This is a genomic window from Streptomyces subrutilus, from assembly GCF_008704535.1.
GTDB lineage: Bacteria > Actinomycetota > Actinomycetes > Streptomycetales > Streptomycetaceae > Streptomyces > Streptomyces subrutilus.
Window position 1 is genome coordinate 399,277 of the sequence record NZ_CP023701.1, and the last position, 57,671, is coordinate 456,947.

Sequence of the window (57,671 nt, forward strand, 5' to 3'; positions counted from 1 at the left end):
TGTCCTCGTCGAGCCCGCTGAACTCCAGGGCGGTGATGCTTCCGTCGGCGTCCTTCTGTACGAAGCGCAGGTCGAGGATGCGGATGGTGCCCTGCTCGGCGAGGTCGACCAGCAGCGGCAGCGCCTCCCCCGTCATCCGGTTGCCCGGGAACTCGACGACGAGGTAGTCGACGGGACCCATCTCTTCGATGTCGTCACTCATCAGCACTCCTTGCGCGGGGGCTCGGTGGCGCGGTGGCCTGACGGTGGGCCCGGGGGCGGATGCCGCCCCCGGACGGGAAGCACGTCGGTACCCGCACACGGCTCTGTCCTCATTGCACCATCCGCCGGGCGGCGCCGCACGTCCGGACCGTGCCCGCGGACCGGCCGCGGCCGGCCGCCCGGCCGTGCGCCGCCGGGCCTCCTCACCGGTCTTCGGGCGGGTTGCGGTCCTCCGCCGCACCCGCCGGGTGCGGGCCCGGCGGTCCGGCGGGGCGCGGGTCGAGGAACTCGATGACCGAGACGGCGAACAGGACCGCCAGGACCAGGCCCACCACGACCCAGCCCGTGGGATAGGACCACAGGGCCAGCGCCAGCCCGCCGGCAGCCAGGACCGCCCATACGAGCCAGCGCTTCCGACGGTGCACGAAGGTGCCGACCGGGCCCGGCCGCAGCCCGATGTCCTGCGCCGCGCCCCGGGTGGCGTCGATCCCGGCCGACCACAGACGGCGCACCTGGGCGGCGCGGCGGCCGGGCCCGCTCAGCCAGGCGCCCAGCCCGACGGCGATGCCCAGCACGGCGACGGAGCGCACCGCCGTCCGCAGGAACCGGGTCAGCTGGTCGAAGACGGCGGCCGCCGCGTCGGGGGACACGCCGGCCGGGAGCTTGTCGAGGTAGAAGGCCCGCGCGAGGACCAGCAGCAGACCGAGCACGAGCGCTCCGGCGGCGACGGCGAAGGCCGCCGCCGTCAGGGCGCGCCGGCGGCGGCGGGCGAGCCACACGGCGAGCGCGGCCAGCAGCACCACGATCACGGCGAGCCAGTTGCCGAGGATCTGCAGCAGTCTGAACCCGGTCTCGACCCGCTTGACGTCGTGCGATTCCAGCAGGGTGAAGTCGGTGTGGATCTCGGGGATCTTGGCCGCGATCGTGACCCCGCGGTCGACCAGACGCTGCTTCACCTGGTCGATCACCGGGGCGAGGTCGAGGGTCACCGCGTCGTCGGTCAGCTTGACCGCGCCGCCCCCCTCCCCCGTGAGCGCCTTGACCATGGTGGTGTGCGCCCGGCGGTTGGCGTCCGTCCAGAAGGTGTGGAACCAGGAGCTGGCGACGACGGCCGTGGCCTCCCGCTGGACCAGGCTCGCCAGGGCGCCCTCGATGGGCGTGCCCAGCCTGCCCAGGGCGCGCGCGAGCAGTGGACGGTCTTCGGGCGCCGCCTGCTGGAGGAGCGCGTTCAGGTCGAGGTGCTCGGTCAGCGCGTGTCCGGCGCGGGTTCCGACGGCCGCCTGGACCGCCTTGTCCTCGACGAGCGGGCTCATCGTGGCGACGTAGCGGTCGGTGTCTCCGAGGAGGGAAGCGGTCCAGGCGGCGACCACGGCGAGCGGAGTGAGCACCAGTACCAGCGCCAGCAGTACCGCGGCGCAGGCCGATCTCACGGTGCGGCGTGGTCGGGAGAGCTCTGCCACCTGCGCTCTGAGCCGTGCGAGCTCCGCGTCCTGGTCGTGCGTCAAGGAGTGCTCCGTTCGATGGTGAGGAACCGGTTCAGCGGTGGCTCCTGGGCCACGACGGCGCGCCGATGGTCACGGCGAACGTGACGCCGGCGCAGACGACGATCAGCGATTCGAGGAGCTTCCGCAGTTCGCCCTTGGCCTGCCCGGTCAGGCCGAACACGGTGCCGAGGGAGTCGCGCATCTGGTCGCGCACTCCCTGCGGGGCGAAGGCGGCGACGGCGAACAGCAACGGCACCGAGGCCAGGAACGCCTGGGAGGCCGGCCGGGTCGCGCCGTCCGGGAGGTTCGTGGACAGCAGTCGGCCCGTGAGCTTTGAGACGACGGGGAACCGCTGCTCGGTGCCGGCCCTCAGGTCCTGCAGCCTCGCCCTCCACGGCATTCCAGCTCCGTTCGTGGTGCCGGCCCTCGACAGCAAGTCAAGAGGCACCGGCGCCGGAACGCGCGCGCTGTTGAGCCGTGCGGGGGGCGCCCGGCACGGGAAGGGGTGAGGCGGCGGGCGGGAAGGGGTGAGGCGGCGGGCGGGAAGGCGGCGGCGGTCAGGTCCCGAGGATCCTGGACTTCTGCTCCGCGAATTCGGCCTCGGTCAGGATCCCCTGCTCCTTCAGCGCTCCGAGCTCCTTGAGCTGGTCGATCCTGCTGCTCATCTCGTCCGCGATCGGCACGGCGGCGGACGCGGGAGCGACCGGCTGCGGGGGCGGGGGCGGGGCGGACTGCTGCTCGGCCGGCGGGCCCTCCTGCTGGGCCCAGCGGCCGGCCTGGCGCCGCGAGACCCGGTTGGAGACGGCCGTCGCCGTACCGGCGACGGCCGCCGTGCGCACCACTCCTCGAAGGAGACCAGCCATGACGTCCTCCCTTGCCGGGGAGACCGGCCGGACCGTGCGTCCGCCGGTCCTCCGCTCCTTCCAGCATCGCACCGGCGGCCGGGGCGCGCCGGGCGGTCATTCGGCGACGTCGTCGTCGGTCAGGGGTTGCAGCGCGCCGTGGGTGTCGAGGCGGTACAGGACGACCAGCGCGGGGCCGATCAGCACGAGGGCGACGACCGCGACGACGAGCATCCAGCGCAGGGGGCCGCTCGCTCCCGCACCCTGCTGGACGGTCAGCGAGGTGGGGACCAGGTACGGCCGCTGGGCGCACCCCCAGGCCGCGACGAGCAGGGCGACCGTGGCCACCGAGCTGTAGCGCGCCCATCCCGCGGCGGCCCCGGCCACCAGCAGCGCCGTGACCACGAGCGCCGCCGCGGCGGCGCACAGGAGGGCGAGTCCGGCGCCGTGGGTGAGCCCGTGGTGGACGTAGGCGGCGCGGGGTTCGGTCACGGTCAGGCCGATCACCGCGATGGCCAGCAGTGCTCCGGCGCCGATCCGGGCCCGGAGCCGGAAGTAGGCCGTCAGGTCGGGGGCGCCGAAACGGCGCGCGTCCGCGGTGAGGAACACCGCGCCGAGGAAGGCGGTGGCGGCCACCGTGACCAGTCCGGCCACGATCGGGGTGGTGTGGGCCCAGACGTGGGCCGTGGCGGGGGTACCGGGTGCCACCCGCCCGGAGGCCACCGCGCCGATGGCGGTGCCCAGGAAGAACGGGGTGAGCAGGGAGGAGACGGCGAAGGCGGCTCCGTAGATCCGGCGGCCGGCGATCCCCCGCGTGGGCTTGCGCAGCGCGAACCCGGCGCCCCGCAGGACCATCCCGACGGCGGCCAGCGCCAGCGGCAGCCAGAGCGCGGTGAACACGGTCTGGAAGAAGACGGGGAAGCCGGTCCACATCAGGATGAACGCGAAGATCAGCCAGACGTTGTTGACCTCCCACACCGGCGCCATGGCGTGGTCGATCAGCCACCGCACCCGTTTGCCGCGCTCGGCTCCGCCGGCCAGCAGGTCCCAGAAGCCCGCGCCGTAGTCCACTCCCCCGCCGCAGGCGTAGGCCGCGATCACGGCCAGCAGGATCGCGGCGACGATGCTCGCGGTCACCGCGTGCTCCCCGGCCCCGGACGGGCGCCGGGCGCGCCGGCGGGCGCGGGCCGGCGCGGGCCGTACGGTGTGTCCGCTTCGGGTGCGCCGTCGCGCGCTCGCGCCGAGTCCTCGTCCGCCAGCCTCCACCGGGTGCGCATCGTGAGCAGCACGCCGAGGAAGGCGCCGAAGATGAGCACGTAGACCACGACCACGAGGCCGAACATGATCCACAGCGAGGAGGCGGGGGTGGGGGTGACCGCCTCGGCGACCCGCATGTTCTGGTAGACGATCCAGGGCTGGCGCCCCACCTCGGTGGTGATCCAGCCGCATTCGACGGTCACCAGGCTCGCGGCGCCGGCCACGGCCGCGCACCGGAAGAACCAGCGGGACTGCGGCAGGTCGCGGCGCTTCCACCAGCACCAGGCGTACCAGAGCGCGAGCAGGATCAGGACGCTGCCGATGGTCGCCATGATGTCGAAGGCCCAGTGGGCGATGGTCGCCTGGGTCGCGGTGGGACGCTCGTCGGCCGGGACCGAGGCCAGTCCCGTCACCCGGGTGTCCGGGCTGAAGCCCGCCAGGATGGAGTCGAGTTGGGGGATCTTCAGTCCTCCCTTGACGCTGCCGTCCTCCTGGAGCCGGCCGAACATGTACTCGGGGACGTGGGTGCCGGTCTCCCAGACCAGTTCGGCCGCGGCGAACTTGACGGGCTGTTCGTGGAAGATCTTCCGGGTGATGTTGTCGCCCAGCAGGAACTGCACGGGGGTCAGCACGGTGGCGAGGGTGAACGGCACGGTGAAGCCGAGCCGGTGGTAGCGGTCGCGGCGTCCGCGCAGCCAGCCGACGGCGTACACGCCGGCCACCACGTATCCGGCGGTCAGGAACATCGCGACCACGAAGTGCCAGTACTGCGGGCCGAACATCGGGGTGAAGACGGCCTGCTGCACGCTGATGTCCACCGGCCGTCCGCTCGCGTCGAGGGTGAAGCCCCGGGGGGTGTTCATCCACGAGTTGGCGGCGATGATGCCGAACGCGCCCATGAGCGCCGCCAGCGGCATCGGTACGCCGAGCCAGAAGTGCGTCCACGGCTTCAGGCGGCGCCAGCCGTAGAGGTAGATCGCGATCAGGATCGCCTCCAGGAAGAAGGCCCAGGCCTCGATGCCGAACCCGAGGCCGAAGACGTCTCCCCAGCGGCCCATCATGCCCGGCCAGAGCAGCCCGAACTCGAAGGACAGCACCGTGCCGGTGACGATGCCGATGGCGAACTGCACGGCCATCACCGCCGACCACCGGCGGGCCAGCAGCAGCGCCACCGGGTCGCCGGAGCGCAGGCCCCGGTGGTGCATGACCAGGGTGATGAAGGGCAGGGCCACGCCCAGCGGTACCAGGATGATGTGGGTGGCCAGGGTGAACGCCATCAGCTCGCGCGCGGGGAGGAGCTGCGCGGGGGCGTCGGCCAGCAGGTGCGCCGTGGTGGTCATGCGGGCCTCGGTGGCTCGTGCGGGGTGACCGCGGGGTCCGCCGGCGGGCTCGGCGGGGTGAACGGTACGGCCGTCGTGTGCGGGGCCCCTGTGGTGAAGGCACGCTCGCGACGCGATCCGGAGGCGAAGACCACGGCCCAGCTGAGCAGCGCTCCGGCCCGGCTGCGGAATCCGGTGAGGAAGACGATGTGGACGAAGAGCCAGATCAGCCAGCCGATCAGTCCGGAGGCGTGGAAGCGGCCCCTCTTCACGACGGCCCTGCCGCGCGAGATGTACGCCGCGCTGCCGAGGTCCAGGTAGCGGAAGGGCCGTGGTGTGCGGGTGCGGCCTTCGACGGCGTGCCGGATCCGCCGCCCCGCGTAGGCACCGCTCTGCATCGCGACCTCGGCGAGACCGGGCAGCCGGTCCAGGACCATCAGGTCGCCCACCACGCGGATCTCCGGGTGGCCGGCGATGGTCAGGTCGGGCTCGACGTGGATGCGGCCCGCGCGGTCCTGCTCGGCGCCCGTGGCCCGGGCCAGTGCCGTGGCCAGCGGGGGTGCCTCGACTCCCGCGGTCCACAGCACCGTGCGCGCTTCGACCCGCTCGGTGCCGCCGTCCTCGCGTCGGACCGTCAGGCCCCGGTCGTCGACGCGGGTGACGACCGAACGCAGGTGGACCTCGATGCCGAGGTCGTCCAGGGTCCGTGCGGCACGGTCGGACAACGCGGGTCCGAAGGAGGCGAGCACGGCGTCCGAGCCGTCGAAGAGCAGCACCCGTGCCAGGCCCGGGTCGACGGCGGCGAACTCGCGCCGCAGCGTGCGGCCGGCGATCTCGCGGATCTGGCCGGCGAGCTCGACCCCGGTGGGGCCGGCGCCCACGAGGGCGAACGTCAGCCACTGCGCGCGCTCGGCCGGGTCCGTGCTCGCCTCTGCCATCTCGAACGCCCGGTAGATCTTGGCCCGTACCGCCAGCGCGTCGTCGAGGGTCTTCATGCCGGGGGCGAAGGGCGCGAACTCGTCGTGGCCGAAATAGGACTGCCGCACGCCGACCCCCACGATGAGGTCGTCGTAGGGCAGCGCGAGGGAGCCGCCGTCCGGGCGGGTCGCGTGGACCACGCGGGCGGTGACGTCCACGTCCTCGGCGGTCGCCATCAGGCAGCGCACCCGGGGGTGGCGGCGCAGGACGGCCCGCAGCGGCTGGGCGATCTGGCCCTCGGAGAGGATGCCCGAGGCGCACTGGTACAGGAGGGGCTGGAAGAGGTGGTGGGCGCAGCGGTCGACGACGGTGACCTCCACCGGGGCGCTGCGCAGGGCCCGTACGGCGAAGAGCCCGGCGAAGCCGCCGCCGAGGATGACCACCCGGCGGTGTCTGACGTGGTCGTCCACGGCGGCCTCAGCCGCCGGTGGCGAAGCCGGGGAAGAGGGTCATCCCGCCGTCGACGTAGAGGGTGGTGCCGACGACGTAGTCCATCAGGTCGGAGACCAGGACGGTGACGGCGTCGGCGATGTCCTCGGGGTCGCCCACGCGGCGGTAGGGGATCAGGCGCAGGAGGTCGGCCTCGGCCTGGGGGGTGTCCCAGGCGCCGCGGTTGATGGGCGTGCGGATCGCGCCGGGTGCGACCGCGTTGACCCGGATCCCCTGCGGGGCGAGTTCCTGGGCCAGCGTCTGCATCAGCATCAGGACGCCCCCCTTGGAGGAGGCGTAGTTCACGTGGCCGGACCAGGGGATGATCTGGTGGACCGAGCTCATGCAGACGATCTTCCCGGCCGAGCGCGAGACCTCGGGCACGACGCCCCTGCGGAGGAACTCCTTGGCCGCCTCCCGGGCGCACAGGAACTGGCCCGTGAGGTTGACGTCCAGCACCTTCTGCCACTGGTCGAGGGTCATCTCGGTGGCGGCGGCGTCGCGCTGCATGCCCGCGTTGGCCACCATGATGTCGATGGTGCCGAACTCCTCGACCATGCGGGCGACCATCGCGACGACGTGGTCCTCCCGGGAGACGTCCGCCTCGTGGGCGTAGGCCCGTACGCCGAAGGACTCGATCTCCTCGACCACCGCCGCGGCCTCCTCCTGCCCGGAGACGTAGTTGACGACGACGTCGGCGCCCGCGCGGCCCAGCCGGATCGCGGTCGCCTTGCCGATGCCGGAGTTGGCCCCGGTCACCAGGGCCTTCTGCCCACTGACGATCTGGGGCCCTCTGTCCCGGTTCCTGTCCTCAGCTGAGGTCACTGCTCTCTCCCGTCGTCGACCGCACACGGCACCGGATGCCACCGTCCGTGACGGCGCCCCCGCGACGGCGTCGGCTCGCCACCGCTCGCCCGTTCGAGGCGGCCCTCCCGCCCGATCGGCGGAAGCGGCACGGGGGCGGACGGCCGGCGGGTGGTGGTCGGGTCGGCGGCGCGGGCCGCGGCAGGGACGTTTCCCGGATGAACGGATTGGGCCGTTGGTGTGAGCCGGTCGGCGAAGTAACCGTTCCCCAGGAAATGGTCAGGAAATGATCTGCATTGGGTAAAGAGCTGCGCGTCGCAGCCGCTGCCCCGACGTCCGACGCCCCGCCTTCACGAGGAGCCTGACCATGAGTTACGGGAACACACTGCGCGAGCAGATCGCCGAGCCGGGTACCACCCCCCTGATCGGCGTGTACGACATGTACTCGGCGTCCGTGGCGGCCGCCCACTACGACGGGATGTTCGTGTCCGGGTTCGGCTTCGCGGCCTCCTACTACGGGCTGCCCGACATCGGGTTCATCGCGTGGCCGGACATGATGGCGTTCGTCCAGCGGCTGCGCGGCGCCTTCCCCCACCACCACCTCCTGGTCGACATCGACGACGGCTACGTCGACCCCGAGGTGGCCTGCCACGTCGTGGAGGGCCTGGAGCGGATCGGCGCCTCCGGCGTCATCCTGGAGGACCAGAAGCGGCCCCGCCGGTGCGGGCACGCGGACGGGAAGCAGGTCCTTCCGCTGGCGGAGTACCTGGAGAAGCTCGACATGGTGCTCGCGACCCGCAAGGACCTGCTCGTCGTCGCGCGCACCGATGCCACCGAGGAGGCCGACATCCTGCGCCGCGCGGAGGCGCTGGCCGCCACCGACGCCGACGTGGTCCTGGTCGACGGGGTCCGCAGCGTGGAGTGGATCCGGCGGATCCGCGAGGTCGTCGGGTCCAAGCCGCTGCTGTTCAACCAGATCGCGGGCGGCAAGTCACCGCGGCTCTCGCTGACCGAACTGGGCGATCTGGGCATCGACGTGGCCATCTACAGCACCCCGTGCCTGTTCGCGGCACACCGGGCGATGGACACCGCGCTGGCGGAGCTCCGCCTGGCCGACGGGCGGCTGCCCGCCGCGGAGGGAGCGGGCGAGATCGGCTTGGGCGAGTCCACCGGGCTCCTGGCCAAGAACATCGCCCGGCACCAGCCCGTCCCCGCCGCGCGCGAGAGCGCCGGGGTGTGACCGGTGTGCGGGTGCGGGCCGCCGCCTGCCTGGCCGCGGCTCTGCTCGGCGGCGCCGCCGCACCGGCCGCCGCCGGTGGCAGCCTGATCACCGTCATCGACAACTCCCACGCCGACTCCGTCCTGGAGGTCGACCGTTCGGCCAACGTGCAGAGCGGCAGCGGTACCGCCGGCAGCGACCACGACGGCAGTGCGGTCGACATGCTCGCCACCCTCGTCCACGCCGGTCACCCCGGCGAGGACGACAGGGAGGGAGGGGACGGCGGAGAAGGCGGCTGAGGCACCCCCGGCGGGGCCCGGCAACGGCGGCGGCCCGTCTACGAGGGGCAGCACGGCCCGGGGGCGTCGGTCGAGGCGCCGCAGACAGCGCACCGGCACCGAGCCGTGCCGGTCCCGGTGCGGAGCCCGGTGCGGAGTCCGGCCGGGGGCGCCGGCTCGCCGAGGGCGCGGGCCGCGGTCCGCCACGCGGCGGTGACGGCCCGGTGGGCGCGGTCGGTGGCGTCCGGCACGTGGGCCGGCAGCCGGAGCGGGGCGCCGATGTGGACGTGCAGTCCGGGCCGGCGCAGCGGGGCCGTCACGGTGCCGGCGAACTGCTTGGCCCCGCTGCCCGAGCACAGCCGGCGGACCCCCGCCTGACCCACCGGTACGACGGGGGCTCCCGTCGCGGCGGCCAACCGGGCGAGGCCGCTGCGGAAGGGCCCGGGAGCGCACTCGGCCGCGTCCCACCGGGCCGGCAGCCGTCCCTCCCCGTACAGCAGGACGGTACGGCCGCGGCCGAGGGCGGCGGCCGCGGCCTCCAGGGATTCGGCGGCGCGGGCGGTGCCCCGGTGGACGGCGATGTGGCCCTCGCGCCGGAGCGCCGCACCGAGCAGCGGCACCCGCCACAGACCGGCGGTGGCCAGCACCACGGGCTCGATCCCGTACCGGCGCAGGGCCGCGACCACCACGGCCGGGTCGGCGAGCGAGGTGTGGTTGGCGACGACGATGGCCCCGGCGGGCAGGCGGGCGGGGTCGGCGGTGACGGTCAGCCTGCCGAAGGCGGGGACGACGGCGGCGGCGATGCGGCTGAGCATGGGAGGCCCCGTTCGGAGGGTGCGCGGTGGTGTCGCGGCGGTGGTGTGGCGCGCCGCGGTGGTCGTTCCATGATCGGGCGGGAGGGACGGCCCGGGCATGAGTAGGCGTACTCAACCGGCACGGGGCGGGACCCCAGCGCCGCGCACCGAGGCGGTCCGGAAGGGAGCGTGGAGCACGTGGCGGCGCGGGCGTGCCCCCGCGCGCCCCGGCCGGGCGCGTTCTCGGGCACCGGGCCGCGGGGAGGAATGCACCGTTCGCACGCCCGGCGGGCCGGGCCCTGGGCGGTACGGGGGGAGCTGGGTTGACGACGTCGTCGGAGAGCGCCGGTGTGATCGTGGTCGGCGGCGGGGCCGTGGGGCTCGCGTCGGCCTGGGAGGTGGCGCGGCGCGGTCGGCCGGTGCTGTTGCTGGAACGATTCGCCCTGGGCCACGAGCGGGGCGGTTCGGCCGGGCTCGAACGCCAGTGGCGCGTGCAGTACAGCGAGGAGCGCTGGTCGCGCCTGGCCCTCGCGACGCTGCCGCTGTGGCGATCCCTGGAGTCGGTGTCGGGGCGGCGGCTGGTCCACGCGACGGGCAGCCTGTGGTTCGGGCGCACCGGCGTGGCCACCAGTGAGGGGGAGCTGCGGGCGGCGGCCTCCGTCATGGAGCGGCTGGGCGTGCCGCACGACTGGCTGACCGCGTCCGAGATCGAGGCGCGCTTCGGGTTCGCCGGGCTGCCGCGCGACTACGAGGGCTTCCACCAGGCCGACGGCGGGGTGATCGACGTGCGGGGGACCCTGGCCGCGCTGGCGGGCCTCGGCGCGGCGGCCGGCGTCCGCGTCCGGGAGCACGAGCACGTGCGCGCCATCGCACCGGACGGCACGGGCGTGAGCGTCCGCACCGATCGGGGCGTCCACCGCGCCGAGAGCGTCATCGTCAATGCCGGTGCGTTCGGCGGCGCGCTCCTGCAGGGTCTGGGCTGCCCGGTCGACCTGCACGTCTTCCGCATGAGCTCGGGGTACTTCGCGTGCCGCGGTCCCGCCGTCGACCTGCCCACCTGGTACGCGTTCGTCGAGCCCGACGCCTCGGGCGCCAACCGGTCGTTCTACGGCTTCGGCCGCAACCCGTGGACCGGTGGCGACCTGGTGCGCGCGGCGCCGGACACCGAGGTGCCGGTGGCCGCGGCGGACGCGGCGGACCCGCAGCAGCCGGACGCGGGCGATCTGGCCCGTACCGCCGACTGGGTCCGGGCCCATCTGCCGGGTCTGGTGCCCGAGGTCCGCGGAGCGGGCACCTGCCTCGCCTCGCTGCCCGCCGATCCGGCGCGGCAGTTCCTGCTCGGGACGCTTTCGGGGCGGATACCCGACGGCGAGCGGGTGGTGGTGCAGGCGGGCGGCTGGGCCTTCAAGTTCGTGCCCGCCTTCGGCCGGATCTGCGCGGACCTGGCGCTCGACGGGAGCAGTTCCCGCCACGAGGGCACGGTGGTGCTGCGGTGAACGCACTGACACGGGACCCCTGGCTGGACGGGTCGGGCGTCCGCGTACGACGGCACCGGGGTCCGTCCGGGCGCACCCTCTACGTCGCGCTCGCACCGGGCGGGCGCGGCCGGGCGCTGCCGGGCAACGGCGGGCTGCGCGTGGTGACCGGGGCCCCGCCGAGCGGGGGTGCGCGGCGGCTCGGCCGTCGGCTCGCGGTGGAGATGCTGCTCAAGCACCGGCTGCACCACACCGGTTTCTCGGGTGCGAAGCTGCTGGTCACCGGCGCGGCGGGGGTGGACGAGGAGCTGTTGGCGTGGATCGCGGCCGTACTGGGCCAGCACGCGGGGCGGTTGTACACGGGCGCGGACATGGGGGTGACGGCCGTCGACATGGAGCGGCTCGCCCGGCTGTCCCCGTACGTGCTCAACGCCGTCGGGAGCCGGGCGGAGCCCCACGCCTCGACCGCGGCGGGGGTGCGGGGTGCGGTGGAGGCGTGGGCGCGCGGGCCGGTGGCCGGGATGCGCGTGCTGGTGCACGGGGCCGGCAAGGTCGGCGCGGTGCTGGCCGCGGAACTGGCCGCGGCGGGGGCGGGGGTGCTGGTCCACGACCGTGATCCGGCGGTCGCGGAGGTGCCCGGGTGCACGGCCGTGCGGGACTGGACCGGCGCGGAGGTGGACGTCTTCGTGCCCTGCTCGGTGAGCGACCTGGTCGACCCGGCGCTCGCGAGGACGCTGCGCTGCGGGGCGGTGATCGGCTCGGCCAACGCGGTGCTGGCCGACGAGGAGGCGACGCTGCGGGTGCTGGCGGAGCGCGGGATCGTCTACCTGCCGACGCCGCTGGTCGGCGCGGGCGCCGTCATCGTCGACTCGATCGAGTACTACGCTCCCGAGGCGTTCCGGCTGGCGGAGCCGCACGAGGTGTACGCCTTCGTCCGGGCGACGGTCGGGGACTCGGTGCGGTGGCTGCTGGACGCGGCGTCGGACCTCTCCCCCGCCGCGTTGCTGCGCGAGCGGCAGTCGCTGTCCGCTCCGGTCCCGGTTCCCGGGGTCCCGGCGGCGCGGTCGGCCGCCGGGCCGGAAGAGCGGTTCTGCGGCCTGCGCTTCGCCCCGGCCGGCCTCGCGGACCGCGGCCGGCCCACCGGAGGGCGGGTGCCGGACGGCGCGGCCGGCGGCGGATGAGCGCAGGGGCGGGGACCGTCAGTGGGGCAGGCGGCGGCCGCAGCCGGCGCAGTGGCGGGCGTCGCGTTCGGTGGCGGGGCGGCCGCACGCGGCGCAGACCGGGTCCGGGAGGGCGGCCGCCCCGTCCGCCCCGGCGCGCGGGGCGGGGCCGATGCCGAGGGGCGGGCGGCGCCGGTGCGCGGTGGCGTACGTCATCCCGTCGGCGCCGGCGCACAGCGCGCGGGTGGCGCCGACGGGCATCCACACCACGGAGCCCGCTTCGAGGACCCAGGTCGTGTCGGGGGTGCGGAGCTCTCCCGTACCGGCGACGACGACGAGGAGCACGCCGAGGACCGGCTCGGTGTGCTCGCCGATCCGCGCGCCCGGGCCGAGTCGGATCAGGTTGGCGTCCAGGTCCCTCACCGGGTCGCCCAGGGCCCAGCCGACTCCGAGCTGTCCCGGGCCGACGGCGGCGTTCTGGGCCGGCGGGACCACCTGCACGGCGGGGCGGGTCGAGGTCATGGGGGGCTCCAGCTGCCGGACGCACGGTTCGTCAGGGGGCAGCCTCCCACAGCCGGACGGCCCGCACCCGGGCGTCGGCGGGGCCGGTGGTTCCCGGGCCGTGCCGGGGTGCGCCGCCGGCCCGCCGCCCGGGTGGTGGGCGACGGGCCGGCGGTCCGCCCGCCGGTGGGGGACGCGCGGGTCAGCGGGTGGTCATCAGGACCTGGCTCGATCCGTCGGGCAGGCCGGCCAGCGCGACCCGGTCCCCGGCGAAGGCGCCGGCTCCGGCGCGGCCGGGCAGCGGGCGGAACGGTGTCCATGCCCCGCCCCGGTCGCGGGTGGTGTGGTGGACGTTCCCGTCGAGGCCGACCGCCAGGACCCGGCTGTCGCCGTTCGGCAGGCCCGTGATGGCCAGTGCCCGGGCGCCCATCATCGGGGTGTCGACTCCGGCGGGGCCGTTCCAGCCCTGCAGGCTGCCGTCGGCGCGCAGGACGGTGTGCCAGATGTTGCCGTCGGTGCCGATCGCGACGAGCTGGCCTTCGCCGCCGGGCAGCGCGGCGATGGCGAGCGCGCGGCCCCGGAAGTCCGGCGCGTTGACCCCGGCGACGATCGGCCAGGCGCTCCATGACCCGTCGGACTGCCGGGTGCCCAGCCGCATCCGGCCGTCCTCGCCGAAGACCAGGACCCGGGTGGAGCCGTCCGGCATGCCCGCGGCCGCGACCTGGGTGGTGCGCAGCAGGGCGCCGGTTCCGGGCCCGGCGGACATGGCGGCCCAGCCCTGCCAGCTGCCGTCGGGGTGGCGGACGGTGTGGTAGGTGACGCCGTCCGTGCCCACGGCCACCAATTGGCTCGATCCGTCGGGCAGGCCGGTGATGGTCGAGGCGGACGCCTTGAACGCGCCGGCCTTGCCGGCGCCGGGCAGCAGTGCCCAGCCCTGCCAGGCGCCGTCCGCGTGACGGATGTTGTGGTAGAGGTTGCCGTCGATGCCGGTACCGGTCACCTGGGTGCTGCCGTCGGGCAGCGCGGCCGCGGACACCTGCGATCCGACGAAGCGCAGGGAGGTTCCGGCGCCGCTCAGCGGGCGCGGACCGGTCCACGTTCCGTCGGGGGCGCCCGTCGCGGAGTGGAAGGTGTGCGGGGTGGTGGGCGGGGTGTTGCGCGCGATGATCTCCCGTTGGAGTTCGCCGGCGCGCACGCCGGCCCGGTCCTGGTTGACGTCGTCGGTCATGACGATGTTCATGTTCTCGGAGATGTTGGAGCCGCTCCAGTCCCCCCTCAGCTTCGCCAGGATCTGGGGGTTGAGCTGGTTCTCCAGGTGGAGCAGGTACTGCGAGGTGACCGACGAGGGCATCGCTCCGATCTTCTCCAGGCCCTGGGCCACGACCAGGTCCGGGATGGAGAGGGAGGGGTCGATGATGCTCTGTAGGACGAAGAACTTCCCGGTGGTGTCGCCCGGGTCCTTGTCGAGGACCTGGTCGCCCCGGCCCAGCACCGCGTCGAAGTTCTTCTGCAGGGTGTCCCGGTCGAAGAGCGCCTTGACGAAGTCGGTCCAGTGGGTGTCCGCCTGCACGTAGCTGCCGCGGTACGTCTGCGCGCCGGGTCCCCAGGCCCAGGGCTGGCCGGTGGTGGCCTTGTCGTCGATGAGGACGACGTGGCGGCCCGCCGCGAGGTACTGGTCGTAGGTGGAGTCGGGGGTCAACGAGCCGTCGGCGAGGGCGGGGTGGCCCGGGCCGCCGCCGATCGCGTCGGCGAGCAGGGTGGCGGCCTCGGTGTTGGCGGCGCGGGCGGTGTCGGGCGCCGCGGCCGTCGACAGCCGGATGATGACGATCTCCTGGGGGTGCCGGGCGATCCAGTCCGCGACCTGGTCGACCTCGCCGCTGACGGCGGGCGCTCCCCCGCTCGCGGGAGAGTCGAAGAACTGGTTGCCCGTCGGGCCGCCGTGGTAGGTGAACCACTTGCCGCCCTGCTTGCACAGGCGCAGGTCGAAATACCGCGCCCCACCGTCGAGTTGCTGGACGAGGGTGCCGCTCTGGCTGCGCGACATGCTCGCCGCGATGGAGGGGAAGGTACGGGAGATCGAGGCCTGGTCGCCGGCGTCGCACACGCCGCTGTTCCGGGTGATGCTCCAGGAGCCGGCGTCGTGGCTGCCGGGCATGACGATGCGGTTGAGCGGCCGGCCGCCGAGGACCGACCGGTTCTCGGCCATCCAGGTGCGCAGGTCGGCCGAGGCCCGGCCGGAGGTGGAGGCCGCGGCCGGCGCGTCGGCGGGGGCCGGGGCCGTGGCCGCCGCGGCGGCGCCGGGAGAGAGGGCCGAGGCTGCGATCAGCAGCCCCGCGACCCAGTGGACACCAGTCTTCATGTCATCCCTTCGGTGCTGCGGACGTGGGCCGGCCGGACCGGACCAGGGCGAGGTAGTCCGAGGCGAGCCGGTGGCAGTCGCCGGGCCAGCGGGCGGAGAGGTAGTTGCGGTCCCGGACGGTGAAGCCCCGGCCGGGTCGCGCGGCGGTGTCCCGGACGGGGAGCACCGGACCGGGCGCGAAGTGCCGGGGATCGGCCAGTGCGGCCGTGACCTCGGCCTGCACGGTGGTCGGATAGGTGCGGTAGTAGCGGCCCAGCCAGAGCCGGGTGAGGTTCCACGCCGTCAGCTCCAGCAGCGCGGTCAGGGCGGTGGTCCGGCGTCCGTACAGCACGGAGCGGCCGGTCGCCGGGTCCGTCGCCCGCGCGGCCAGCAGCACGCCGTGGCACACCATCCCGAGGGGCAGGTCCCGGGCGAAGGCGGCCGCGACCAGCGCCTGGGCGGTGGTGTCCTCCAGCAGCGTGCGCATGCCCGGGGCATGGCCCCCGGGGACGAAGAGGCCGGTCAGGGCGGCCGGGTCGACCTCGGCGTAGGCCAGCGGCGCCTGGAAGCGGGGGTCGGCGGCGAGCCGCCGGTAGGTGGCGCGTTCGGCGCGGCGGGTCATCAGCCAGGGCGAGAGCAGCGAGAACCCGGTGTCGGTGAGCCGGCGGTCGGCGGCCGCCGGGAGGCCGTCGGGCGTGGCGAACCGTACGTCGAACCCGGCGTCCCGCAGCGCCGCCCAGGGCACGGCGGCCTCGGTGGGGTCGTAGCCGGAGGCGGGCAGCAGGAAGACGATCACGCGGTGCTCCTCGAAGGGTGGGACGGCGCCGGGTGCGGGCGAGTTCGACGGCGGTCCGCGGCCCCTTGTCGCGCAGGGTCCGCAGGGTCCGCAGGGCGAGCCGGCCGGCGGTGACGACGCTCGTGCGCCGGCCCCGGCGCCGTGATGGGCAGCCGGGCGACGGCGGTGCGCGCGCTCAGCACGTCGTGGTCGTCCATGGGCGGCGGCTCCTCCAGCCAGGCCGTGCCGAGGTCGGCGCGGGCGTCGGCGAAGTACCGGGCGCGGGCCGGGTCCCGGAGGGGTGCGTCGGCCACCGCGGTCACCCGCCGGCCCTGGTTGGCGTCGACGCCGGTTCGATCCGGGCGTTGCGCGGGCCCAGGTAGGCCCTTTCGCGCAGCCGCTGCTGCACGGTCGGGATGTCGGCGGGGTCCAGCCCCAGCAGGTACCGGCCGAGCAGATCGCCGAGCCCCGCGCGCTCGCTGGCCATCGCCGGGCCGGCGGACCAGCCTTCGACCCCGTCGTCGGTGAAGAGGCTGATCGGGTCGAGGCGGTCGTGGGTCCGGGGGCGGCCGGGGATCCAGGCCGGGCGGAAGGGCGTGGGCGGCGGGACGGCGACGTGGTGGAGCTCGATGCGGTAACGGGCGGCCATGGGCACCTCTCGGCTGGGACAAGGCCCGACCCTAGGAGCGGCGCCGGAGACGGTCATCCACCCCGGCGGCCACGCTCTTCGCATCCGGTACCCGCGGACCGGTTGACTCCGGCGGCGCCCCCGCATTGACTGGCCGCCATGCCGAGCCTGGAGCCCTCCACCGTCGCCGCGAGCTACGCCCACGCCGTGTGGACCGCCGTGCTGGCGGACGGGGAGGCCGGCGGTCCGCGGGGGCCGGGCCGGTGGGCCTCGCCGACCGAGCGGGTGCCGTTCGCCGAGGTGCGCGAGGTGTGGCGGCGGGCGCTGGGGGCGGGCGAGGCCGATCCGCACGTGGGCCTGCGGGTCGGCGCGCTGCTGCGGCCGGCGGGGCTGCACGTGCTCGGGCACGTGGTGCTGACGTCGGCGAGCCTGGCCGACGCGGCGCGGGCGGCGGTGCGCTACCACCCGTTGGTGAGCCAGGCCGGCACGGTCGGGCTGATCCGCGGGGCGGAACGCAGCCGGCTGCGGTACCGGCCCACGGTCGGCCCGGACGCGATGCACCCCCAGCAGGTGGAGGCGATCGTCACGGCCATGGTGACGGCGGCCCGCTGGGTCGCCGGGGACGGCTGGGCGCCGGTGTCGGTGGCGTTCGCCCACCCGCGGGCGGGCTCGCCGGAGCCGTACGCGCGCGTGCTGCGCTGCCCGGTGGTGTTCGGTGCGGCCGAGCACGAGATCGTCCTGGCCAACGCGGACCTCGACCGCCCCCGGGTGCCCTGCGATCCGGAGCTGAACGCGCTGCACCGGGCCTACGCGGACCGGTTGTTGCGGGAGTTGACCACGTCCGTACCGTTGCGGGAGCGGGTCCGGCAGTGGCTGGAGCACGCGCCGCTCGACGGCTCGGGACCGGCCGAGCCGTCGAAGGAGCTGCACCTGAGCCCGCGCACCCTGCGCAGGGTGCTGCGCGAGGAGGGCACCTCCTGGCGGGAGCTGCTCGACGGCGCCCGGCACGCGCGGGTCCGGCGGCTGCTGGAGACCACCGGTCTGCCGCTGGACCGGGTGGCCGGCGCGGTGGGGCTGAGCGGGGCGACGGCGCTGGTGCGGGCCTTCACCCGCTGGGAGGGGGTCACCCCGGGCGCCTACCGGCGCCTGCGGGGCGGGAGCGGGACGGCCGGCGGCCCGTCCGGGACCGCCGCGGGCCGGTAGCCCGGGGGCGGCCGGCCGGGCGGGGGGTCCGAGGCGGTCGGCTGCGGGACGGGACCGCCGGGCGCCTCACTGCTGTTCGGGCGGCTTGCCCTCGGCCGCGGAGACCTCGACGAACTCGGCCTGGCCGGCCGCGGTCAGCCGCAGGATGGGGACCGCTTTGTTGCGGGGGTTGCCGTTGTTCTGGAACGAGATGAACCCGCTCGCGCCCGCCACCTGCTGGCTCCCGTCCATCTGGTGGAACATGCGGCCCACCGCCGCGCCGTCCACCTTGCCCTGCCAGCGCGCGGCCATCTGGATGCCCTGGGCGGCGGCGAGGACCGCGTCGTGGCCCATCAGCGCGCCGCCGTCGTAGCGGGGATCGCGCGGGAACCACTGGTCGAGCAGTCCTCCCGGCTGGAAGTTCTTGGCCGACGGGGCCGACACCGCCTGCGGTGAGGTGCGGTACATGTCGGGGTGGGACAGGCCGGTGTAGAGGACCTCGACGCCGGTCTCGGCGGCGTGGGCGATCTGCTCGGCGGTCAGGTTGGTCGTGTCGTCGCCGGTGAAGACGGTGAACTTCTGCTCGGTGCAGCTGCGGTTGGACAGCGCGTCGAGGAAGTGGGTCAGCTGCCGGCCGCGGCCGGCGAAGTAGACGACCTGGGGACGCTGGAGGCACAACTGGCCGGGCATGTAGCGGAGTTCGTTCTGCCAGGCGCTGCCGACGGAGGAGTCGTAGGTCATCCGCTCGGCCACCAGCTTGTGCTGGGCGCCGTCCTGGAAGGCCTCGGTGAAGGCCGTACCGAGGGTGGAGGCGTACAGATTGCCCTGGGCCACGTCCTGGATGACGACGGCGGTGGCGGAGCCGCGCCGCTTCAGGAAGCCGGCCGCCGCGTAGGCCTCGTCGACGTTGGTGGGGGCGACCCGGACGAAGCCGTCGATGTTCTGGATGTCGGTGGCGGTCATGGTGGCGCCGACCATGGCGATGCCGTTCTCGGAGAGCCGTCGGACCGCCGCGAGGTTCTCGTCCGTACTGGGCCCGAGGCCGGCCACCGCGACCAGCCGGTCCGGGGCGCCCTTGCGGGCGATCAGTTCGTCCACGGTGTACCGCCACTGCGCCGACCGGCTGCCCGCGTTCGCGATCAGCAGGCGGATCTTGGGCGTGGCCGACAGGTCGCCGCGGTTGTGCCGGTACTGGGCGAGGTAGGCGCCCTGGAGCTCGTGCCGGACCCCTTCGGCGGAGTTGCTGTCGTCGGCCGTGGTGGTGAAGGAGGTCAGGTAGGCGACGCTGACGTACGGTTCCCGGTCCGCGGCGGCCAGGACCCTGGCGTTCTCCTCCCGGATCTTCTTGCGGACCTCGTCCAGGTCCGGGGCGAAGGCGTACGCGCCGTCCGTGACGCCGACGCACTCGTCGCGGGCGCCGCGCTCGACGACCCCCTCGGCGCAGGTGGACAGGCGTTCCTGGAGCCAGCCGACGCCCAGCCACAGGGCCGCGCCCGCCACGACGGCGGCGGCGACCGCCACGGCGACGCGGCGGACGACGTGCAGCGGCCATTCCAGTCTGACCACGGGCTCAGCCCTCCCCGCCGGCGGTCTGGGGGTCGCGCCAGTGGCGGTGTCGCTCCGCCTCGTTGAACAGGGCCACGATGTCGGTCCTCCGCAGTTGGGACAGCTGGGTGAAGCCGTCGGCGATCATGTCGTTGAGCCGCATGGCCGGGTCGGCGAGCGGATCGCTCCACACCCAGCGCGCGGTGACCAGCGTGTGGATCACGGATTCGACGTCCATGGCGCGGCCGGTCCGGCCCGGGCCCAGCGCGGCGAGCAGCTCCAGCGGACCGCGGTCCGTCGGGAGGCGGTTGGGGGCGGCGGTGACCGCGCCGAACTCGGCGATCCACTGCAGGGCCGGAACGGCGGTGAAGCGCCGCGTCAGATGGGCGGTGACCTCGTCGGTCCGGCCGAGCGCGAGCCGGTGGTACATCTCCTGGACCGGCCGCCCCTCGTCCCGGTAGTACTCCGCGAGGAGTTCGTGGGCGGCGTCCCACGCGTCGGGGCGCCGGGCCAGCCGCCACAGCAGCAGTCTTCGCAGCCACGGGTGCAGGACGGGGACGACGGTGAGCGGACCGGACAGCAGCCAGCGGGAGCGGATCTCGCCGAACAGCGCGTCACCGCTGCTGAGCAGCCGCGTGCCGACGGAGAAGTCCCGGGCGGCGGCGCATTCGGCGAGGGTCGCGCGCTCGGTCCCGTCGAAGTCGCGCAGCAGGTGGCCGAGGGCGGTGTCGGCGAGGGTGGCGGTGCTCTCGCCGATGCTGAGCGGCCGGTCCGGGAGGGTGCGCAGCCAGCGGTCCTGCTCGGGGCCGGAGCCCGGGGGCGGTCCGGACTGGCGCAGCGCGCCGAGGACGTGGTGGACGGCGCGCGGGAGGCCGCCGGTGAGCCGGTGGACGAAGGGGGTGAGGCGGGTCAGGGGGGCGAGGTCGCCGCGGCCGCCGAGCTGGAGTTCGATGCGGATGCGCACCTCGTCCAGGTTGAGGTCGCGCAGGCGCAGCGGGTACCACCAGGTGTCCTCGCTGTCCCGGGTGGGCCGGTAGGTGTTCCAGTCGGCCAGCGAGGCCCGGTCGGGGCCGCGCAGTTGCCAGGGCCAGGAGTCCCCGGTGGCCGGTCCCCAGCGGGGCAGCCAGCGGTTGGAGCTGGCGACGACGGTCAGCGGGTCGCTGGCGTGGCCGGCGACGACCGTCTCGTCGTGCCGGGCGCGCAGCAGCAGGTCGAGGAAGCAGCGGCCCTGGTCGGTGTGGGAGTTGTCGAGGAGGAGCAGGTAGGAGCGGGGCATGAAGTTGCGGGCGGTGTTGCGTCTGAGGTCTTCGAGGAACGCCGAGAAGAGGACGAGGTCGAGCCGTTCCTGTTCGTCGGCGTCGCCCTCGTGGCGCCACAGGTTGAGTTCGACGAGGGCTTCCATCGGGTCGCCGCTGCGGGTCATGGGGTGCCTGCCGTACCAGTGGGCGCCGGCGGTGAGCCGGTTGCGGCCGCCGAAGAGGCCCGGCATGCTGCGCCGGCCGCGGCGGACGGCGTCCTGGAAGAGGGCGAGGGCGGCGGTGGAGGCGCCCTCGGGCATGCCGAGCGCGCCCATGCCGACGTCGAAGAAGGCGGCGAGGTAGTCGCCGTACCGGGCTTCGTTCTCCTCCTGGAAGCGGTCGAGCTGGCGCTGCACCGCGCGGCGGCCCTCGGCCAGGCTCCGCATCCTCAGTTCCTGGTCGGAGGCGAGCAGGCCGAGGCTGAGGAGGGGGAAGTGGGAGCGGCCGTAGCGGGGCAGTTTGCGTTCGAGCTGACGGGCGAGCAGGCCGAGGGCGTACCGGGGCAGGAGGGACTGCGTCCCGCTGAAGTTGACGAAGGCGAAGGGGTGGTCGGGGCCGAAATGCTCCATCAGTGCGCTGTGCGCCTCGCTGGCGCCGCTGCCGGGCGGTCCGAGCAGCATGGTCAGGGGCCGCTCGGCGGCCGGTGTCTCCTTCAGGCAGGCGTCGACGAGGGACAGGATGCCGCTGCGGCCGCGCAGGCCCATGCCGGTACCCGGCTCCATCACGTGTCCGCCCCCCAGGCCTACGCTTCCGAGGACACGAGAGTGCCACTCCGATCGGTTCCCTGCTATAGGAACGGTTGCGCCGGATGTGCGGGGTGCGGTCCGCGGCGGGGAGAATGGGCGGGTGCCGTACCCCGCGCCGTACCCGCCCGAGCCCGTCCGTGCGGAGCCGCCCGCCGCGCCGGGGCGTCCGCTGCTGACCCAGTCCTGGCTGGACCTGGCGTTCCTGCACTGGGCGGCCGATCCGGCGGAGGTGGCTCCGCTGCTGCCGGCGGGCACGGTGCCCGACACGTTCGAGGGGGTCACGTACGTCGGCCTCATCGCCTTCCGCACGGACCGGGTGGGCTGGCTGGGCCTGCCCGGGGTCCCGTACTTCGGGTCCTTCCCGGAGACGAACGTGCGGCTCTACTCGGTGGACGCGCTGGGGCGGCGCGGGGTGGTCTTCCGTTCTCTGGACGCGTCCCGGCTGGTGTCGGTGGTGGTCGCCCGCGCGGGGTTCCGGCTGCCGTACCAGTGGGCGCGGATGTCCGTCACCCGCACCGGCGACGTCCTCGCCTATACGGGAACGCGCAGGTGGCCGGGGCCGCGGGGCGCCCGGTCGCACATCGCCCTGCGGGTGGGCGCGCCGATCGCGGAGCCGACCGGGCTGGAGCACTTCCTCACGGCCCGGTGGGCGCTGCACAACGATTTCCACACCGGGCCGCTGTACCTGCCGAACGCCCATCCGCGGTGGCCGCTGCGGCGCGCGGAGCTGCTCGCGTGCACGGAGGACCTGATCTGCGCCGCGGGGCTCTCCGCCCCGTCCGGCCCTCCGGTGAGCGTGCTGTACTCGCCCGGGGTGCGGGTCCGCTTCGGCCGGCCGCGCCGGCTGCGGTCGGGCTGAGCCGGGGCGGTGTCGCGGGCGGCGGGGTGCGGGCCGGGCGGGGATCAGGGCTCGGGGTCGCCGCGGGCGGTGTTGCGTCCGACGACGTGCATGGCGGCCTCCTCGGCCGATTCCTCGCCCGCTTCGGCGCCCATGTCGTGGCCCAGCACGTCGGTGTTGTGATCAGCGGCCTCGTCCACGAAGGGGACCAGGCGGCCGACGCCCGCCTCGTCGAGCGGGTAGGGCGCGCGGGGGGCGTCGCCGATCTCGGGGACCTCCTGGGCGAGGCGCTCGTCGAGGCTCTCGCCGTCCCGCTGTTCGCGTGCGGTGGTGCCGTGCCGGGCCACCACGGCGGGCCGGTCGGGGGCGGTCCGGTGGTCCTCGTCGAGGCTCTGGTCGGTGTTCGGCTCGTCGAGGGCGTTCTCCATGTCGGGCTGGCCCTCGGCGGGCTGGTCGGCGTCCTGCGGCTGGTACACGTCGTCGCCCGGGCCCTGCGCGTCATCGACCATGATTCCCATCCGTTCCACGAGGGCGGGGGCGGGTGTCCGCCGCCCGGCCGGCCCATGCCGGTCGGTCCCGATCGGCCCCGGCCGGCATCCGTGTGCGGGCTCCCCTCCCATCATCGGCGCATCCGGGCACGGTGACGACCGCTGCCGGCCGGGCCGCCGCGCGGGGAGCGGCCGTCGTGCTCACCGCCTACCCGGTCGGGCGACGGGCCGAGCAGCGCGTGACGGAAGGGGCCTCCCGGGGACTTTCGGCGCAGCAGCAGCGACAGACCCTCCTTTACGTGTTTATTGCGGGCTCACGTCGAATTCTTGCGCGACTTCATGGACTTCCTTCTTGTGGAGTCGTAGCCTCCTGCGTTGAGCCGACTCCCCCCACCCGCCGATCGAGCCGCAAGGACGTGCGTGCCCGTGTCCCAAGTGCCGCAGAACCACGACCCGAGCCCCGACCACCTCCGCCGGATCAGACGCCGGGGCGCCGCCGTCTTCCTCGCCCTGTCGATGACCGCCACCGCCGCGCTGACGGCCCTGAGCCTCGGCAGCGCTCCCGCCGCGTACGCCGCCGGCGTGCCCGCCCCGTCGCCGGTCGGGATCCCCGGGCGCGGTGCCGACGTGCCCTTCACCGAGCTGGAGGCCGAGTACGCCGCCACGAACGGCAAGCTGATCGGCCCCGACCGGTACTACGGCCACCTCCCCTCGGAGGCCTCCGGCCGCCAGGCGGTGACCCTGGACGCCGCCGGACAGTACGTCGAGTTCACCCTCACCAAGCCCGCGAACGCGATGTCGCTGCGCTACAGCCTGCCGGACACCGCGGACGGGAAGGGGCGGGACGCGACGCTCGACGTCAGGGCGAACGGCCAGTCGGTCCGGACGCTGCCGGTGACCTCCAAGTACAGCTGGTACTACGGGGGCTACCCCTTCAACAACAACCCCGGGGACACCAACCCGCACCACTTCTACGACGAGTCCCGCACCCTGCTCGGCGCCACCTACCCGGTGGGCACCAAGATCAGGGTCCAGGTGACCTCGACGGCGCAGTCGCCGTCCTTCACCCTCGACCTCGCCGACTTCGAGCAGGTCGCGGCGGCCACGGCCCGGCCGGCCGGCGCGTTGGACGCCGTGGCGGACTTCGGCGCGGACCCCACGGGCGCCGCCGACTCCACCGCGAAGGTGCAGGCCGCGGTCGACGCGGGCCGCGCGCAGGGCAGGGCCGTGTTCGTCCCGCCGGGCAACTACACCCTCTACGACCACGTGGTCGTGGACGGGGTGACCGTGCAGGGCGCGGGCCCCTGGTACACCGTCTTCGGCGGGCGGGACCCGGTGAACCGCAACCGCGCCGCCGGCTTCTACGGCAAGTACGTGCCGGGTGGCGGCTACACCGGCCCGGTGCGGCCGCACGAGGCCAACGGGCCGAGCCGCAACGTCACGCTGAAGGACTTCGCGATCATCGGCGACATCCGGGAGCGGATCGACGACGACCAGGTCAACGCCATCGGCGGGGCCATGTCGGACTCGACCGTGGACAACCTCTGGATCCAGCACGTGAAGGTCGCCGCATGGATGGACGGACCGATGGACCGGTTCACCATCAAGAACAGCCGCTTCCTCGACATGACGGCCGACGGCGTGAACTTCCACACCGGGGTCACCAATTCCCGCGTGACCAACACCTTCGTGCGCAACGCCGGTGACGACGGGCTGGCCTCCTGGCCGCAGGACAAGCCGAACGTCAACATCAGCTTCGACCACAACACGGTGGTCCTGCCGATCCTGGCGAACAACATCGTCACGTACGGCGGCAAGGACTTCACCCTCTCGGACAACGTCATGTCCGACACCGTCAGCAACGGCGGCGGCCTGCACATCGCCAACCGCTATCCCGGGGTCAGCTCCGGCAAGGGCACCGCGGTCGCCGGCACCATCACCGCGGCCCGCAACACCCTCATCCGGACCGGGAACAGCGACTTCAACTGGAACTTCGGCGTCGGCGCGATCTGGTTCTCCGGCCTGAACGAGCCGGTGCGGGGCGCGACGATCAACATCTCCGACACCGACGTCCTCGACTCCTCCTACGCCGCGATCCACTCCATCGAGGGCGCCATCAGCGGGGTGAACTTCACCAACATCAACATCGACGGCGCCGGCACCTACGCCGTCCAGGCCCAGGCCGACATCGCGATGAAGTTCACCGGCGTCAAGGCGAAGAACATCGCCCAGGCCGCGACCCCGGTCCACAACTGCATCGGCGCCGGCCTGCAGATCACCGACGGCGGCGGCAACTCCGGCTGGAACACGGGGCAGACCTGCTCCGGCGTGTGGCCGGCCCCCGTGTGGACCAACGGCGGCGTGCCCACGGGCGGGGGCGGCACCACACCTCCCACCACGCCGCCTACGACCCCGCCGACCACTCCCCCGACGACCCCGCCCACCACGCCGCCGGGCGGCAACCTGGCCCTGGGCCGCCCCGCCAGCGCCTCGTCCTCCGTCCAGTCGTACAGCGCGGCGAACGCGGTCGACGGCAACGCCTCGACCTACTGGGAGAGCAACGGCAACGCCTTCCCGCAGACCCTGACGGTGGACCTGGGCGAGGCCAAGCCGGTCGGCAAGGTGACCCTGCGGCTCCCGCCGGCCACCGACTGGGCGGCGCGGACCGAGACCCTGTCGGTGCTCGGCTCGACCGACAACGCCGGCTGGTCCACCCTGAAGGGCTCCGGCGCGGTCGCCTTCGATCCCGCGTCGGGCAACAGCGCCACGCTGACCTTCGACAGCGCCGACGTCCGCTACGTACGGCTGAACGTCACGGGCAACACCGGATGGCCGGCCGGGCAGCTGTCGGAGTTCGAGGTCTACGCCGCCGGCACCGGCCCGACGGCCCCGCCGACCACCCCGCCGCCGACCGCGCCCCCCGCGGGGACCAACCTCGCCCAGGGGCGGCCGGCCGCGGACACCGGCCACAGCCAGGGGTACGTCGCCGGCAACGTCACCGACGGCAACCCCGGCACCTACTGGGAGAGCGCCAACAACGCCTTCCCGCAGTCCGTGACCGTCGACCTCGGCGCACAGCGGACGGTGGGCCGCCTGGTGCTGAGGCTGCCCGCCGCCTGGGGCACCCGGAGCCAGACGCTGTCGGTGCTCGGCTCGGCCGACGGCTCCGCCTGGTCCACGCTGAAGGCGTTGGCCGGCTACACCTTCGCCGAGGGGTCGGGCACGGTCACCGTCCCGCTCTCCACGGCGAACGCGCGCCACCTGCGGGTGGTCTTCACCGCCAACACCGGCTGGCCGGCGGGCCAGCTGTCCGAACTGGAGGTGTACGCCCCGTAGGACCGTGGACCCGCGGAACCGGACGGCCCCGCGGAACCGGACGGCCCGGGCACACCTGGTGCCCGGGCCGTCCGTGCGCGGTGGACCGTCCGCGACGTCCGCACGGCGACGGTCAGATGACGCCCTGCGCGAGCATGGCGTCGGCGACCCGCTCGAAGCCCGCGATGTTCGCGCCGGTGACGTAGTCGCCGGGGGCGCCGTACCGCTCGGCGGTCTCGTAGGCGACGGCGTGGATCGAGCGCATGATGCCCGCCAGCTCGTCCTCGACCCGCTCCGCGCTCCAGGTGGCCCGCGCGGCGTTCTGGCTCATCTCCAGCGCGCTGACGGCGACCCCGCCCGCGTTGGCGGCCTTGCCGGGGCCGAAGGCGACGCCGGCGCTCTGGAAGAGGTGGACGGCCTCGGGGGTGGTGGGCATGTTCGCGCCCTCCGAGACGGCCTTGACGCCGTTGGCGATGAGCGTACGGGCGTCCCGCTCCTCCAGCTCGTTCTGCGTGGCCGAGGGGAAGGCCGCGTCCGCGGGGACGTCCCAGACCCGGCCGCCGGGCACGTAGCGGGCGGACGGGCCGCGGCGCTGCGCGTACTCGCTGACGCGGCCGCGCTCGACCTCCTTGATCTGGCGCAGCAGCGCCAGGTCGATGCCCTTCTCGTCGACCACGTAGCCCTGGGAGTCCGAGCAGGTCAGCGGGTTGGCGCCGAGCTGCTGGAGCTTCTCGATGGTGTAGAGGGCGACGTTGCCGGAGCCGGAGACAACGGCGGACAGGCCGTCCAGGGACCGGCCCCCGACCTTCAGCATCTCGGCGGCGAACAGCACGCTGCCGTAGCCGGTGGCCTCCGGCCGGATGGCGGAGCCGCCCCAGCCCTGGCCCTTGCCGGTCAGGACCCCGGCCTCCCAGCGGTTGGTGACGCGCCGGTACTGGCCGAAGAGGAAGCCGATCTCGCGGCCGCCGACACCGATGTCGCCGGCGGGGACGTCGGTGTGCTCGCCGATGTGGCGGTAGAGCTCCGTCATGAAGGACTGACAGAAGCGCATGACCTCGGCGTCGGACTTGCCGTGCGGGTCGAAGTCGCTGCCGCCCTTGCCGCCGCCGATGCCGAGGCCGGTCAGGGCGTTCTTGAAGACCTGCTCGAAGCCGAGGAACTTCACGACGCCGATGTCCACCGAGGGGTGGAAGCGCAGGCCGCCCTTGTACGGGCCCAGGGCGCTGTTGAACTCGACGCGGTAGCCGCGGTTGACCTGCACGCGGCCCCGGTCGTCCGTCCACGGGACGCGGAAGAGGATCTGGCGCTCGGGCTCGGTCAGCCGCTCGACGAGGGCGACGGCCGGGTCGGCGTAGTCGGGGCGGGCGGCGAAGACGGGGGCCAGGGATTCGAGTACCTCGCGTACGGCCTGGTGGAACTCGGGCTGCGCGGGGTTGCGGCGCTCGATGTCGGCGCGCAGGGCTTCGAGCCGGGCCTTGGGGTCCTTCACGTGTGTCCCTCCAGTGGGGATGCGGTGCGTAGAAGCGACGGGGTGGATGGCGGGCAGGTGCATGGTGTCAGGGCCCTGCCGGGTTCCGGTCGCTTCCGGATGGAGCGCTTTCGGAAAAGTTTTTCCGTTTACGGTCCGAAGCGGAGGCTACCCCGATCGGCGGCCCTCCGAAAAGCCCTTCCGACCTGCGGACACCTCGCCGTCCGCACTCCGGTGACCGCCGTTCGCCCGCGGTCCGTCCACGGTCGGCCCCTCGTGCGTCCGCCGGGCGCCCGCCGTCCGTTCGCCGTCCGTTCGCCGTCCGTCCCCGCGCGCCTCCGCCGCCCGCCGGAAAGGCGCACCGGGGGCCGGCTCTCCATCCGGGACGCAGGAGCGCCTCGGGCACGGTCCTGCCGCCGCCGGCCAGGGAACTCGCGCCCGCTGCCCGACCCGCCCACCGACGACACCGTCCTGGTCCCGGCCCGCGTGCACCGCGCCGCTCAGCGCGGCAGGGAGGCGGCGTAGTAGCGCCGGCAGGCCCGGAGCATGCCCTCGTCCGAGAGGGTGAACACGTCGACGAAGTCCCGCTCGTGCGGGGTCAGCCGGCCCATCGCGACGACGCAGTCCCCCTCGGCGACGATGCGGGTGATCTGGTGGCGCGCGCCACGGGCGCCGGGGCCCTCCAGATCGGAGCCGAGGGGGCCCTCGTGCAGGAGGGAGCCGTAGCCGTCGAGGTCGCCGCTGTCGAGGTAGTGGTAGGCGAGGCGCACGTGGTCGACCCCGGAGTCGGTGATGACGGGGCTGGGCTGGATCCGCCCGGTGTACCGACCGGTCATGGGAAGTCCTTTCGTACGGCCGCGACCCCTCCCGGGGCCGGTGGGTCCACCTTGCGCCGGTCGTGCAACTCGGCGCTATCGCCGCCCTATCACCGCCGCGACGTGCTGCGCAGCGGGACTTCGGCCACGCTGGCCGGATCCACCCCGCCTGTTCCCCACCACGAAATCTCCACACCATGGACAACCGGAGAGGTGTTCGGGAACACTGATCCTCCGCTCCACCCGCATTCCCTCATGGCTCGACCGTGGCGTGTTTCCACGGCGCGGGCCCGATTCGCCGTGCCCCCGGCTGGGAGACTCATGACCGCTTCGCCCGGCCGGGTTCCGCCCACCCCGGACACGGTGGTTTTCCGGATACTCGGCCCGTTACAGGTGACCGGTCACGACGGTCCGGTCCGCATTCCCCCGGGGCGCCAGGAGGTCATCCTCGCCGCGCTGCTCCTGGAGGCGAACCGCGTCGTCAGCACCGACTACCTGGTCGACCTGATCTGGGACGACGAACCCCCGGACACGGCCCGCACCCAGGTGCAGATCTGCGTGTCCCGGCTGCGCAAGGTGTTCACCACGGCGCGGATCGCCGCCGCCATCACCACCCGGCCGCCCGGGTACGTCCTCAAGACCGAGGGCGACCAGGTCGACGCGGCCCTGTTCGCGCGCCGGGTCGCCGACGCGCGCGCGTCGGCGAGGTCGGGCGGCCTGACCGAGGCCGTCGAACTGCTGTGCGCGGCCGCCGAGCTGTGGCAGGGCGACTGCCTGAGCGGGGTCTCCAGCGACACGCTGCGGAGCAAGGCCCTGCAACTGGACGAGGAGCGGCTGACGGCGGCCGAGACCCGCATCGAGCTGGAACTCGCCCTGGGGCGCCACCACCAGCTGGTCGGTGAGATCCAGCAGCTGGTACGGGTCCACCCGCTGCGGGAGCGGCTGCGCGGGCAGCTGATGCTGGCCCTGCACCGCTCGGGCCGGCAGGCGGAGGCGCTGGAGAGCTACCGGGTCGGGCGCGACCTGCTGGTGGAGGAGCTGGGCCTGGAGCCCGGCGGCGAGCTGCGGGCGCTGGAGTCGGCGATCCTGGCGGGCAAGGTCCCGCCGGCGGCCGGCCCCGGCGGCCGGGGCGCGGACCGCGCGGAGCGGGACGGCGCGCACGGCGCGGTCCGGGCCGGCGCCGGTACGGGCCCTGGGCGCGGGGCCGCCACGGCCGCACCGGCCCGCGCGGACGCCCGCTCCGGCACCGGCCCGGACCCCGTCGGTGACCGGCGCCCGGGCGGCGACGCGCACCCGGCCGGCGGCGTCGAAGCGGCCGACGGCGCCGACCCGGCCGCCCCCGCGGCCGGAGTCCGGGATTCCGACGGGTCCGGCCGGCACGGCGCGGTCGCGGACGGGCGGGACCGCGCACGGCCCGCTCCGCCCGAAGGGGCCTCGTACCGCGAGGAGATCCCGCGGCAGCTCCCCGCGGACACCTCGGACTTCGTGGGCGACGAGGCGCAGATCGGGCGGATCGAGCAGACCCTGCTCGGTGCGGGCGGCCGGCGGGCGGTCGGGCTGGCGGTGATCGTGGGCAAACCGGGCACGGGCAAGTCCACCCTGGCCACGCACATCGCGCACCGGCTCGGCGACGGCGGCTTCCCCGACGGGCAGTTGTACTGCGACCTGCGCGGCACCGGCAGCCCGGCCACCTCGGCCGAGGTGCTGGGCCGTTTCCTGCGCGCCCTCGGCATCCCCGGGCCGGTGATCCCCGAGTCGCAGGACGAGCGGGCCGAGATGTACCGGACGCTGATGGCCTCCCGGCGGGTGCTCGTGGTGCTCGACGACGCGGCGTCGGAGGCCCAGATCCGGCCGCTGCTGCCGGGCAGCCGCGACTGCGCGGTGCTGGTCACCAGCCGGGTCCGGCTGACCGGCCTGCCCGGCGCGCACCGGGTCGAGCTGGACATCATGGGCACCGAGCACGCCCTGGAGCTGCTGGTGCGGGTGATCGGCGCGGACCGGGTGCAGCGCGAGCTGGTGGCGGCGGAGGCCCTGATCCGGACCGTGGGCGGGCTGCCGCTGGCCCTGCGGATCGTGGCGGCCCGGCTGGCGGCCCGCCCGCACTGGTCGCTGGCCTCGATGGTGCACCGGCTCTCCAACGAGCGGCACCGGCTCGACGAGCTCACCCACGGCGAGATGACCATGCGGGCGAGCCTCTCGCTCACGCACGACGGGCTCGCCGCGGCCGACCGCCGGCTGCTGCGGCTGCTGAGCCTCGCCAAGGGGCCGACCCTGCCGGGCTGGCTGGCCGGGGCGCTGCTGGACGACGACCGGCCCTTCCCGTCCGACCTGCTCGAACCGCTCGTCGACGTGCAGATGCTGGACGTGGTCGGGGTGGAGTCCACGGGCGGCTTCCGCTACCGCTTCCACGAGATCATCCGGGTGTTCGCCCGGGAGCAGCTCGCCGCGCACGACGAGCCGGCCGCGCAGTCGGCGGCGCTCGGGCGGATGCTGGGCGGGTGGATGTCGCTGGCCGAGCAGGCCCACCGGCGCATCTACGGCGGGGACTTCACGGTGCTGCACGGCGGCGCGGCGCGCTGGGAGCCGCCGGCCGCCTGCGTGGACGAGCTGCTGGTGGACCCGTTGGAGTGGCTCGACAGCGAGCACACCAACCTGGTCCAGGCGGTCGAGCACGCCGCCGAGGCGGGGATGGACGAGCTGTGCTGGGACCTGGCGACGACGCTGACGACGCTGTTCGAGGGACGGGGCTACTTCGACGACTGGGAGCGGACGCACCAGCTGGCCCTGGAGGCCGTCCGGGCGGCCGGGAACACGCGCGGTACCGCGGCGCTGCTCGGCTCGCTGGGGGTGCTGTACCTCGGCCGCAGCCAGCAGGCGGAATCGCGGACCGCGCTGAACACGGCGCTCGGCCTGTTCCAGGAGTTGGACGACCGCCGGGGGCTGGCCCTGTGCCACCGCGACCTGGCCCTGCTGGAGCGGATGCGGGGCAACGAGGACCACGCGCTCACCCTGTACGACCGGGCGCTGCGGGATTTCGACCGGGTCGGTGACGTGGTGGGCCGGGCCATCGTCCTGACGCAGAGCGCGCAGATCTGGATGGTGCGCGGGCAGGCGCCGGCCGCGCAGGACCGGCTGGACGAGGCGCTGGGCATCTACCGTTCGGTGGGGTACACCGGCGGGCAGGCCAGGACGCTGCGCCGGGCCGGGCAGCTGCTCCAGTCGCAGGGCGAACACGAGCGCGCGGTCCGGACGTTCAGCGAGGTGCTGGAGCTCTGCCGGGACACCGGCGACGTGATCGGGGAGGGCTACCTGCTGCGGGACCTGGGGCACGCCAACGCCGAGGTGGGCCGGGGTGAGGCCGCTCGGGGGTTCTACGCCCAGGCGCTGTCGGTGCGCGAGCAGATCATGGACCAGGGCGGGGCGGCGCTGGTGCGGCTGGACCTGGCGCGGCTGCTGATGGCGAGCGGTGGCGCCGGTGAGCGTTCCCGGTCCCGTGAGCTGCTGGAGAGCGCGGTACGGGCCTTCCGCGATCGGCGGATGGAGCCCGAACTGGTCGAGGCGGAGCGGCTGCTGGACTCGGGCCTGCTGCCCGCCCGGCCGCTGATCGCGGTTCCGTCGCAGGTGAGGGCGCCGGTCTCGGGGGCGGTTGTCGCCTCGGTGCTGGGGTCGGCGGTCGGGTCCGCGGGGAGCCCGGTCGTCGGGTCGGACGCGGTGCACGCGCCGGTGACGGAGTCCGCCGCCGGGGTCTGAGGCCGCCGTCCGGTGCATCGGGTCCGGTACCGGGGTCCGTACCGGAAGGGTGCTCGGGCCGCCGCGAAGGTGCGCCGTGGCCCGGGGCGGGTGGGGTCAGTCCCAGGGGTTGGTGTCGGTGGTGGTGCTCGGCGTCGGGGTGGGCTGCGGGGCGGTCGCGCCGGCCGGGGCCGGGGTGACGGGGCCGTCGGCCTGGGCGACCTGGGTGCCGAACACGGCCGCCCCGGCGATGGCGACGGTGACGAACGCGGTGCGCAGTGCGCGGGTGACGGTCATGTCCGGGTCCCTTCGTCGGTGCGCTCCGGTTCTTCCGGGGCGCTTCCTTCGTTCTGGGCACCACGTTAGGAACGGCCGGAATCCCCGCACCGGCCCCGCTCCTATCGCCGCGCTATCACGGATCCCCATCCGCCGTGATAGGTGCGGCCGCCGTCCGCGACAGGCGTCCGGCCCGGGCGGCGGCGGGCCCCGGCGGGGATAGGACGGGCCGCCGCGGGCTGTTCGTCCGGCGATGCCGGGGCGATAGCGCGCTGCCGACGATGGGAGTCAGGAACCGGGCCGCGTCACCCCAGGCCCAGCCGTTCCCCACCACCACCGCCGGGAGCGCACATGAACAGCACGGCCGCCGTCGCCGCCGCCACCCTTCCCGCACCGGAGACCTCCCGCCTGGGAGGGCTCATACGGACCCACCGGCTGCGGATCGGGCTCACCCAGCGGGAGCTGGCCGACCTGTCGACCATCAGCGTGCGGGCCATCCGCGACCTGGAGCAGGGCAAGGCGAGACGGCCCCGCCCCGACACGGTGCGTCTGATGGCCGACGCGCTGCGGCTGGGGCCGCGGGCCCGGGCGGCCCTGGAGGCCGCCGCCCAGCAGGGCCGGGCGACCGGGGCCGGTTGGGAGCAGCCTCCGGCGCCGCCGACGGCCCTGCACCCGATCGTGGGCCGGGACGCCGAGGCGGCGGCGTTGGAGACGGAGCTGTCCTCCGGGGCGGAACGGCTGGTCCACCTGGTGGGGTTGACCGGGGTGGGCAAGACGCGGCTGGCGCTGGCGGTCGCCGAGCGGCTGCACGCGGCCGGGATGCCGGTGCTCTGGTACACCTCCCCGGGCGCGACGGCGGACCACCTGGGCTGCGCGGAGGGCGAGCTGACGGCACGGACCGCGGCGGCGGTGGCACAGGTGCAGGGTCCGGCGGCGGCCGGGGCGGACGGGGGCGCGGTGGACGCCCTCGCCGAACTGCTGGGTGAGCAGTCCGCGCTGCTGGTGCTCGACGGCGCCCCGGCGGGCCCGGTCCGCTTCGACCGGCTGACCGGGCTGCTGCGGGCCTGCCCCGGGCTGCGGCTGCTGGTGACCTCGGACCAGCCGTGGGAGGTGCCGGGCGAGCGGATCTTCCTGCTGGCCCCGCTGGAGGTGCCGGCGGTCGGCGTGGCGGACGCCGCGGCCCCGTCGGTGCGGCTCTTCCTGGACCACGTCCGGCGGGTGCGGCCCGAGTCCACGGCGACGGCGGCGGACCGGGAGTACGCGGCCCGGGTCTGCCGGCGGCTGGACGGCCATCCGGGGGCGCTGGCCGCGGCGGCGTCCTGGTTGGTGGTGTGCGATCTGGCGGCCCTGTGGCAGGGCCTCGACGAGGATCCGGTGGCCCTGCTCGACCACCTCGGCGGCCGCGCCGGGTCCGATGGTTTCCGGGGCGCCCTGCACCGGCGGCTGGAGCGGCTCTCGGCCCCCGCCCGGGGCCTGCTGGAGGCGTTGTGCGGGCGGGCCGGGGACGAGTTCGAGCTCGCCGGGATCACCGGCCTGACCGGCAGCGGCCTGGCGGAGTCCGGCCGGATGCTGCGCGAGCTGCTGCTCAGCGGCGCGGTGCGGACCGCGCACGAGGGGGGCGGCTCCCGCTTCCGGGTGCTGGGCCTGGTACGGGCCGCCTGCGGTGCGCCGCCGACCGCGACGGCGGGTGCGACGGCGGGTGCGACTGCCGCCACTGCCGCCGCTGCCTCCTGAACTGCTCGCCGAGTGCCGGAGCAACTGCCGCCGGGAACGGGGGCCCGCCGGTTGGATTGCGTACGGCCGGACCGCACGACCGATCTCGTGTCGGGTCACGGAGCAGATCCCGACAGCCCGCCGCGGAGACCATCTTGAGGAGCCCGAGCATGTCCCCCACGCCGTCTGAACAGAGCACCGTGCACGGGCCGGCCGCTGTGCGGCTGCCGCTTTCGGCGGCGCAGCGCGACATCTGGATGGCCCACGGTCTCGACGCCTCCGGGTGCCGCTACAACATCGGGGAGTACCGGGAGATCCTGGGCGACCTGGATCCGGCCCTGTTCGCCCGGGCCTGGTACCAGCTGGTCCGCGAGGCGGACACCCTGCGCGTCCGCGGCACCGGCTCGGACGAGGACGGCGGCCTGTGGCAGCTGGTCCGGAGCGAACCGGGCGACCGGCGGCTGGAGTTGCTGGACCTGGGCGGCGAGGCGGACCCCGCGGCGGCGGCCCGCGACCGGATGGACGCGGAGCTGGCCCGGCCCTTCGACCTGGCGGCGGACTGGCTGAGCCGGCACCTCCTGATCAGCGCGGGCCGGACGGCCGCCGGGGAGCCGCGGTGGTACTACTTCCACGCCTTCCACCACCTGGTCATCGACGGACTGGGCATCGCCCTGATGGACCGGCGGCTGGTGGAGCTGTACGAGCGGGCCGGGGCCGGCGAGGACTGGGGCCCCAGCCCGTTCGGGACGCTGGAGGCGCTGCTGGCCGAGGACGCCGGATACCGGAGGTCGCCGGAGGCCGCCGCCGACCGGGCGCACTGGGCCGCGCACCTCGCGGGGCTGCCGCAGACCCCGCGGCTCGGCGAGGGCCGCAGCGGGGGGACGGCGCCGGGCGCGCTGCCCTTCGTACGGCGCACGGTCGTGCTGCCGCCGGACCGGGCGGACCGGCTGCGGGAGGTGGCGCGGGAGCACCGGGCGCCGTGGACGATGCTGGTGATCGCGCTGGTCGGGGCGTACGTGCACCGGGTGAGCGGCAGCCCCGAGCCGGTGCTGGGCCTGCCGGTGACGAGCCGGCGGACGGAGCTGGCCCGGCGGACGCCCGGCATGATGTCGAACGTGGTGCCGCTGCGGGTGCCGGTGGCGCCGGACGGCACGCTCGCCGAGCTGCTGGCGGCCACGGTCGAGGAGACCCGGCAGGGGCTGGCGCACCAGCGCACCCGGTACGAGGACATCTGCCGGGACCTGGGGCTGGGCGAGGCCGAGCGGCGGATCACGGCGCCGCTGGTGAACATCATGGCGTTCGCGCCGGGGATGCGCTTCTGCGGGTTCCCGACGACCCAGCACAACCTGAGCAACGGGCCGGTGGAGGACCTGGCGGTCGGCGTCTACGACCTCGGGCCGGAGGGCGGGCTGCGGATCGACTTCGACGCCGCGCCCGAGGTGTGCGACCTCGCGGCGGTGGCCGGGCACCAGGACCGGTTCGTGCGGTTCGTGGAGCGGGCCGTCGAGTCGGCCGATCTGCCCCTGTCCGCGCTGGAGCTGCTGGACGAGGAGGAGCGGCGCAAGGTCCTGCACGAGTGGACCGGCGGGCGCACCGACATCGAAGCGGCCACGCTCGTCGACCGCTTCGAGGAGCGGGCGCGCCTGCATCCCGGCGCCCGCGCCCTGGTCTTCGGGGACGAGGAGCTCACGTACGGGGAGCTCGACGCCCGCGCCAACCGGCTCGCCCGGCACCTGCGCGCACGGGGTCTGGGGCGCGGCGACCTGGCCGGCGTGCTGCTCGACCGGGGCCTCGACTTCGCCGTCGCCGTGCTCGCCGTGGTCAAGACCGGCGCCGGGTACGCCCTGTTGGACCCCGAGTTCCCCGACGAGCGCCTGGGCGGCACGGCCGCCGAGGCGGGCCTGCGGGTCCTGGTCAGCGACGGTGCGCACCACGCCCGGGTGAGCGGCCCCTGGGCGAACGTGCTGGTGGACGCCGAGAGCGCGGCCGTCGCCCGGCGGCCGTCCGGTCCCCTGGGCATCGCACTGACGGCCGACGACTCCGCCTGCGTGATGTTCACCTCCGGCTCCACCGGGCGCCCCAAGGGCATCCTGTCCTCGCACCGGAACCTGGTCTCCACCGTCACCGCGCAGACGTACGCGCGCTTCGGGCCGCGGGAGGTCTTCCTGCAGTGCTCGCCCGTGTCCTGGGACGCCTTCAGCCTGGAGTTCTGGGGCGCCCTGCTCCACGGCGGCGCCACCGTCCTCCAACCGGGCCAGCGCCCGGAGCCCGCGGTCATCGCCGCGCTGTGCCCGCGGTGGGGCGTCACCATGCTCCAGTTGTCGTCCAGCCTCTTCAACTTCCTGACCGACGAGCACCCCGGCACCTTCGCCACCACCCGCATCGTCTACACGGGCGGCGAGCCGGCCTCCCCCACCCACGTCCACCGGCTGCACCGGCTGTACCCGGATCTTGCCGTCACCAACGGCTACGGCCCGGCCGAGTCCATGGGGTTCACCACCACGCACCCCGTCCCGGTCTCGGAGCGGGCGGCGGGCACGGTGCCCATCGGCCGGCCGCTGACCAACAAGCACGCGTACGTCCTCGACGCGCGGCTGCGCCCCTCGCCGCCCGGCACCACCGGCGAGCTGTACCTGGCGGGCGACGGCCTGGCCCACGGCTACCTCGCCCAGCCCGCCACCACCGCGGCGAGCTTCGTGCCCAACCCCTACGGCCCGCCCGCCTCGCGCCTCTACCGCACCGGCGACCGGGCGCACTGGGACGCCGACGGCAACCTGCACTACACGGGCCGGTCCGACACCCAGGTCAAGGTGCGCGGCTTCCGCGTCGAACCCACCGAGATCGAGACCGTCCTCACCACCCACCCCCGCGTCGCGCAGGCCACCCTCCTGCACACGACCCACCTGACGGCCTACCTCACCCTCACGCCCGGCCCCGAGCTCGGGCCGGCCGCCCTGCGGGGATGGCTCCGCGACCGACTGCCCGAGCACATGGTGCCCGCGCAGTTCGCGGTGCTCGACCGGCTGCCGCTGACGGCCAACGGGAAGATCGACAAGCGGGCCCTGCCGGCCGTCGAACCGCCGCTGTCCTCCGGGGGGCGCCAGCCGCGCACCGAGCTGGAGGAGATCGTGCGGACCCTGGTCGGCGAGGTCCTCGGAGCCCCCGCGCCCCTCTCCATCGACGACGGGTTCTTCGACCACGGCGGGCACTCCCTGCTCGCCGCCCGCCTCACCAACCGCATCGCCGCCACCCTCCACGTCACCCTCACCCTCCGCGACGTCTTCCAACACCCCACCCCCGCCACCCTCGCCCGGCACATCCAGACCCTGTCGGGCCGCCCGGCGCTGCCTGCGCTCACCCGGAGCGCGCACCGGCCCGAGCTGCTGCCGCTGTCCTTCGCCCAGCAGCGCCTGTGGCTGGTGTCCGGGCTACAGGCCGGGGGGACCTCGTACAACGTGCCGATGGCCGTCCGACTGGACGGCGTACCGGACCTCGACGCCCTGCGCGCGGCCCTGGGCGACCTCGTCGGACGGCACGAGCCGCTGCGGACCCGGTTCACGACCGCGGACGGCGATCCGCGGCAGGTGGTCGATCCGGCGGGGGAGCCGGTGTTCGAGGTGCGCACGGTCGCGCCGGAGGAACGGGAGGGCGCGCTGCTGGCGGCCGCCGGGCACTCCTTCGACCTGGCCGCGGAACACCCGCTGCGGGTCACGCTGCTGCGGACCGGTGAGGAGCGGTCCACCCTGCTGGTCCTGCTCCACCACATCGCCACCGACGGCCAGTCGCTGCGCCCGCTCTTCGACGACCTGTCGACCGCCTACGCCGCCCGGCTGGCCGGCCGCGCTCCCGACTGGGCCCCGCTGCCGGCGGACTACGCCGACTACGCGCTCTGGCAGCGGGCCGCACTGGCCGGCGGCGACGTCCTGGCCGAGCAGCTCGCCTATTGGAAGACCGCGCTGGCGGACCTGCCCGAGGAACTCGACCTGGTCCACGACCGGCCCAGGCCGGCGGTGGCGGGCCAGCGGGGCGGGGCGGTCCGCGTCGACTTCGGGCCCGAGCTGCACAAGCGGATCGTGGCGCTGGCGCGCGCCGAGCGGTGCACCGCGTTCATGGTGCTCCAGGCGGCGCTGGCCGCACTGCTGACCCGGCTCGGGGCGGGCACGGACATCCCCCTCGGCTCACCGGTCGCGGGACGTTCGGACGAGGCGCTGTCGGATCTGGTGGGCTTCTTCGTCAACACGCTGGTGCTGCGCACCGACACCTCGGGCAATCCCGCCTTCCGGGAGCTGCTGGCCCGGGTGCGCGCCGCCGATCTGGACGCCTTCGCCCACCAGGAGGCCCCGTTCGACCTGGTGCTGGAGGCCGTGAACCCGGCCCGTTCGCTGTCGCGGCACCCGCTGTTCCAGATCTGCCTGGCCCTGGAATCGGGGCCCGCGGTGACGCCGCGGCTGCCGGGCCTTCGGGCGGGCGCCGCCGAACCGCTGGCGACCGGGGCGGTCAAGTTCGACCTGGAGTTCCTGCTGCACGCCGAGCCGGACGGTTCCCTGACGGGCGCCGTGCTGTACAGCTCCGACGTGTACGAGCGGGCCACCGTCGAGCGGTTGGCGTCGATGCTGCGCCGCACCCTGGAGCACGTGGTGGCGGATCCCGGGGCGCCGCTCTCGCAGCTGGAGCTGCTGGGGGAGGCGGAGCGGCGGCAGGTCCTGGAGGAGTGGACGGGCGTGCGCAGCGACATCGGCGGGGCCACCCTCGTGGACCGCTTCGAGGAGCAGGTGCGCCTGCGTCCGGGCGCCGTCGCGGTCGTCTCGGGCGACGACCGGCTCAGCTACGGCGAGCTCGACGCCCGCGCCAACCGGCTCGCCCACCACCTCGCCGCCCGGGGCCTGCGCCGCGGCCGGCTCGCCGGCATCCTCCTCGACCGCGGCGCCGACTTCGCCACCGCCCTCCTCGCCACCCTCAAGACGGGCGCCGGCTACGCCCTCCTCGACCCCGAGTTCCCCGACGAACGCCTGGCCACCACCGCCCGCGACGCCGCCGTCACCCACCTCGTCACCAGCACCCACCACCACAAACGCCTGGCCGGCCCGTGGAACACCACCCTCGCCGACGCCGACCGGGCCGCCATCGCCGCGCACCCCGACTCCCGCCCGGGCACCCCGCTGACCGCGGACGACGTGGCCTGCGTCATGTTCACCTCGGGCTCCACCGGGCGCCCCAAGGGCATCCTCTCCAGCCACCGCAACCTCGTGTCCACCCTCACCGCCCAGACCTACGCCTCCTTCGGCCCCGCCGAGACCTTCCTCCAGTGCTCCCCCGTCTCCTGGGACGCCTTCAGCCTCGAATTCTGGGGCGCGCTCCTGCACGGCGGCACCACCGTCCTCCAGCCCGGGCAGCGTCCCGAGCCGGCGCTCATCGCCGAGCTGGCGCCCCGCCACGGCGTCACGATGCTCCAGCTCTCCTCCAGCCTCTTCAACTACCTCACGGACGAGCACCCCGACACCTTCGCCACCACGCGCATCGTCTACACCGGCGGCGAACCCGCCTCCCCCACCCACGTCCACCGCCTCCACCGGCGCCATCCGCACCTCACCATCACCAACGGCTACGGCCCCGCCGAGTCCATGGGCTTCACCACCACCCATCCCATCCCGGCCTCCGACAGCCCGACCGTGACGGTCTCCATCGGACGCCCGCTCACCAACAAGCACGCCTACGTGCTCGACGGGCACCTGCGCCCCGCCCCGCCCGGAGCGACCGGGGAGCTCTACCTGACCGGTGACGGCCTGGCCCACGGATACCTCGCCCAACCCACCGTCACGGCCGCCCACTTCGTGCCCAACCCCTTCGGGCCGCCCGGCTCCCGCCTCTACCGCACCGGTGACCAGGCCCACTGGGACGCCGACGGCAACCTGCACTACATGGGGCGCACGGACACCCAGATCAAGATCCGCGGGTTCCGCATCGAACCCACCGAGATCGAAACGGTCCTCACCACCCACCCCGAGATCACCCAGGCGACCCTGGCGACCCATCCCGACCACCACAACACGCCCCAGCTCACCGCCTACCTCGTCGCGAGCGACCCCGGCCTCTCCCCTCAGGGCGTCCGGCTCTGGCTGCGCACGCTGCTGCCCGACCACATGGTCCCGGCCTTCGTCGTACTCCTCGACCGGCTGCCGCTGACCCCCAACGGGAAGATCGACAAGCGGGCCCTGCCCGTCCCCCAGGCGGCGGACACGATCGGCGGGCGCGCACCGCGGACCGAGCTGGAGGCCACGGTCCTCGCACACTTCACGGCCGCCCTCGACACGAGGGCGCGGCTCTCCATCGACGACAGCTTCTTCGACCACGGCGGGCACTCCCTGCTCGCCGCCCGCCTCACCAACCGCATCGCCGCCACCCTCCACGTCACCCTCACCCTCCGCGACGTCTTCCAACACCCCACCCCCGCCACCCTCGCCCAGCACATCGAGGGCCTGCGGCTCGCCGCACCGGCCGCCGCGCCCCGGCGGGCCAGGCCCGCCCTGCGCCGCCGCACTCCCGACCAGGAACGGAGTTCCTCATGACCGACGACACCCACCCGGACTTCACGCCCGCGCCCGACGACGTGGTGTGGGACCTGCCGGGCGACGGCCCGCAGCGCACCTCCCTGCTGGTCCTGCCGCACGCCGGCGGCAACGCGCACGCGTACGCCGAGTGGCGCCGGTACCTGCCCGCCGACGTCCGTCTGCTGATCGGCCAGTACCCGGGCCGCGGGGCGCGCTTCGCCGAGGAGCTGCCCCGTACGATCGCCGACCTGGCCGGCCCGGTGGTGGCCTCGCTGCCCGCCGGGACCACCGAGGACCTGGTGGTGCTCGGGCACAGCATGGGTTCGCTGGTCGCCTTCGAGGTGGTGCGCGCCCTCCAGACGGCCGGGCGCACCCCGCGCGCCCTGGTCGCCTCGGCCTGCCGGGCCCCGTTCCTCGCCAACCCGTGCGCCGTCCACCCCGAACGGCTCGACGACGACGAGCTCGTCGCCGCGATCAAGGCGCGCGGCGGCACCGATGACGGCATCCTGGACGAACCCGAGCTGCGGGAGATCATCGTCCCGTCCATCCGCGCCGACTTCGCCATCGACGACGTCTACCGCTGCGAGGAGTCCGCGGCCCGGGTGGACTGCCCGGTGACCGTGATCGGCGGGGACGCCGACCCGGTCGCGCCGGCGGCCTCGCTGGACCGCTGGGCGGAGATCACCGACCGCGCCTTCGCGACGCACGTCCTGCCCGGCGGCCACTTCTACTTCCAGCAGCAGCTGCCCGCGTTCTTCTCCGTCCTGGGCCCGGTCCTCGACCCTGCCCGGGCCCCCGGCGGCCACGTGCCGGCCGCCGCCGCGGCCTGACCGCGCCCCCTCCACCGATCCGAACTCCGCATCCCGTTAAGGACCTTCCATGACCACGTTCGCAGACGCCCCCACCCAGACCGGCATCAGCCCGATCCGCGAGAGCGGCAAGCCCGTCGTCGTCCCGACCCCGGCCGGCGCGGACCTGGAGACGGCCGTCGCGTGGCTGACCGACCACCGCGCCGACATCCAGGCCGAGCTGCACCGCTCCGGCGCCGTCCTGCTGCGCGGGCTGCCGGTCACGGACGCGGCCTCCTTCGCCGCCGCCCGGGACGCGCTGATCCTGCAGCGGGCCGGCTACAAGGAGAAGGCCACGCCGCGCACCGACTTCGGCGAGGGCGTCTTCTCCTCCACCGACCTGCCGGCCGTACAGCCGATCCGGCTCCACAACGAGAACAGCTACACCCTGGACTTCCCCGGCGTCCTGCTGTTCGGCTGCGTGATCGCCCCCGAGGAGGGCGGCGCCACCACCGTCGGCGACATGCGCGAGGCGCTGCGCCTGCTGCCGCCGGAGCTGGTCGAGCGGTTCGCGCGGGCCGGCTGGCTGCTCGTGCGCAACTACTCCGAACTCGCCGGACTGCCCTGGTACAAGACCTTCGCGACCGAGGACAAGGCCGTCGCCGAGGCGTACTGCGAGGAGAACACGGTGGGCTACGAGTGGGTCGAGGAGGACGACTCGATGATCACCCGGCAGCGCCGGTCCGCGATCGTCACGCACCCGGTGACGGGCGAGCACACCTGGTTCAACCACTTCGCCTTCTGGAACAGCCGCACCCTGGACCCCGACGTCCGCGAGGTGCTGGTGGAGACCTACGGCGAGGACGGCCTGCCCTTCAACACCTACCTGGGCGACGGCACCCGGCTCACCGACGCCGAGGTCGACGTGATCAACGACGTCTACGACCGGGTGACGGTGCGCGAGACCTGGCAGCAGGGCGACCTGATGCTCGTCGACAACATCCTGTGCGCGCACGGCCGCGAGTCGTACAAGGGCGACCGCAAGATCCTCGTCGCGATGGGCGAGCCGGTCGCGCTCGCCGACTGCGCGCCCGCCACCCAGCCGTCCACCACCGTCTTCGCCGGGGAGTGACCACCATGACCGCCGTACTTCCCGAGCGCCCGCGTACCCACGGGGCCCCGCACGCCCCCGTCGACCTGCTGGAGCGCCTCGCGCAGGCGCCCGCGGACCGGGCCGCCGTCGCGGCCGGCGACCGCGGACTGACCTTCGGCGCGCTGCGCGCCGAGGCCATGCGGATCGCCGCCCGGCTCGCCGCGCGCGGCATCGGACCCGAGAGCGTGGTGGCGCTGTGCCTGCCGCGCGGGGCCGACCTGGTAGCCGCCCTGATCGGCACCCTGACGGCCGGCGCCGCCTACCTGCCCGTCGACCCGAAGCTGCCGGCCGAGCGGCGCCGCTACCTGGTGGAGGACGCCGGCGCCGACCTCGTCGTCACGGCGGGCCCGGACGCCGAGCCGCTCGCCCCGCACGTCGCGCACCTGGCCGTGGCGGAGCTGACCGCGCCGGACGACGGGCCCGACCCGGTGTTCGCGCCGGTGCCCGTCTCCGGCGACTCCCTCGCCTACGTCATCTACACCTCCGGCTCCACCGGCCGTCCCAAGGGCGTCGAGATCGGCCGGGCCGCCGCCTCCGCGCTCCTCGCCGAGCTGGAGGGCGCGGGCATCGCGGTCACCCGGGGCGGGCGGGTCGGCTGGAACGCCTCGCCGTCCTTCGACGCCTCCGTGCAGCAGTGGGTCCGCGTCTGCCGGGGCGACACCCTGGTGATGATCGACGAGGACACCCGGGCGGACCCGGCGCTGCTGGCCCGGCTGATCGACGAACAGGCGCTGACGGACCTCGACATCACCCCCTCGCACGCCGATCCGCTGCTGGACCTGATCAGCGCGGACGGCGGGCCGCGCCCGCTGACCCTGCTGGTCGGCGGCGAGGCGATCAGCCCCGCCCTGTGGCGCCGTCTCGGCGAGAAGGACGCCCAGGGGGTGCTGCGCACGGTCAACCTGTACGGGCCCACCGAGTGCACCGTGGACTCCACCGCAGGCTGGGTCGACCCGGGCGACGCCACGCCGCACATCGGCAGCGTGCTGCCCGGCCTGCGGATGCGGGTGCTGGACGCGGACCTGAACCCGGTCGGTCCGGGCGAGAGCGGCGAACTGTACCTGGCGGGCCCGCGCGTGGCCCGCGGCTACCGGCGCCGCCCCGCGCTGACGGCCGAGCGGTTCGTGGCCGACTCCGGGACCCCGGGCGCGGACGGCGCCCCGGAGCACGGCGGGCGGATGTACCGCACCGGCGACCTGGTGCGCCTGCTGCCGGGCGGCCGCCTGGGGTACCTGGGGCGGGCGGACGGGCAGGTCAAGCTGCGCGGCCACCGCATCGAACTCCCGGAGGTCGAGGCCGCGCTGACCGCGGGCGAGGGGGTCGCGGAGGCGGCCGTCCTGCTCTTGGACGAGGTCCACGGAGCGCCGGGGCTGGTCGCGTACTACCGGGCCGGGACGGCCGCGGTCACCGAGGCCCTGCTGCGCGAGCGGCTGGCCGCGGCCCTGCCCGCCTACATGGTCCCCTCGGCCTTCGTGGCCGTGGACCGCTTCCCGACCACCGCCAACGGCAAGCTGGACCGGGCCGCGCTGCCCGCCCCGGCCGCCGCGGCTCCCGCCGCCGCGACCGCCGCGTCCACGGCCGGGCTGACCCGCTCGCAGGAGCTGATCGCGGGCGTCTGGGCGACCGTGCTCGGCGCCGCGCACGTCGGGCCGGACGACAACTTCTTCAAGCTGGGCGGGCATTCGCTCCTCGCGATCAAGCTGGTCTCGCGGGTCCGCGCCGAACTGGGCGTCTCCCTCGCGGTCAAGGCCGTCTACGCCCACCCCCGCCTGCGGGACCTCGCCGCCCACCTCGACACGCTCGTCGCGGCGACCGCCGACGCGGCCGCCGCGCGCCAGGACAGTTAGGACAGTCAGGACATGACCGAGATCCCGTTGTCGTTCGCGCAGCGCCGGCTGTGGTTCCTGGGCCGCCTGCACGGCCCGTCGGCCGCGTACAACGCCCCCGTGGTGCTGCACCTGGACGCGGAGCCCGACGCCGGTGCCCTCGGCGCGGCGCTGGCCGACGTCGTGGAGCGGCACGAGGTGCTGCGCACCGTCCTGCCGGCCGGGACGGACGCGGAGCCGTACCAGCGGGTGCTGGACGCGGCCGCCGTTCCCGGGCCGACCACCGGGCACTGCGCGCCGGGCGGCGTGGACGCGGCCGTCGCCGCGTTCACGCGGCAGGCGATCGACGTGACCGCCGAGGCGCCGCTGCGGGCCCGGCTGCTGCTCCCGGGTGACGGGACCTCGGTACTGGTGCTGCTGATCCACCACGTGGCCACCGACGGGTGGTCCGTCCGTCCCCTGCTGCGCGACCTGTCCCTGGCCTACGCGGCCCGGCTGGCCGGCCGGGCGCCCGGCTGGGAGCCGCTGCCGGTGCAGTACGCGGACTACAGCCAGTGGCAGCGCGAGCTGCTCGGCGACCCGGCCGACCCGGAGAGCCTGGCCCACGAGCAGGCGGAGCACTGGCGGGGCGTCCTGGCCGGCGCACCGGCCCTGATCGCCCTGCCCGCCGACCGGCCGCGCCCGGCGGAGCCCTCGGGCCGGGGCGCCACGGTGACCGCCCGGCTGGACCCGGCGGCCCACCGCGGGCTGCTCGACCTGGCCCGCTCGCACCGGGCCAGCCTCACGATGGCGGCCCGGGCCGCGCTGGCGGCGGCGCTGTCCGCCGCCGGCGCCGGAGACGACGTGCTGATCGGGGCTCCCGTGGCGGGGCGGCCCGACGAGGACCTGTACGAGCTCGTCGGCTTCTTCGTCAACTCCCTCGCCCTGCGCACCGATCTGTCGGGCGATCCGACCGTGGCCGAGCTGCTGGTCCGGGTCCGGGACGCGGACCTCGCGGCGTACGAGCACCAGGAGCTGCCGTTCGACGTGCTGGTGGAGCGGCTCGCGCCGGAACGGGCCCTGGGGCACCACCCGTTCTTCCAGGTGATGCTGACCGTGGACGCGAACGGCGGCCCGCCCGGCCCCGTGGGGCTGGGCGCGATCGGCGGGCGCCTCGCGGACGTGGGCCTGGACGCCGCCAAGTTCGACCTCACCTGGTACTGCGCGGAGCGGCACACCGCGGACGGCGCCCCGGACGGCCTCGACATCGCCCTCCAGTACGCACGGGACCTCTTCGACGAACCGACGGCGCGGCTGCTGCTGGAGGCGTACGTACGGGCGCTGCGCGCCTTCGCGGCCTCGCCGCGGACCCGGCTGGGCGCGCTCGGACTGCTGACCGGGCCGGAGGCACGGGAGCTGGCCGGGCGGCGGGAGCGGCTGGCCGCCCTTCCCGGCGGGGCCGTGGCGCCGGCCGCCCCGGTGCGCCGCGACGTGCTCTCGCCGCGGGAGGAGATCCTGTGCGGGCTGTTCGCGGAGGTGCTGGGCCGGGAGGCGCTGGCCGCCGACGCCAACTTCTTCAAGTCCGGCGGGCATTCCCTGCTCGCGAGCAAGCTCGTCAACCGGGTCCGCGGCGCGCTCGGCCTGGAGCTGGGCATCCGGGACCTGTTCCTCGCGCCGACCCCGACCGCCCTGCACCGGCGGCTCGCCGAACTGGGCGGCGCGGCGGCGACCCGTCCGGCGCTGTCCCCGGCGGCGGAGCGGCCCGAGCGGCTCCCGCTGTCGGCGGCCCAGCGGGCGCTGTGGCTGCTGGGCCGGATCGAGGGGCCCTCGGCGACGTACAACGCGCCGCTGGTGCTGCGGCTGGACGCGGTCCCGGACCGCGAGGCGCTGGCGGCGGCCCTGGGCGATCTGGTGGAACGGCACGAGGTGCTGCGCACCGTGTACGGCTCCGAGGGCGGCGAACCGTACCAGCGGGTGCTGGACGGGGCGGCGGCCGGGCTGCTGGAGGTGGCGCACTGCGCGCCCGGGCGGACGGCGGCCCTGACGGCCGCCTTCGGCCGGGAGACCTTCGACCTGGGGGCGCGGCCGCCGTTCAGGGCGCGGCTGTTCGTCCCCGGGGACGGCGGCTCGGTGCTGGTCCTGCTGGTGCACCACATCGCCACCGACGGATGGTCGCTGGCCCCGCTGCTGCGCGACCTCGACGAGGCCTACGCGGCGCGCTGCGCCGGGCGGGCCCCGCGGTGGCGGGCGCTGCCGGTGCAGTACGCCGACTACGCCCTGTGGCAGCGCGAGCTGCTCGCCGCGCCGGAGGCGCTGCTCGGGTTCTGGAAGGCGGCGCTGGACGGGCTGCCGGCCCGGACGGCGCTGCCCGTGGACCGGCCGCGCCCGGCCGAGCCGTCGGGGCGGGCGGTGACGGTGTCGGCGGAGCTGGACGCCGACGCGCACCGGGCCCTGCTGGGTCTGGCGCGCGGGCGGCGGGCCAGCCTGTTCATGGTGGCCCGGTCGGCGCTGGCGGCGGCCCTGTCGGCGACCGGCGGCGGTGAGGACCTGGCGATCGGGACGCCGGTGGCGGGCCGGGCCGACCAGGACCTGCACGACCTCGTCGGCTGCTTCGTCAACTCCCTGGTGCTGCGCACGGACCTGTCCGGCGACCCGGCGGTCGGCACGCTCGTGGAGCGGGTGCGGGACGCGGACCTGGCCGCCTTCGACCACCAGGACCTGCCGTTCGACGTGCTGGTGGAGAACTTCGCCGAGCCGGGCCGGGCGTTGGGCGAGCACCCCTTCTTCCAGGTCATGCTGACCGTGCAGGAGGCCGCCGACGACCGGGTGCGGCTCGGCCCGGTGGGCGGCCGGGCCACCAGCACCGACCTGGGCGCGGCCAAGTTCGACCTCAGCGTCCACTGCGCCGGGCGGCGCGGCCCCGACGGCGGGCCGGGCGGCCTGGACGTGCACCTGCAGTACGCCGAGGACCTGTTCGACGCCGGGACGGCCCGGCTGCTCCTGGACGTGTACGTACGGGCGCTGCGCGCCTTCGCCGCCTCGCCGGAGACCCGGCTGGGCGAGCTCGGGCTGCTGACGGAGCCGGAGCGGCGGGGGCTGGCGGAGCGCGGGGACCGGGTGGCGGCCGCCGTACGGCCGGAGCCCGGGTCGCGGCCGGTCTCCCCGGCGGCGGAGCTCTCCCCGCGGGAGGAGATCCTGTGCGGGCTGTTCGCGCAGGTGCTGGGCCGCGAGCGGATGGCCGCCGACGCCAACTTCTTCAAGTCCGGCGGGCATTCCCTGCTGGCCAGCAAGCTCGTCAACCGCGTACGGGCCGTACTGGGCGTGGAGGCCGGCATCCGGGACCTGTTCCTGGCGCCCACGGCGAGCGCCCTGCACCGGCGGCTGGGCTCGGCCCGCGCCGTGGACCGCCCGGCGCCGACGGCCGTGGCGCAGCGGCCCGAGCGGCTGCCGCTGTCGTACGCGCAGCGCCGGCTGTGGTTCGTGGACCAGTTGGAGGGCCCCTCGCCGACGTACAACATCGCGCTGGTGAGGCGGCTGGACCGGCCGCTCGACCCGGCGGCGCTGGCGGAGGCGCTGGCCGATGTCGCCGCGCGGCACGAGGTGCTGCGCACGGTGTACGGGGTGGAGGGCGGCGAGCCGTACCAGCGGGTGCTGGAGGGGGCCCGGCCGCAGTTGGAGCTGGCGCGTCCGGCGGACGTGGCGGCCGCGGTGGACGCGGCCGCCGGGCACGTCTTCGACCTCGCGCGGGACCTGCCGCTGCGGGCCTGGCTGTTCCTGCCGGACGGCGAGGGCCCGCAGACCCTGGTGCTGCTGCTGCACCACATCGCGGCGGACGGCTGGTCCACCGGGCCGCTGCTGGCGGACCTGGCCGCCGCGTACGGGGCGAGGGCGGCCGGACGGGCGCCCGACTGGGACCCGCTGCCGCTCCAGTACGCGGACTACACGCTGTGGCAGCGGGAGCTGCTCGCCGGGGCCGCTGCCGACCTCGCCCACTGGGAGGGGGCGTTGCGCGGGCTCCCGCCGCTGCTCGACCTGCCCGCGGACCGGCACCGGCCGGCCGAGCCCTCGGGGAAGGGGGCGCTCACGGGCTTCGCGGTGTCCCCCGACACGCACCTGCGGCTGGTCCGGCTGGCGCACGGGCACGGGGCCACCCTGTTCATGGTGGTGCAGGCGGCGCTGGCCGCCGCCCTGACCCGGCTCGGGGCGGGCACCGACCTGGCGCTCGGCACCACGGTGGCCGGGCGCGCGGACGACGCGCTGTCGGGGCTGGTGGGCTTCTTCGTGAACACGCTGGTGCTGCGCACCGACACGGGCGGCGACCCGACGTTCGAGGAGCTGCTGGGGCGGGTGCGGGAGGCGGGCCTGGCCGCGTACGAGCACCAGGACCTGCCGTTCGACCGGCTGGTGGAGCACCTGAACCCGCACCGCTCGGCCGCGCACCATCCGCTGGTGCAGGTGATGCTCCAGGTGAACCCGGCCGGGAACGCGGGCGCTGCCGGCGGGCCGCTGGCCGGGACGGAACTCTCGTACGGGTCGGCCACGGCCAAGGCGGACCTGACCTTCGCGCTGACCGAGCGGCCCGGCGGCGGTCTGGACGGGGTGCTGGAGTACGCGACCGATCTGTACGGGGAGGCGGGTGCGGGCCGCCTGGCCGGTCTGCTGGTGGCGGCGCTGGAGCTGTTCGCCGCCGATCCCGGGCAGCGCGTCGGGGACCTGCCCGCGCCGGCCGACCGGCGCGGGGAGCGGCCGGTGGCCGGCGGCTACCGGATCGACGTCGGCCACGTGGCGGAGGTGCTCGGGCGGCATCCGGAGGTCACCGACGTACGGGCGGGGGTCGAGGAGGGCCGGCTCGTCGCGTACGCGGCGGGGGCGGTCACGGAGGCGGGGCTCCAGGAGTGGGCCGCGGAACGGCTGCCGGAGTACGCGGTCCCGTCGGTGGTGCACCTGCGGTCGGCGGCCGGGACGGACCCGGCGGAGCAGGTGGCCGGGCAGGCGGCCGGGGCCGGCGCGGACGAGCGGCTGGCGGCCTCCCTGCTGCGGTTGTTCGCGGAGGTGCTGGAGCGGGGCCAGCTCGGCCCGGACGACAACTTCTTCAAGTCCGGCGGCCATTCGCTGCTGGCGGTACGGCTGGTGAACCGGGTCAAGGCGGAACTGGGCCGCGAGCTCACCCTGCGCGAGGTGTTCCGGCACCCGACCCCGGCCCGGCTGGCCGCGCTGCTGACGGCGGTCCCCCCGACGCCGCCCACCCCGCCCCCGGCCCTGCGCCGCCGCACCCGGGCGGGCTCCCGGGTCCGCCAGCCGTAGGCCCCCGGGACGGCGGCGGGGCAGGGGGCGGCGGGGCGGAGCACACCGCCCGGCCGCCCCCTCCCCGCGTGCGCTCCCCGCTCCCCCGGCCACCCCGCCCGGAACGGCCCCGCCCGCCCGCCGGGCGGCGGTGCGTCCCACGGCACGGCGCCGCTCGTCGGCGGCGGTTCGGGGCGGCAGTTCGGGGCGGCAGGGCGGGGGTGCGGAAGCTGCCGCGGGGACTGCCCGCCGGAGCGGGGCGGGGTGCCTAGCGTGGTGGCACACGGAGTCCTCTCCGCACCCGTCCCCTCGCCTGGAGGCCCCGCGATGCCCTCGACCGCCCCCACCGTCTCCGCCGTCCTGGACGGCGGACCGGCGATCGCCCCGGCGCCGCCGGTGCTCGAACGGATCGACTCCCGGGTCGCCGACGGCGCCGAGCAGACCGCCCTGGTGCACGGCCGGCGCCGGATGACGTACGGGCAGCTGGCCCTGGCGGTGGCGCTGCGCGCCGAGGAGCTGGCCGCCGAGGGCGCCGGCCCCGGGCGGCTGGTGGCCGTGCACCGGCCGCGCGGCATCGAGGCCGTCGTGGGCCTGCTGGCGGCCCTGCGCACCGGTGCCGCCTACCTGCCGCTGGACCCCGGCGCCCCGGCCGCCCGGACGGCCGCCATCCTCGCCGACTGCGCCGGACGGGAGGTCGCCGCCGCGGACGGCGAGACCGTCCTGCCCGGCCCCGGCGTCCCGCCGGGCACCGCGTACGTGATCTACACCTCCGGTTCGACCGGAACGCCGAACGGCGTGGCCGTCGGGCACGCCGCCCTCGCGCACTTCACCGCGGGCGCGACCGTCCGGTACGGGATCACCGCCGAGGACCGGGTGCTCCAGTTCGCCCCGCTGCACTTCGACGCGAGCGTGGAGGAGATCTTCCTGACCCTCGGCGCGGGCGCCGCGCTCGTCCTGCGCGACGAGGAGATGCTGGACGTCCCGGGCCTGCTGGCGGGCTGCGCCGCGCACGGGGTGAGCGTCCTGGACCTGCCCACCGCCTACTGGCACGAGCTGGCGCACGCGCTGGCCTCCGGCGTGGCCGAACTGCCGCCCGCGCTGCGCACGGTGGTCATCGGCGGCGAGGCGGCGCTGCCCGAGCGGGTGGCGCAGTGGTGCCGGGCCGTGGACCCGGACCGGGTGCGGCTGCTGAACACCTACGGCCCGACCGAGGCCACCGTCGTCGCCACCGTCGCCGACCTGTCCCGCCACCCCGGGGGCCCGGTCCCGATCGGGGAGCCGCTGCCGGGCGTGCGGGCCGCGGTCGTCGACGGGGAACTGTGGCTGCTCGGCGGGGCCCTGGCGCTCGGCTACCTGGGCCGGCCCGAGCTGACGGAGCGGCGCTTCTCGGCGCTGGACGGGGAGCGCGCGTACCGCACCGGCGACGTGGTGTTCGTCCGGGAGGACGGCCAGCTCGGCTTCCGGGGCCGGGCCGACGACGAGGTGAAGATCAACGGGCACCGGGTGGACCCGGCGTCCGTGGAGTCCGTGCTCACCGCCCACCCCGGGGTCCGCGAGGCCGCCGTGGTGGCGCAGGAGACCGCGGACGGGGTGAAGCGGCTGGCCGCGTTCGTGGTCGCGGAGGAGGGGGTGGGCGCGCAGGAGCTGCGCGCCCGGGTGCGGGCCGAGCTGCCGGCCGCCGCCGTGCCGTCGGCGGTGACGCTGGTGGACGCGCTGCCCCGCACCTCCTCCGGCAAGATCGACCGCAAGTCGCTGCGCGGTCCCGCGCCGCAGGAGCCGTCGGCGGACCGCGTCTTCGACGGGGTGGTGCTGCCGGCCGAGGACCGGATCCCCCTGTCCTTCGCCCAGCGCCGGCTGTGGTTCCTGGCCGGCCTGGAGGGCCCCTCCACCACCTACAACCTGCCGCTGGTGCTGCGCCTGGACGGCGTCCCGGACCACGAGGCGCTGGCCGCGGCGCTCGCCGACGTCGTGGAGCGGCACGAGGTGCTGCGCACCGTGTACCCGGCCGTCGACTCCGAGCCGTACCAGCACGTGCTGGAGCCGCTCGCGGTCCCGCTGCCGGTGCGCGCCTGCCGGCCGGAGGAGGTCGACGCGCTGGTGGCCGGGTTCACCGCGGGCACCTTCGACCTGGCCGCGCAGCTCCCGATCCGCGCCCGGCTGTTCACGACCGGGGACGGGGGCGCCACCCTCGCGCTGCTGACCCACCACATCGCCACCGACGGCTGGTCGGTGGGACCGCTCCTGCGCGACCTCGGCCGGGCGTACGGGGCCCGGCTGGCCGGTGGCGCGCCCGACTGGGAGCCGCTGCCGGTCCAGTACGCCGACTACACGCTGTGGCAGCACGAACTCCTGGAGCGGCCGGAGGAGTTGATCGGGCACTGGCGGGCCGCCCTGGAGGGCATGCCGACCGTACTGGACCTCCCCGCCGACCGGCCGCGGCCCGCCGAGCCCAGCGGGGAGGGGGCCGGTCTCGTCGCCCGGCTGGACGCGGCCGCGTTCCGCCGGCTCGCCGGGCTGGGCGAGGAGCGCGGCGCCAGCCTGCTGATGCTTCTGCAGCCGGCTCTGGCCCAGGCCCTGGCCGCGGTCGGAGCGGGTACGGACGTCGCCATCGGCACGCCGGTGGCGGGGCGCGGGGACGAGGCGCTGGACGACCTGGTCGGCTTCTTCGTGAACACGCTGGTCCTGCGCACCGACGTCTCCGGCGACGTCCCGTACGCCGAGCTGGTGGACCGGGCGCGGGACGCCGACCTGGCGGCCTACGCGCATCAGGAGCTCCCCTTCGACCTGCTGGTGGAGCACCTGCGGCCGGACCGGTCGCTCGCCGTGAACCCGTTCTTCCAGGTGATGCTGACCGCCCAGGAGCAGGACGGGCAGGAGCTGTCGCTGGGCGGCGGCCTCACCGGCCGCTTCGCCGAACCGGGCCTGGAGGCGGCCAAGTTCGACCTCAGCGTCTCCTGCGTGGCCGCGCCCGACGGCGGACTGGAGGTGTGGTGGCAGTACGCGGCGGACCTCTTCGACCGGGAGACGGCGCAGCTGCTGCTGGACGTCTTCGTCCGGGCCCTCGCGCGGGCCGCCGCCGACCCGGACGGGCCGCCGTCGGCGCGGCCGCTGCTGGACGAGGGGGAACTGCGGGGACTCGCGGAGCGGCGGAGCCGGCTGGCCGCGGCCCGTGCGGAGGCGGCCCGCGCGGCCGCCGCGGCCGCACCGGCCGGCTCGGCCGCGGACGGGTCGGCGGCCGAGGAGGTGCTCTGCACGCTGTTCGCGGAGGTGATCGGCATCGACCGGGTGGCCCCGGACGACAACTTCTTCTCGGTCGGCGGGCATTCCATGATGGGCGTGCGGCTGGTGAACCGGATCCGGGCCGTGCTCGGGCTGCAGGCCCGCATCCGCGACCTGTTCCTGGCCCCGACGCCCGCGCTGCTGGCGGTCCGGCTGGCCAGGGGGGCGGCGGACACCGGGCGGGCCGCGCTGGTCCCGGTCGCGGCGGCGGACCGGCCGGAGCTGGTGCCGCTGTCGTACGCGCAGCGCCGGCTGTGGTTCGTCGACCAGTTGGAGGGGCCGAGCCGCTCCTACACCATCCCCTTCGCCCTGCGGCTGGACCGCCCGCTCGACCCGGCCGTGCTCGCCGGGGCCCTCGCGGACGTGGCCGGGCGGCACGAGGTGCTGCGGACGGTGTACCCCGCGGTGGACGGACACCCGTACCAGCGGGTGCTGGAGTCGGCCCGGCCGGTGCTGGACCGGGTCGCCGCGGCCCCCGGGGAGCTGGACGCCGCCGTGGACGCGGCGGCCGGGCACGTCTTCGACCTGGCCCGCGACCTGCCCTTCCGGGCCTCGCTGATCGACGTGGCGGGGGGCGGGCAGGTGCTGGTGCTGCTCGTCCACCACATCGCGGCCGACGGCTGGTCCGCCGGGCCGCTGCTGGCCGACCTGGCCACCGCCTACGGGGCCAGGTCGCGGGGCCGGGCGCCCGGCTGGCTGCCGCTGCCGGTCCAGTACGCCGACTACACCCTGTGGGAGCGGGCCGCCCTCGACGGCGAGGCCGCCGCCGGGCACGTCGCCTTCTGGAAGCGGACCCTGGCCGACGCGCCCCCGGTGCTGTCCCTCACCGCCGCCCGCACCCGGCCCGCCGAGGCCTCGCACCGGGGGGCCGCGACGCCGCTCGCCCTGGACGCCGCCACCCACGCCCGGCTGGAGCGGCTCGCCCTGGACCACGGGGCCACCCTGTTCATGGTGGTCCAGGCGGCGCTGGCGGCCACCTTGACCCGGCACGGGGCCGGCACCGACCTGCCGCTGGGCACGGTGGTCGCGGGGCGCGACGACGAGGCGCTGAACGACCTGGTCGGCTTCTTCGTCAACACCCTCGTCCTGCGCTGCGACACCTCCGGCGACCCGCGCTTCGACGAGCTGCTCCGGCGGGTGCGGGACACCGACCTGGCCGCCTTCGCCCACCAGGACCTGCCCTTCGACCTGGTGGTGGAGCAGCTGAACCCGGTCCGCTCCACCGCCCACCACCCGCTGGTCCAGGCGGTCGTCCAGGTGCAGCCGGCCGAGCCGCCGACGCCGCCGGACGCGGTGTTCGCCGGGACCCCGCTCGGGGCGGTGTCCGGGTTCACCAAGTTCGACCTGACGGTCTCGCTCCAGGAGGCGCGGACCGCCGACGGGGCCGCGGCCGGGCTGGACGGCGTACTGGAGTACGCGACGGACCTGTACGACGAGGCGACCGCGGCCCAGTTGGCGGCGCACCTGGCCCGCACCCTGCGGGCGGTGGCCGCGGACCCGGCGCAGCGCATCGGGGACGTCGCACTGCTCTCCGCGGAGGAGGAGTTCCGGCTGCTGACCGAGTACAACGACACGGCGACCCCGCGGTCCGGGCGCGGTCCGGTGCACGAGGTGTTCGCGGCCCGGGCCCGCCGCACCCCGGACCGGATCGCGGTGTCGTACGAGGAGGAGACGCTCACCTACGCGGAGCTGGACGCCCGCGCCAACGCCCTGGCCCACCGGCTGATCGCGGCCGGGGTGCGCCGGGAGGGCGCGGTCGGCGTGCTGATGGACCGCACGCCGCAGCTGCTGGTGGCGGTGCTGGCCGTGCTCAAGTGCGGCGCCGCCTACGTGCCGCTCGATCCGCGGCTGCCCGACGCCCGGGTCCGCATGATCATGGAGGACGTGGCCGGGGAGGTCCTGCTGACCGAGGGCGCCCACCTCGACAAGCCCGCGGTGCGCCGGGAGGCCTCGGCCGGCGTGCGGGTGCTGACGGCGGACCCGGCGCAGGACCGGACGGACGGCGCGGACGCGGCGGACGTGTCGGACCCGGCGGTCGTGGTCGGCGAGGACGCGCTGATGTACGTGATGTTCACCTCCGGCTCCACGGGCCGGCCCAAGGGCGTCGGGGTCACCCACCGCAACGTGGTGGAGCTGGTCACCGACCGCTGCTGGAACCGGGCCAACCACCGCCGCATGCTGGTCCATTCGGCGATCGGCTTCGACGCCTCCACCTACGAGCTGTGGGTGCCGCTGCTGAGCGGCGGCCAACTGGTGATCGCACCGGGCGACGGAACCGACGTCGCCGAACTCGACCACGCCGTCCGCACCTACGAGGTGACCGCCGCCTACTTCACGATGGGCCTCTTCCACATCATGGCGGACGAGGGCCTGGACACCCTCAAGCTCCTGGACGAGGTGTGGACGGGTGGCGACGTCGCCTCCCCCAGCGCCCTCCAGCGCGTCCTGGACCACTGCCCCGACACCGCGCTGGTCCACTCCTACGGACCGACCGAGACCACCTTCGCCTCCCACCAGCAGCGCATCCCGGCGGGTGCCGGGCGCACGCTGCCGGGGGTGTTCCTCGGGGCGGCGCTGGACAACACCCGCGTCCACGTCCTGGACGCCCGGTTGCGGCCGGTGCCGATCGGGGTGGCCGGAGAGATGTACCTCGCGGGCACCCAGGTGGCCCGCGGCTACCTCGGGCGTCCCGGGCTGACGTCGGAGCGGTTCGTCGCCGACCCGTTCGGCGCGGACGGCGGGCGGATGTACCGCACCGGCGACCTGGTGCACTGGACCCCGGCGGGCGAACTGCGGTTCATCGGCCGGGCCGACGGACAGGTCAAGCTGCGAGGGTTCCGCATCGAGCCCGGCGAGATCGAGGAGACCCTGGCCCGGCACCCGGGCGTCGGCCGGGTCGCGGTGGTCGTGTTCGAGGACGGCCCGGGCGGCAAGCGGCTCGTCGCGTACGCCGTACCGCGCGCCGGCCACGGCCTGACCACCGGCGAACTGCTGCGCTGGGCGGCGGGCGAACTCCCCGAGCACATGGTCCCGTCGGCCGCGGTGCTCCTGGACGCCATCCCGCTGACCGTGAACGGCAAACCGGACCGCGGGGCGCTGCCGGCGCCCGCTCCGGCCGCCCGCCCCTCAGGGCGCCCCCCGCGCACCCCGCGGGAGGAGGTCCTGTGCGGGCTCTTCGCCGAGATCCTGGGCGTGGAGGGGGTCGGCATCGACGACAACTTCTTCGGCCTGGGAGGGCATTCGCTGCTGGGGGTGCGCCTGGTGAGCCGGATGCGCACGGTGCTGGGGCTGGAGCGCGGGGTCCGCGACCTGTTCCGGACGCCGACCGTGGCCGGGCTGCTGGGCGACGAGCCGACCGGCTTCGACCCGATGGGGGTCCTGCTGCCGCTGAGCACCCGCGGGTCGCGGGCGCCGCTGTTCTGCATCCACCCCGGCACCGGTGTCGGCTGGCCGTACGCGGGCCTGGCCCAGCACCTGGGGCCCGACCAGCCGCTGTACGCCGTCCAGGCGAGGGCGCTGAGCGAGCTCGGCCACTCCCCCGAGTCGGTCGAGGAGATGGTGGCGGACTACCTGCCGCTCATCCGCGAGGTCCAGCCGCACGGCCCGTACCGCTTCCTGGGCTGGTCCTTCGGCGGCACGGTCGCCCACGCGCTGGCCGCGCGCCTGGCGGAGCTGGGCGAGCGCACCGACCTGCTGGCCATGATGGACGTGCACCTGCTGCCCACCGAGCCGGTGCGCCGCCGGATGACCCCGGCGCAGAAGCGGGACATGCTGGTCGGGGACGCCACCGGCGAGCCGGCCGACGCACCCTTCGACGTCGACGCGCTGATCGGCCTGGTGCGGCTCAAGGACCCGGTGCTCGGGGCCTTCTCGGACGCGGAGATCCGCTCCGTGATCGGCGCGTCCATCAACCACGCCGAAATCATGAACCTGTACGCCCCGCGCCCCGTGGCCACCGACATGCTCTTCCTGGCGGCCATTGAGGACGGGGAAACGGAGAACACTCTCGCGCAGCACTGGATTCCCTTCGTGGAAGGCCGCGTGGAGAACCACATCATCGGGGTCCCGCACACCAGAATGGGCGAACCCGAACCGCTTGCCCTGATCGGCCGTATCCTTTCCGAGAAATTGAGGAGCCTGTCATGACCAATCCTTTCGACGACACCGAGGGAACGTTCCACGTCGTGGTCAACGCCGAGGGCCAGCACTCGCTGTGGCCCGGGTTCGCCGACGTCCCCGCAGGCTGGGAGGGAGTCTGGGGCCCGGGAACCCGGGCGGACGCCCTCGCCTACGTGGAGCGCAACTGGACGGACATCCGGCCGAAGAGCCTCGTCACGCAATACGCCTCCTGACCCTCCGGAAGCCGCCCGGTCGGCATTTCGGTTCGTCGTGGACGACAAGAAGGCCGTGCCCCGCATCCGCGGGGCACGGCCTTTTCGCTGCCCTGCCGGCCCGCTCGATAAAGCGGCCACTTCCGCCATACTGCCGCTTCGACTTCCCCTCGCCCGGGATATCGCTTCCTATATTTCTCGCATGCGACGAAGGAATGTGAACATCCTGCTGGCGGGTACGGCCTCGGATTCCCACACCTGGAACCTGGTCTATCTGCAGCTGCTCCTGGAGGAGCTCGGGCACCCGGTCCGCAATCTGGGTCCCTGTGTGACGGACGAGCTGCTGACCGAAGCCTGCGCGCGGGAGGAGCCCGGTCTCGTCGTCCTCAGCAGTGTGAACGGGCACGGCTACCGGGACGGACTCGGCGCCGTGCGCGCCGTACGGCGGGCCGGGCTCACCCTGCCCGTCGTCATCGGGGGCAAGCTGGGCGTGGCCGGCGAGGCCGATCCCGCACAGCGCGGACTCCTGCTGGACGCGGGCTGCGACGCCGTCTTCGACGACGGGGACGTCGCCGCCCTGCGCGCCTAC

General features: G+C 75.0%; 36 protein-coding genes (2 of these 36 only partly in view). 17 read left to right on the forward strand and 19 right to left on the reverse strand.

The genetic code is table 11. The annotated features are described in order from the left end of the window. The 8 genes from CP968_RS01780 to CP968_RS01815 form a co-directional block, all read right to left on the reverse strand. Positions 1–202, reverse strand: partial view of a DUF6325 family protein gene (locus tag CP968_RS01780; protein ID WP_189828792.1) — the 5' end (the start) only. The gene continues 260 nt to the left of window position 1, outside the view; only the first 202 of its 462 coding nucleotides appear in the window; its start codon is at positions 200–202; its stop codon lies off the left edge, out of view. 202 nt (positions 203–404) lie between these two features. Further along, on the reverse strand, positions 405–1,706 hold the full coding sequence (locus CP968_RS01785; protein ID WP_150516295.1) for a hypothetical protein: 1,302 nt from the start codon (positions 1,704–1,706) through the stop codon (positions 405–407). A gap of 31 nt (positions 1,707–1,737) precedes the next feature. Continuing rightward, the gene (locus tag CP968_RS01790; RefSeq protein WP_150516296.1) at positions 1,738–2,085 is read right to left on the reverse strand and encodes a hypothetical protein; all 348 of its coding nucleotides are present in this window, start codon (positions 2,083–2,085) and stop codon (positions 1,738–1,740) included. 157 nt (positions 2,086–2,242) lie between these two features. Continuing rightward, positions 2,243–2,548, reverse strand: a complete 306-nt coding sequence (locus tag CP968_RS01795; protein ID WP_150516297.1) for an SHOCT domain-containing protein — start codon at positions 2,546–2,548, stop codon at positions 2,243–2,245. A gap of 96 nt (positions 2,549–2,644) precedes the next feature. Beyond that, positions 2,645–3,664 (reverse strand): cytochrome d ubiquinol oxidase subunit II, encoded by a 1,020-nt coding sequence (locus tag CP968_RS01800; protein WP_150516298.1) that lies wholly within the window; start codon positions 3,662–3,664, stop codon positions 2,645–2,647. Next, positions 3,661–5,124 (reverse strand): cytochrome ubiquinol oxidase subunit I, encoded by a 1,464-nt coding sequence (locus tag CP968_RS01805; RefSeq protein ID WP_150516299.1) that lies wholly within the window; start codon positions 5,122–5,124, stop codon positions 3,661–3,663. The genes CP968_RS01800 and CP968_RS01805 overlap by 4 nt, the downstream gene beginning before the upstream one ends. Continuing rightward, on the reverse strand, positions 5,121–6,491 hold the full coding sequence (locus CP968_RS01810) for an NAD(P)/FAD-dependent oxidoreductase (RefSeq protein ID WP_150516300.1): 1,371 nt from the start codon (positions 6,489–6,491) through the stop codon (positions 5,121–5,123). Before CP968_RS01810 ends, CP968_RS01805 begins: the two co-directional genes overlap by 4 nt. A 7-nt stretch (positions 6,492–6,498) precedes the next feature. Next, positions 6,499–7,293, reverse strand: coding sequence for an SDR family oxidoreductase (locus tag CP968_RS01815; RefSeq protein WP_150521642.1), 795 nt, complete (start codon positions 7,291–7,293; stop codon positions 6,499–6,501). A 388-nt stretch (positions 7,294–7,681) separates the two neighbouring features. On the opposite strand from CP968_RS01815, the gene CP968_RS01820 reads away from it, so the two are divergent. Continuing rightward, entirely contained in the window at positions 7,682–8,554 is an 873-nt protein-coding gene (locus CP968_RS01820; protein WP_150516301.1) for an isocitrate lyase/PEP mutase family protein, read from the forward strand. After that, complete coding sequence (locus CP968_RS01825; protein WP_189828793.1) at positions 8,551–8,832, forward strand: hypothetical protein; 282 nt, start codon at positions 8,551–8,553, stop codon at positions 8,830–8,832. The genes CP968_RS01820 and CP968_RS01825 overlap by 4 nt, the downstream gene beginning before the upstream one ends. A gap of 38 nt (positions 8,833–8,870) precedes the next feature. On the opposite strand, the gene CP968_RS01830 is transcribed toward CP968_RS01825, so the two are convergent. After that, on the reverse strand, positions 8,871–9,626 hold the full coding sequence (locus CP968_RS01830) for a lysophospholipid acyltransferase family protein (protein WP_150516302.1): 756 nt from the start codon (positions 9,624–9,626) through the stop codon (positions 8,871–8,873). A gap of 302 nt (positions 9,627–9,928) precedes the next feature. Here CP968_RS01830 and CP968_RS01835 point away from each other — a divergent pair, with 302 nt between their 5' ends. Continuing rightward, the gene (locus CP968_RS01835) at positions 9,929–11,101 is read left to right on the forward strand and encodes an FAD-dependent oxidoreductase (protein WP_150516303.1); all 1,173 of its coding nucleotides are present in this window, start codon (positions 9,929–9,931) and stop codon (positions 11,099–11,101) included. Beyond that, positions 11,098–12,261, forward strand: coding sequence for a Rossmann-fold NAD(P)-binding domain-containing protein (locus CP968_RS01840; RefSeq protein ID WP_150516304.1), 1,164 nt, complete (start codon positions 11,098–11,100; stop codon positions 12,259–12,261). Before CP968_RS01835 ends, CP968_RS01840 begins: the two co-directional genes overlap by 4 nt. An 18-nt stretch (positions 12,262–12,279) precedes the next feature. Here CP968_RS01840 and CP968_RS01845 read toward each other — a convergent pair whose 3' ends face one another. From CP968_RS01845 to CP968_RS01860, 4 genes are all read right to left on the reverse strand, one after another. Further along, positions 12,280–12,762 carry a hypothetical protein gene (locus CP968_RS01845; protein WP_150516305.1) on the reverse strand — a complete coding sequence of 161 codons (483 nt, stop codon included), beginning with the start codon at positions 12,760–12,762 and terminating at the stop codon, positions 12,280–12,282. Positions 12,763–12,943: 181 nt separating this feature from the next. Continuing rightward, positions 12,944–15,100, reverse strand: a complete 2,157-nt coding sequence (locus CP968_RS01850; RefSeq protein ID WP_150516306.1) for a hypothetical protein — start codon at positions 15,098–15,100, stop codon at positions 12,944–12,946. 1 nt (position 15,101) lies between these two features. Further along, positions 15,102–15,875 (reverse strand): type 1 glutamine amidotransferase domain-containing protein, encoded by a 774-nt coding sequence (locus tag CP968_RS01855; RefSeq protein ID WP_150516307.1) that lies wholly within the window; start codon positions 15,873–15,875, stop codon positions 15,102–15,104. Positions 15,876–16,173: 298 nt separating this feature from the next. After that, a complete protein-coding gene (locus tag CP968_RS01860; protein ID WP_150516308.1) occupies positions 16,174–16,503 on the reverse strand; it encodes an enolase-like domain-containing protein in 330 nt (109 codons plus the stop codon). Positions 16,504–16,641: 138 nt separating this feature from the next. On the opposite strand from CP968_RS01860, the gene CP968_RS01865 reads away from it, so the two are divergent. Continuing rightward, complete coding sequence (locus tag CP968_RS01865) at positions 16,642–17,685, forward strand: AraC family transcriptional regulator (RefSeq protein WP_150516309.1); 1,044 nt, start codon at positions 16,642–16,644, stop codon at positions 17,683–17,685. Between the two features lie 66 nt (positions 17,686–17,751). On the opposite strand, the gene CP968_RS01870 is transcribed toward CP968_RS01865, so the two are convergent. Next, entirely contained in the window at positions 17,752–19,230 is a 1,479-nt protein-coding gene (locus CP968_RS01870) for a type 1 periplasmic-binding domain-containing protein (RefSeq protein ID WP_150516310.1), read from the reverse strand. A 4-nt stretch (positions 19,231–19,234) separates the two neighbouring features. Continuing rightward, complete coding sequence (locus tag CP968_RS01875) at positions 19,235–21,229, reverse strand: ATP-binding protein (RefSeq protein ID WP_150516311.1); 1,995 nt, start codon at positions 21,227–21,229, stop codon at positions 19,235–19,237. 124 nt (positions 21,230–21,353) lie between these two features. Here CP968_RS01875 and CP968_RS01880 point away from each other — a divergent pair, with 124 nt between their 5' ends. Further along, on the forward strand, positions 21,354–22,112 hold the full coding sequence (locus CP968_RS01880; protein ID WP_229885789.1) for a YqjF family protein: 759 nt from the start codon (positions 21,354–21,356) through the stop codon (positions 22,110–22,112). 44 nt (positions 22,113–22,156) lie between these two features. On the opposite strand, the gene CP968_RS01885 is transcribed toward CP968_RS01880, so the two are convergent. Continuing rightward, the gene (locus CP968_RS01885; RefSeq protein ID WP_150516313.1) at positions 22,157–22,600 is read right to left on the reverse strand and encodes a DUF5709 domain-containing protein; all 444 of its coding nucleotides are present in this window, start codon (positions 22,598–22,600) and stop codon (positions 22,157–22,159) included. A 495-nt stretch (positions 22,601–23,095) separates the two neighbouring features. On the opposite strand from CP968_RS01885, the gene CP968_RS01890 reads away from it, so the two are divergent. Continuing rightward, on the forward strand, positions 23,096–25,915 hold the full coding sequence (locus CP968_RS01890; protein ID WP_150521644.1) for a discoidin domain-containing protein: 2,820 nt from the start codon (positions 23,096–23,098) through the stop codon (positions 25,913–25,915). A 112-nt stretch (positions 25,916–26,027) separates the two neighbouring features. Here CP968_RS01890 and gdhA read toward each other — a convergent pair whose 3' ends face one another. Both gdhA and CP968_RS01900 read right to left on the reverse strand, forming a co-directional pair. Then, a complete protein-coding gene (gene gdhA / locus CP968_RS01895; RefSeq protein ID WP_150516314.1) occupies positions 26,028–27,383 on the reverse strand; it encodes an NADP-specific glutamate dehydrogenase in 1,356 nt (451 codons plus the stop codon). 479 nt (positions 27,384–27,862) lie between these two features. Further along, positions 27,863–28,198 (reverse strand): nuclear transport factor 2-like protein, encoded by a 336-nt coding sequence (locus CP968_RS01900; protein WP_150516315.1) that lies wholly within the window; start codon positions 28,196–28,198, stop codon positions 27,863–27,865. 300 nt (positions 28,199–28,498) lie between these two features. Here CP968_RS01900 and CP968_RS01905 point away from each other — a divergent pair, with 300 nt between their 5' ends. Then, a complete protein-coding gene (locus CP968_RS01905) occupies positions 28,499–31,927 on the forward strand; it encodes an AfsR/SARP family transcriptional regulator (RefSeq protein ID WP_189828794.1) in 3,429 nt (1,142 codons plus the stop codon). A gap of 96 nt (positions 31,928–32,023) precedes the next feature. Here the strand turns inward: CP968_RS01905 and CP968_RS01910 are convergent, their stop codons facing one another. Further along, a complete protein-coding gene (locus CP968_RS01910) occupies positions 32,024–32,203 on the reverse strand; it encodes a hypothetical protein (protein WP_150516316.1) in 180 nt (59 codons plus the stop codon). 330 nt (positions 32,204–32,533) lie between these two features. On the opposite strand from CP968_RS01910, the gene CP968_RS01915 reads away from it, so the two are divergent. The 9 genes from CP968_RS01915 to CP968_RS01955 form a co-directional block, all read left to right on the forward strand. Continuing rightward, positions 32,534–33,916, forward strand: coding sequence for a helix-turn-helix domain-containing protein (locus CP968_RS01915; protein WP_150516317.1), 1,383 nt, complete (start codon positions 32,534–32,536; stop codon positions 33,914–33,916). Positions 33,917–34,065: 149 nt separating this feature from the next. Beyond that, positions 34,066–40,461, forward strand: a complete 6,396-nt coding sequence (locus tag CP968_RS01920; RefSeq protein WP_150516318.1) for a non-ribosomal peptide synthetase — start codon at positions 34,066–34,068, stop codon at positions 40,459–40,461. Then, positions 40,458–41,273, forward strand: a complete 816-nt coding sequence (locus CP968_RS01925) for a thioesterase II family protein (protein WP_150516319.1) — start codon at positions 40,458–40,460, stop codon at positions 41,271–41,273. Before CP968_RS01920 ends, CP968_RS01925 begins: the two co-directional genes overlap by 4 nt. 49 nt (positions 41,274–41,322) lie before the next feature. Next, positions 41,323–42,363: a TauD/TfdA family dioxygenase gene (locus CP968_RS01930; protein ID WP_150516320.1), complete on the forward strand. Its 1,041-nt coding sequence runs from the start codon at positions 41,323–41,325 to the stop codon at positions 42,361–42,363. Between the two features lie 5 nt (positions 42,364–42,368). Continuing rightward, positions 42,369–44,231: a non-ribosomal peptide synthetase gene (locus tag CP968_RS01935; RefSeq protein WP_150516321.1), complete on the forward strand. Its 1,863-nt coding sequence runs from the start codon at positions 42,369–42,371 to the stop codon at positions 44,229–44,231. 12 nt (positions 44,232–44,243) lie between these two features. Beyond that, positions 44,244–49,493, forward strand: a complete 5,250-nt coding sequence (locus CP968_RS01940) for a condensation domain-containing protein (RefSeq protein ID WP_229885791.1) — start codon at positions 44,244–44,246, stop codon at positions 49,491–49,493. A gap of 306 nt (positions 49,494–49,799) precedes the next feature. Continuing rightward, on the forward strand, positions 49,800–56,897 hold the full coding sequence (locus tag CP968_RS01945; RefSeq protein ID WP_150516322.1) for a non-ribosomal peptide synthetase: 7,098 nt from the start codon (positions 49,800–49,802) through the stop codon (positions 56,895–56,897). Next, the gene (locus tag CP968_RS01950) at positions 56,894–57,103 is read left to right on the forward strand and encodes an MbtH family protein (protein WP_150516323.1); all 210 of its coding nucleotides are present in this window, start codon (positions 56,894–56,896) and stop codon (positions 57,101–57,103) included. Before CP968_RS01945 ends, CP968_RS01950 begins: the two co-directional genes overlap by 4 nt. A gap of 181 nt (positions 57,104–57,284) precedes the next feature. Beyond that, on the forward strand, positions 57,285–57,671 hold the 5' portion of the coding sequence (locus CP968_RS01955) for a cobalamin B12-binding domain-containing protein (RefSeq protein WP_229885793.1). 51 nt of this gene lie beyond the right edge of the window; the window shows 387 of its 438 coding nt (coding positions 1–387); it begins with the start codon at positions 57,285–57,287; the stop codon falls past the right edge of the window.

What these genes read in the sequence shown, in the direction of transcription:
- CP968_RS01845 (WP_150516305.1), bottom strand. Translation starts at nt 12,762, where the DNA reads ATGACCTCGACCCGCCCCGCCGTGCAGGTGGTCCCGCCGGCCCAGAAC.
- CP968_RS01875 (WP_150516311.1), bottom strand. Translation starts at nt 21,229, where the DNA reads ATGGAGCCGGGTACCGGCATGGGCCTGCGCGGCCGCAGCGGCATCCTG.
- CP968_RS01940 (WP_229885791.1), top strand. Translation starts at nt 44,244, where the DNA reads ATGACCGAGATCCCGTTGTCGTTCGCGCAGCGCCGGCTGTGGTTCCTG.
- CP968_RS01925 (WP_150516319.1), top strand. Translation starts at nt 40,458, where the DNA reads ATGACCGACGACACCCACCCGGACTTCACGCCCGCGCCCGACGACGTG.
- CP968_RS01830 (WP_150516302.1), bottom strand. Translation starts at nt 9,626, where the DNA reads ATGCTCAGCCGCATCGCCGCCGCCGTCGTCCCCGCCTTCGGCAGGCTG.
- CP968_RS01885 (WP_150516313.1), bottom strand. Translation starts at nt 22,600, where the DNA reads ATGGTCGATGACGCGCAGGGCCCGGGCGACGACGTGTACCAGCCGCAG.
- CP968_RS01905 (WP_189828794.1), top strand. Translation starts at nt 28,499, where the DNA reads ATGACCGCTTCGCCCGGCCGGGTTCCGCCCACCCCGGACACGGTGGTT.
- CP968_RS01915 (WP_150516317.1), top strand. Translation starts at nt 32,534, where the DNA reads ATGAACAGCACGGCCGCCGTCGCCGCCGCCACCCTTCCCGCACCGGAG.
- CP968_RS01900 (WP_150516315.1), bottom strand. Translation starts at nt 28,198, where the DNA reads ATGACCGGTCGGTACACCGGGCGGATCCAGCCCAGCCCCGTCATCACC.
- CP968_RS01945 (WP_150516322.1), top strand. Translation starts at nt 49,800, where the DNA reads ATGCCCTCGACCGCCCCCACCGTCTCCGCCGTCCTGGACGGCGGACCG.
- CP968_RS01935 (WP_150516321.1), top strand. Translation starts at nt 42,369, where the DNA reads ATGACCGCCGTACTTCCCGAGCGCCCGCGTACCCACGGGGCCCCGCAC.
- CP968_RS01910 (WP_150516316.1), bottom strand. Translation starts at nt 32,203, where the DNA reads ATGACCGTCACCCGCGCACTGCGCACCGCGTTCGTCACCGTCGCCATC.
- CP968_RS01850 (WP_150516306.1), bottom strand. Translation starts at nt 15,100, where the DNA reads ATGAAGACTGGTGTCCACTGGGTCGCGGGGCTGCTGATCGCAGCCTCG.
- CP968_RS01930 (WP_150516320.1), top strand. Translation starts at nt 41,323, where the DNA reads ATGACCACGTTCGCAGACGCCCCCACCCAGACCGGCATCAGCCCGATC.
- CP968_RS01950 (WP_150516323.1), top strand. Translation starts at nt 56,894, where the DNA reads ATGACCAATCCTTTCGACGACACCGAGGGAACGTTCCACGTCGTGGTC.
- CP968_RS01920 (WP_150516318.1), top strand. Translation starts at nt 34,066, where the DNA reads ATGTCCCCCACGCCGTCTGAACAGAGCACCGTGCACGGGCCGGCCGCT.
- CP968_RS01860 (WP_150516308.1), bottom strand. Translation starts at nt 16,503, where the DNA reads ATGGCCGCCCGTTACCGCATCGAGCTCCACCACGTCGCCGTCCCGCCG.
- CP968_RS01820 (WP_150516301.1), top strand. Translation starts at nt 7,682, where the DNA reads ATGAGTTACGGGAACACACTGCGCGAGCAGATCGCCGAGCCGGGTACC.
- CP968_RS01790 (WP_150516296.1), bottom strand. Translation starts at nt 2,085, where the DNA reads ATGCCGTGGAGGGCGAGGCTGCAGGACCTGAGGGCCGGCACCGAGCAG.
- CP968_RS01890 (WP_150521644.1), top strand. Translation starts at nt 23,096, where the DNA reads ATGACCGCCACCGCCGCGCTGACGGCCCTGAGCCTCGGCAGCGCTCCC.
- CP968_RS01795 (WP_150516297.1), bottom strand. Translation starts at nt 2,548, where the DNA reads ATGGCTGGTCTCCTTCGAGGAGTGGTGCGCACGGCGGCCGTCGCCGGT.
- CP968_RS01805 (WP_150516299.1), bottom strand. Translation starts at nt 5,124, where the DNA reads ATGACCACCACGGCGCACCTGCTGGCCGACGCCCCCGCGCAGCTCCTC.
- CP968_RS01865 (WP_150516309.1), top strand. Translation starts at nt 16,642, where the DNA reads ATGCCGAGCCTGGAGCCCTCCACCGTCGCCGCGAGCTACGCCCACGCC.